The sequence below is a fragment of the Vibrio sp. 1288 genome, assembly GCF_033344475.1.
The window spans coordinates 1-52674 of record NZ_JAWPOX010000033.1; the positions used below are offsets into that span (position 1 = coordinate 1).

At 46.4% G+C, this 52674-nt stretch carries 68 protein-coding genes and 1 tRNA gene; 17 read left to right on the forward strand and 52 right to left on the reverse strand.

Going from position 1 to position 52674, the window contains the following annotated elements:
- From R8O11_RS19685 to R8O11_RS19915, 47 genes are all read right to left on the reverse strand, one after another.
- Positions 1 to 305 (reverse strand): hypothetical protein (locus R8O11_RS19685; protein WP_318194357.1); only part of this gene is annotated, 305 nt, incomplete at its 3' end.
- An 18-nt stretch (positions 306 to 323) separates the two neighbouring features.
- Positions 324 to 812, reverse strand: coding sequence for a DUF1833 family protein (locus R8O11_RS19690; RefSeq protein ID WP_318194358.1), 489 nt, complete (start codon positions 810 to 812; stop codon positions 324 to 326).
- Positions 813 to 850: 38 nt separating this feature from the next.
- On the reverse strand, positions 851 to 1612 hold the full coding sequence (locus tag R8O11_RS19695) for a hypothetical protein (RefSeq protein WP_318194359.1): 762 nt from the start codon (positions 1610 to 1612) through the stop codon (positions 851 to 853).
- Positions 1600 to 3498, reverse strand: coding sequence for a hypothetical protein (locus R8O11_RS19700; protein ID WP_318194360.1), 1899 nt, complete (start codon positions 3496 to 3498; stop codon positions 1600 to 1602). Before R8O11_RS19700 ends, R8O11_RS19695 begins: the two co-directional genes overlap by 13 nt.
- Positions 3498 to 3965 (reverse strand): hypothetical protein, encoded by a 468-nt coding sequence (locus R8O11_RS19705; RefSeq protein ID WP_318194361.1) that lies wholly within the window; start codon positions 3963 to 3965, stop codon positions 3498 to 3500. The genes R8O11_RS19700 and R8O11_RS19705 overlap by 1 nt, the downstream gene beginning before the upstream one ends.
- Positions 3955 to 6969: a tape measure protein gene (locus R8O11_RS19710; protein ID WP_318194362.1), complete on the reverse strand. Its 3015-nt coding sequence runs from the start codon at positions 6967 to 6969 to the stop codon at positions 3955 to 3957. The genes R8O11_RS19705 and R8O11_RS19710 overlap by 11 nt, the downstream gene beginning before the upstream one ends.
- Positions 6959 to 7273 carry a hypothetical protein gene (locus tag R8O11_RS19715; RefSeq protein ID WP_318194363.1) on the reverse strand — a complete coding sequence of 105 codons (315 nt, stop codon included), beginning with the start codon at positions 7271 to 7273 and terminating at the stop codon, positions 6959 to 6961. Before R8O11_RS19715 ends, R8O11_RS19710 begins: the two co-directional genes overlap by 11 nt.
- 17 nt (positions 7274 to 7290) lie before the next feature.
- The gene (locus R8O11_RS19720) at positions 7291 to 7620 is read right to left on the reverse strand and encodes a hypothetical protein (RefSeq protein ID WP_318194364.1); all 330 of its coding nucleotides are present in this window, start codon (positions 7618 to 7620) and stop codon (positions 7291 to 7293) included.
- A gap of 44 nt (positions 7621 to 7664) precedes the next feature.
- A complete protein-coding gene (locus R8O11_RS19725) occupies positions 7665 to 8573 on the reverse strand; it encodes a hypothetical protein (RefSeq protein WP_318194365.1) in 909 nt (302 codons plus the stop codon).
- Complete coding sequence (locus tag R8O11_RS19730; RefSeq protein ID WP_065297113.1) at positions 8563 to 9009, reverse strand: hypothetical protein; 447 nt, start codon at positions 9007 to 9009, stop codon at positions 8563 to 8565. The genes R8O11_RS19725 and R8O11_RS19730 overlap by 11 nt, the downstream gene beginning before the upstream one ends.
- Positions 9009 to 9440: a DUF1320 domain-containing protein gene (locus R8O11_RS19735; protein WP_318194366.1), complete on the reverse strand. Its 432-nt coding sequence runs from the start codon at positions 9438 to 9440 to the stop codon at positions 9009 to 9011. The genes R8O11_RS19730 and R8O11_RS19735 overlap by 1 nt, the downstream gene beginning before the upstream one ends.
- A 3-nt stretch (positions 9441 to 9443) precedes the next feature.
- Positions 9444 to 9908, reverse strand: coding sequence for an HI1506-related protein (locus R8O11_RS19740; protein WP_318194367.1), 465 nt, complete (start codon positions 9906 to 9908; stop codon positions 9444 to 9446).
- Between the two features lie 71 nt (positions 9909 to 9979).
- A complete protein-coding gene (locus R8O11_RS19745) occupies positions 9980 to 10873 on the reverse strand; it encodes a Mu-like prophage major head subunit gpT family protein (protein WP_153645810.1) in 894 nt (297 codons plus the stop codon).
- Positions 10874 to 10919: 46 nt separating this feature from the next.
- The gene (locus tag R8O11_RS19750; protein WP_318194368.1) at positions 10920 to 11312 is read right to left on the reverse strand and encodes a hypothetical protein; all 393 of its coding nucleotides are present in this window, start codon (positions 11310 to 11312) and stop codon (positions 10920 to 10922) included.
- The gene (locus R8O11_RS19755) at positions 11313 to 12470 is read right to left on the reverse strand and encodes a phage protease (protein WP_318194369.1); all 1158 of its coding nucleotides are present in this window, start codon (positions 12468 to 12470) and stop codon (positions 11313 to 11315) included.
- Between the two features lie 53 nt (positions 12471 to 12523).
- On the reverse strand, positions 12524 to 13030 hold the full coding sequence (locus R8O11_RS19760) for a hypothetical protein (protein ID WP_318194370.1): 507 nt from the start codon (positions 13028 to 13030) through the stop codon (positions 12524 to 12526).
- Between the two features lie 8 nt (positions 13031 to 13038).
- Positions 13039 to 13233 carry a hypothetical protein gene (locus R8O11_RS19765; RefSeq protein WP_318194371.1) on the reverse strand — a complete coding sequence of 65 codons (195 nt, stop codon included), beginning with the start codon at positions 13231 to 13233 and terminating at the stop codon, positions 13039 to 13041.
- Positions 13234 to 13419: 186 nt separating this feature from the next.
- Positions 13420 to 13878, reverse strand: coding sequence for a phage virion morphogenesis protein (locus R8O11_RS19770; protein ID WP_318194372.1), 459 nt, complete (start codon positions 13876 to 13878; stop codon positions 13420 to 13422).
- Positions 13878 to 14075 (reverse strand): hypothetical protein, encoded by a 198-nt coding sequence (locus tag R8O11_RS19775; RefSeq protein ID WP_318194373.1) that lies wholly within the window; start codon positions 14073 to 14075, stop codon positions 13878 to 13880. The genes R8O11_RS19770 and R8O11_RS19775 overlap by 1 nt, the downstream gene beginning before the upstream one ends.
- Positions 14076 to 14084: 9 nt before the next feature.
- Positions 14085 to 15488, reverse strand: a complete 1404-nt coding sequence (locus R8O11_RS19780; RefSeq protein ID WP_318194374.1) for a phage minor head protein — start codon at positions 15486 to 15488, stop codon at positions 14085 to 14087.
- 114 nt (positions 15489 to 15602) lie between these two features.
- Entirely contained in the window at positions 15603 to 15785 is a 183-nt protein-coding gene (locus R8O11_RS19785; protein ID WP_318194375.1) for a hypothetical protein, read from the reverse strand.
- Complete coding sequence (locus R8O11_RS19790) at positions 15782 to 17362, reverse strand: DUF935 domain-containing protein (RefSeq protein WP_318194376.1); 1581 nt, start codon at positions 17360 to 17362, stop codon at positions 15782 to 15784. The genes R8O11_RS19785 and R8O11_RS19790 overlap by 4 nt, the downstream gene beginning before the upstream one ends.
- A gap of 20 nt (positions 17363 to 17382) precedes the next feature.
- Entirely contained in the window at positions 17383 to 18924 is a 1542-nt protein-coding gene (locus R8O11_RS19795; protein WP_318194377.1) for a terminase large subunit domain-containing protein, read from the reverse strand.
- The gene (locus tag R8O11_RS19800; protein ID WP_276406584.1) at positions 18924 to 19505 is read right to left on the reverse strand and encodes a DUF3486 family protein; all 582 of its coding nucleotides are present in this window, start codon (positions 19503 to 19505) and stop codon (positions 18924 to 18926) included. Before R8O11_RS19800 ends, R8O11_RS19795 begins: the two co-directional genes overlap by 1 nt.
- Positions 19480 to 19647, reverse strand: coding sequence for a hypothetical protein (locus R8O11_RS19805; protein ID WP_169566927.1), 168 nt, complete (start codon positions 19645 to 19647; stop codon positions 19480 to 19482). Before R8O11_RS19805 ends, R8O11_RS19800 begins: the two co-directional genes overlap by 26 nt.
- Positions 19648 to 19662: 15 nt before the next feature.
- Positions 19663 to 19953, reverse strand: a complete 291-nt coding sequence (locus R8O11_RS19810; RefSeq protein ID WP_170890453.1) for an ArsR family transcriptional regulator — start codon at positions 19951 to 19953, stop codon at positions 19663 to 19665.
- Entirely contained in the window at positions 19940 to 20266 is a 327-nt protein-coding gene (locus R8O11_RS19815) for a DUF2730 family protein (protein ID WP_081280737.1), read from the reverse strand. Before R8O11_RS19815 ends, R8O11_RS19810 begins: the two co-directional genes overlap by 14 nt.
- Complete coding sequence (locus R8O11_RS19820) at positions 20263 to 20481, reverse strand: TraR/DksA C4-type zinc finger protein (RefSeq protein WP_318194378.1); 219 nt, start codon at positions 20479 to 20481, stop codon at positions 20263 to 20265. The genes R8O11_RS19815 and R8O11_RS19820 overlap by 4 nt, the downstream gene beginning before the upstream one ends.
- Positions 20478 to 20984: a hypothetical protein gene (locus tag R8O11_RS19825; RefSeq protein ID WP_203519025.1), complete on the reverse strand. Its 507-nt coding sequence runs from the start codon at positions 20982 to 20984 to the stop codon at positions 20478 to 20480. The genes R8O11_RS19820 and R8O11_RS19825 overlap by 4 nt, the downstream gene beginning before the upstream one ends.
- Complete coding sequence (locus R8O11_RS19830; RefSeq protein WP_276435077.1) at positions 20966 to 21232, reverse strand: hypothetical protein; 267 nt, start codon at positions 21230 to 21232, stop codon at positions 20966 to 20968. The genes R8O11_RS19825 and R8O11_RS19830 overlap by 19 nt, the downstream gene beginning before the upstream one ends.
- Before the next feature lie 7 nt (positions 21233 to 21239).
- Entirely contained in the window at positions 21240 to 21686 is a 447-nt protein-coding gene (locus tag R8O11_RS19835; RefSeq protein ID WP_203519026.1) for a DUF5675 family protein, read from the reverse strand.
- Positions 21687 to 21831: 145 nt separating this feature from the next.
- Positions 21832 to 22233: a Mor transcription activator family protein gene (locus R8O11_RS19840; RefSeq protein WP_031831645.1), complete on the reverse strand. Its 402-nt coding sequence runs from the start codon at positions 22231 to 22233 to the stop codon at positions 21832 to 21834.
- A 96-nt stretch (positions 22234 to 22329) separates the two neighbouring features.
- Entirely contained in the window at positions 22330 to 23394 is a 1065-nt protein-coding gene (locus tag R8O11_RS19845; protein ID WP_203519028.1) for a hypothetical protein, read from the reverse strand.
- A gap of 69 nt (positions 23395 to 23463) precedes the next feature.
- Positions 23464 to 24069, reverse strand: a complete 606-nt coding sequence (locus R8O11_RS19850; protein WP_203519029.1) for a hypothetical protein — start codon at positions 24067 to 24069, stop codon at positions 23464 to 23466.
- A 141-nt stretch (positions 24070 to 24210) separates the two neighbouring features.
- Positions 24211 to 24738 carry a hypothetical protein gene (locus tag R8O11_RS19855; protein ID WP_318194380.1) on the reverse strand — a complete coding sequence of 176 codons (528 nt, stop codon included), beginning with the start codon at positions 24736 to 24738 and terminating at the stop codon, positions 24211 to 24213.
- Between the two features lie 10 nt (positions 24739 to 24748).
- A complete protein-coding gene (locus tag R8O11_RS19860) occupies positions 24749 to 25069 on the reverse strand; it encodes a hypothetical protein (protein WP_281190253.1) in 321 nt (106 codons plus the stop codon).
- Positions 25066 to 25647 (reverse strand): regulatory protein GemA, encoded by a 582-nt coding sequence (locus tag R8O11_RS19865; RefSeq protein WP_318194381.1) that lies wholly within the window; start codon positions 25645 to 25647, stop codon positions 25066 to 25068. Before R8O11_RS19865 ends, R8O11_RS19860 begins: the two co-directional genes overlap by 4 nt.
- Positions 25640 to 25834: a hypothetical protein gene (locus R8O11_RS19870; protein ID WP_318194382.1), complete on the reverse strand. Its 195-nt coding sequence runs from the start codon at positions 25832 to 25834 to the stop codon at positions 25640 to 25642. Before R8O11_RS19870 ends, R8O11_RS19865 begins: the two co-directional genes overlap by 8 nt.
- A 60-nt stretch (positions 25835 to 25894) precedes the next feature.
- A complete protein-coding gene (locus tag R8O11_RS19875) occupies positions 25895 to 26089 on the reverse strand; it encodes a hypothetical protein (RefSeq protein ID WP_115206381.1) in 195 nt (64 codons plus the stop codon).
- A complete protein-coding gene (locus tag R8O11_RS19880; RefSeq protein WP_115206382.1) occupies positions 26086 to 26286 on the reverse strand; it encodes an ANR family transcriptional regulator in 201 nt (66 codons plus the stop codon). Before R8O11_RS19880 ends, R8O11_RS19875 begins: the two co-directional genes overlap by 4 nt.
- A gap of 11 nt (positions 26287 to 26297) precedes the next feature.
- Positions 26298 to 26912 carry a DUF3164 family protein gene (locus R8O11_RS19885; protein ID WP_025636975.1) on the reverse strand — a complete coding sequence of 205 codons (615 nt, stop codon included), beginning with the start codon at positions 26910 to 26912 and terminating at the stop codon, positions 26298 to 26300.
- Entirely contained in the window at positions 26900 to 27097 is a 198-nt protein-coding gene (locus R8O11_RS19890; RefSeq protein ID WP_318194383.1) for a hypothetical protein, read from the reverse strand. The genes R8O11_RS19885 and R8O11_RS19890 overlap by 13 nt, the downstream gene beginning before the upstream one ends.
- Positions 27082 to 27354 carry a hypothetical protein gene (locus R8O11_RS19895; protein ID WP_025636973.1) on the reverse strand — a complete coding sequence of 91 codons (273 nt, stop codon included), beginning with the start codon at positions 27352 to 27354 and terminating at the stop codon, positions 27082 to 27084. The genes R8O11_RS19890 and R8O11_RS19895 overlap by 16 nt, the downstream gene beginning before the upstream one ends.
- 73 nt (positions 27355 to 27427) lie before the next feature.
- The gene (locus tag R8O11_RS19900) at positions 27428 to 27946 is read right to left on the reverse strand and encodes a helix-turn-helix domain-containing protein (RefSeq protein ID WP_212577563.1); all 519 of its coding nucleotides are present in this window, start codon (positions 27944 to 27946) and stop codon (positions 27428 to 27430) included.
- Entirely contained in the window at positions 27946 to 28458 is a 513-nt protein-coding gene (locus R8O11_RS19905; protein WP_169636991.1) for a hypothetical protein, read from the reverse strand. Before R8O11_RS19905 ends, R8O11_RS19900 begins: the two co-directional genes overlap by 1 nt.
- Before the next feature lie 10 nt (positions 28459 to 28468).
- Positions 28469 to 29176 (reverse strand): AAA family ATPase, encoded by a 708-nt coding sequence (locus R8O11_RS19910; RefSeq protein WP_153645786.1) that lies wholly within the window; start codon positions 29174 to 29176, stop codon positions 28469 to 28471.
- Positions 29177 to 29238: 62 nt separating this feature from the next.
- Positions 29239 to 31473 carry a DNA-binding protein gene (locus R8O11_RS19915; protein WP_318194385.1) on the reverse strand — a complete coding sequence of 745 codons (2235 nt, stop codon included), beginning with the start codon at positions 31471 to 31473 and terminating at the stop codon, positions 29239 to 29241.
- Positions 31474 to 31905: 432 nt separating this feature from the next.
- Here R8O11_RS19915 and R8O11_RS19920 point away from each other — a divergent pair, with 432 nt between their 5' ends.
- The 12 genes from R8O11_RS19920 (at position 31906) to R8O11_RS19975 (ending at position 43859) form a co-directional block, all read left to right on the forward strand.
- Positions 31906 to 32628, forward strand: a complete 723-nt coding sequence (locus tag R8O11_RS19920) for a helix-turn-helix transcriptional regulator (protein WP_318194386.1) — start codon at positions 31906 to 31908, stop codon at positions 32626 to 32628.
- A gap of 259 nt (positions 32629 to 32887) precedes the next feature.
- Positions 32888 to 32963 (forward strand) — tRNA-Asn (locus tag R8O11_RS19925).
- A 351-nt stretch (positions 32964 to 33314) separates the two neighbouring features.
- The gene (pflB, locus tag R8O11_RS19930; protein WP_054576231.1) at positions 33315 to 35612 is read left to right on the forward strand and encodes a formate C-acetyltransferase; all 2298 of its coding nucleotides are present in this window, start codon (positions 33315 to 33317) and stop codon (positions 35610 to 35612) included.
- 305 nt (positions 35613 to 35917) lie between these two features.
- On the forward strand, positions 35918 to 36496 hold the full coding sequence (gene rsxA / locus R8O11_RS19935; RefSeq protein ID WP_005380762.1) for an electron transport complex subunit RsxA: 579 nt from the start codon (positions 35918 to 35920) through the stop codon (positions 36494 to 36496).
- Between the two features lie 3 nt (positions 36497 to 36499).
- A complete protein-coding gene (gene rsxB, locus R8O11_RS19940) occupies positions 36500 to 37096 on the forward strand; it encodes an electron transport complex subunit RsxB (RefSeq protein WP_005380760.1) in 597 nt (198 codons plus the stop codon).
- An 8-nt stretch (positions 37097 to 37104) separates the two neighbouring features.
- Positions 37105 to 39741: an electron transport complex subunit RsxC gene (gene rsxC / locus R8O11_RS19945; protein ID WP_318194387.1), complete on the forward strand. Its 2637-nt coding sequence runs from the start codon at positions 37105 to 37107 to the stop codon at positions 39739 to 39741.
- The gene (rsxD, locus tag R8O11_RS19950) at positions 39741 to 40787 is read left to right on the forward strand and encodes an electron transport complex subunit RsxD (RefSeq protein ID WP_033907336.1); all 1047 of its coding nucleotides are present in this window, start codon (positions 39741 to 39743) and stop codon (positions 40785 to 40787) included. Before rsxC ends, rsxD begins: the two co-directional genes overlap by 1 nt.
- A gap of 7 nt (positions 40788 to 40794) precedes the next feature.
- Positions 40795 to 41427 carry an electron transport complex subunit RsxG gene (rsxG, locus tag R8O11_RS19955; RefSeq protein WP_005380747.1) on the forward strand — a complete coding sequence of 211 codons (633 nt, stop codon included), beginning with the start codon at positions 40795 to 40797 and terminating at the stop codon, positions 41425 to 41427.
- Positions 41427 to 42119, forward strand: coding sequence for an electron transport complex subunit E (locus tag R8O11_RS19960; RefSeq protein WP_318194388.1), 693 nt, complete (start codon positions 41427 to 41429; stop codon positions 42117 to 42119). The genes rsxG and R8O11_RS19960 overlap by 1 nt, the downstream gene beginning before the upstream one ends.
- Before the next feature lie 64 nt (positions 42120 to 42183).
- On the forward strand, positions 42184 to 42825 hold the full coding sequence (gene nth / locus R8O11_RS19965) for an endonuclease III (protein ID WP_005380743.1): 642 nt from the start codon (positions 42184 to 42186) through the stop codon (positions 42823 to 42825).
- A gap of 32 nt (positions 42826 to 42857) precedes the next feature.
- Entirely contained in the window at positions 42858 to 43274 is a 417-nt protein-coding gene (gloA, locus tag R8O11_RS19970) for a lactoylglutathione lyase (protein ID WP_031780931.1), read from the forward strand.
- 150 nt (positions 43275 to 43424) lie between these two features.
- Complete coding sequence (locus R8O11_RS19975; RefSeq protein ID WP_005384886.1) at positions 43425 to 43859, forward strand: DUF2753 domain-containing protein; 435 nt, start codon at positions 43425 to 43427, stop codon at positions 43857 to 43859.
- 120 nt (positions 43860 to 43979) lie between these two features.
- On the opposite strand, the gene motY is transcribed toward R8O11_RS19975, so the two are convergent.
- Positions 43980 to 44861: a flagellar protein MotY gene (motY, locus tag R8O11_RS19980; RefSeq protein WP_005384887.1), complete on the reverse strand. Its 882-nt coding sequence runs from the start codon at positions 44859 to 44861 to the stop codon at positions 43980 to 43982.
- Positions 44862 to 45202: 341 nt separating this feature from the next.
- Between motY and rnt the strand changes: the two genes are divergently transcribed.
- Positions 45203 to 45847: a ribonuclease T gene (gene rnt, locus R8O11_RS19985; RefSeq protein ID WP_005384888.1), complete on the forward strand. Its 645-nt coding sequence runs from the start codon at positions 45203 to 45205 to the stop codon at positions 45845 to 45847.
- Positions 45848 to 45875: 28 nt separating this feature from the next.
- Positions 45876 to 47201 (forward strand): Na+/H+ antiporter family protein, encoded by a 1326-nt coding sequence (locus tag R8O11_RS19990; RefSeq protein WP_017821192.1) that lies wholly within the window; start codon positions 45876 to 45878, stop codon positions 47199 to 47201.
- A gap of 78 nt (positions 47202 to 47279) precedes the next feature.
- Here R8O11_RS19990 and R8O11_RS19995 read toward each other — a convergent pair whose 3' ends face one another.
- From R8O11_RS19995 to R8O11_RS20010, 4 genes are all read right to left on the reverse strand, one after another.
- Positions 47280 to 47909 (reverse strand): DsbA family protein, encoded by a 630-nt coding sequence (locus tag R8O11_RS19995; protein ID WP_017821191.1) that lies wholly within the window; start codon positions 47907 to 47909, stop codon positions 47280 to 47282.
- A 136-nt stretch (positions 47910 to 48045) separates the two neighbouring features.
- Entirely contained in the window at positions 48046 to 48621 is a 576-nt protein-coding gene (locus R8O11_RS20000; protein ID WP_017821150.1) for a hypothetical protein, read from the reverse strand.
- Positions 48622 to 48814: 193 nt separating this feature from the next.
- Positions 48815 to 49390: a hypothetical protein gene (locus tag R8O11_RS20005; RefSeq protein ID WP_033907341.1), complete on the reverse strand. Its 576-nt coding sequence runs from the start codon at positions 49388 to 49390 to the stop codon at positions 48815 to 48817.
- 417 nt (positions 49391 to 49807) lie between these two features.
- A complete protein-coding gene (locus R8O11_RS20010; RefSeq protein WP_017635833.1) occupies positions 49808 to 50143 on the reverse strand; it encodes a Grx4 family monothiol glutaredoxin in 336 nt (111 codons plus the stop codon).
- Positions 50144 to 50428: 285 nt separating this feature from the next.
- On the opposite strand from R8O11_RS20010, the gene sodB reads away from it, so the two are divergent.
- The 3 genes from sodB to R8O11_RS20025 all read left to right on the forward strand — a co-directional run bounded on the left by sodB (position 50429) and on the right by R8O11_RS20025 (position 52549).
- Complete coding sequence (gene sodB, locus R8O11_RS20015) at positions 50429 to 51013, forward strand: superoxide dismutase [Fe] (RefSeq protein ID WP_318194389.1); 585 nt, start codon at positions 50429 to 50431, stop codon at positions 51011 to 51013.
- A gap of 154 nt (positions 51014 to 51167) precedes the next feature.
- Positions 51168 to 51671, forward strand: coding sequence for a VC2046/SO_2500 family protein (locus R8O11_RS20020; RefSeq protein WP_033907342.1), 504 nt, complete (start codon positions 51168 to 51170; stop codon positions 51669 to 51671).
- 134 nt (positions 51672 to 51805) lie between these two features.
- Positions 51806 to 52549, forward strand: coding sequence for an SDR family oxidoreductase (locus R8O11_RS20025; protein ID WP_005380732.1), 744 nt, complete (start codon positions 51806 to 51808; stop codon positions 52547 to 52549).
- Positions 52550 to 52674: the final 125 nt, after the last annotated feature.

A 52674-nucleotide genomic window follows, 5' to 3' on the forward strand; every position in this document is an offset into this window, starting at 1 on the left:
GCGTGGATGATGCGGCGGTCAGGCAGCACCAAACCAATATGGACCCAACGGCGGCCTTTGTATTGCGCCGCCAGGGCAAGGGGCTGAAACTTGCACTCTTCGACAAAGTCATGCACAGCCCACGCCGCGCGCTGGGTACTCATGGATTCTTTGTGGCTGATCGCGGGAAACTCAGGCATCAACACACCTGTGAATTGGTGATAGAGCCAACGCACAGAGCCATAGCAATCCCAACCATCCAGATCGCGGCCGCCCGGTAAATACGGGACGCGCTTCGCCACGCTGATAATTTCCTCTGCGTTCATAGAAAACCTTTTGAATCGTTACGATATGGTCGCCAGACCAGGGGCGTACTCGACGGTAAATCGGGGGCGGGGCCAGGCGCTGTTGCTGAGATAGCCGATACCAGCGGAAACCGAGCAATTGGTGCGTGTGGTCGCCGCTTTGGTGGCTTTGAATTTTATCGGTTTGGAAGCGGGCGTCGTTAGATCCGAGGCCATATACTCGCGCAAGGTAATAAACACATCCGCGCCGGATTGGCGCGCCGACTCTATCAGCTGGCGCGCTTCACCGGTGACGTTATCGAGACCGAATTGCAGCTCCATTTCGGCACCCGTGGCCGACTTAGGCAGGCTCACTGACAACCCATACGCCTCGAAAGTCACCAAAGTGGCATCTTCCAGGGCGGCAGTGACATCCTCAAACGCCGAAACCAAATAGCGGGTTTCAAAGGCAGTCGAGGATAATTGCAAAGTAATGAGCTTGTCATCAGGGCCAGCACTGGCGTGGTATTGTTTTAGGGCTTGAGACATAGGACCGACCTTAGTTCACTGATTAACGTCTATGCTTTTCATGGCGTATTAGCCGACTCAATCGTGGCTTTTAATCCGAGCCATAGGTCATTTACTTCCTGCGCGGTTAGCGCCTTGTCATACTGACCGACTGACATCAGCATACGCTGTGGCATGTCACCACCCTCAATAAATAGCGCTGGACTGACACCAGTTCCGTCGATGACGGCATCCGCTCCGTCGGATGAGAACTGATTGCCAGAGAACGCATAGCCCCGCGCTTGATTATTAGTGGCGTCCTTTACCATGACCCATAGAGCAGGCTCAGTTAGCACCCAACTTGTTATGTATGAACCGCTATCACCATTTACGCGCGTGGAATCCGTAGCGTTTAAATAGCCACTAGGAATATGGTATTGAACGTCATTTGAGGTGTACGTTCGCATGGACATTTCAAAATACCGTGTACCAGAAATAAACTTAGCGATAGTTTTATCAGCTTGATCTTTAATTACCTGACCAAACACAAAATAGGTTGAATCGCCACCGAGTTCAGAAAAACCATTTAATGGCACTTTGGCATCTCCTGAAATACTGTCCAGTTTTACGTGATTGTTCTGGTTCTGCATCCACGCAGGCCATGATGATAAATCAGGGTTAAACACTATCGACTGCGTATCTTCTTGATTTGCATAGGCGCTACCAAAAAACGCGGCTTTGATTAAGTTGTCTGTGCTCGGCAAGACTGGCGGAATAATGCTCGAGCCATACCCTAACCCCGGCGCGTAGCTTGGTAACCCTCTAATAATTAACCTTGACATACTATCTCCTCGTAAAACATTGTCATTGAGTCATAGGCAGAAAGCTCTACGCCATCGGAATCTTGTTCTGCGTATACATTTGAATCTAAGTTGTGTGCAATTTCAGAGCCTGAACAGCCCAAATAGTAACCGTCTGGGATGGTGGATGCGGCGGTGATCACAATGGAGTCGTTAACTAGATTTATATTGGTAATGGCTATTTTTGTCGGTTCATTAAATGTGGCGGCTAGAGGGGGCGTATCGGTGATAATCATACCAAGCGTAGCGGAATTCGAATCAGTATATCTATCGGTAGTGCCTACAGCATTGGTTGTCCTAACCACCAAGTTGTTGCGGTTAGTTTTTACTGTGATCTTGTTGCCAATGGCAGTGACTGATATCGGCTTCAGTCCTGACGGGTCTTTATTTTCAATAAAGTATTTATACCAACTGCGACCAAGTTGCATTCCCACTTCCATGGTTCCATGCCCTGACGGGTGAACGCCCGCGCCATCAGGGTCCTGCGCAGATTGGCCACTGGCGACAATACCAAATTTATGCAGGTTCTCGTCGTTTTCAATTGCTACAGACTGAGCGCAATCATAGGGATTAATACCACTGTAACCCCAAGGCGCAACAAAAACCGGAATTGCATGAGGTGATTCACCAGTCGCGTTTCCCGCAGCCTCGCGACAAAGCGAAATAAACTCAACGAACTTGTCGTGATACTCTTGCGCTGTGTAATTGTAATCATCGCGGTGAGTCAAGGAAAACCCAGCAAAGCGGTATTTATATCCCAGCGCCTCGAACGTTTCTTTTGCCGTTGCAATTTGATGTTCAACATTTGGAGGGCAGAGAGAGATTAATCCATCAATCTCCGTACCACCATACGCAACTAGACTGACCATGAATTTTGTCCCTATTTGCATAGGGTCGATGCGCTTTTTCCTCTCGAGGAGCGACATGACATGGTCAGCGGCAACATAATGATATCGCTCACCATCAGTAGTTGGGCCGGTCGGATTAAAATCCTGAAATCCAACTATTTTACTGACAGAAACACCATTAACATCACCGTCTGCTTTCAGTGTCGCGCGTCCGTTTTTATAGCGAGTGTTGCGATACCGAGTAAAACCACGGCCTACTGCAAGTGAACGACCCAGCAAAATCATGTGGTTAATTTCTCGCAGACCACTACCCTGGATAGAATCGGAAATCACACGCGACATGTCGCCCTGAGCGTCCGAGCGGAGATTCAAGTGTTGTGCAGTCAATTCTTTGGACTCAAAACCAAATAAACCAACCTTTGCGATGGTGCTGTCATCTTCTGCTACAAACTCTAATGGAATGGTTTCATCACCAATAAAACAAGCAGAGCGACTGCCATCTTGTCGTCGCGCTGATACACAATCAGATGATAATGTCCCAGGCACATGAACGCCATTTTCATCAAGTCGCGCCAACACTGAACCATCTTCCGCGGTGATTTCAAGATAAGGTTCATCATCCAAATCGATAAGCGTCTTAAAGTTTACAGTTTGCTCTTCTTCGGCGGTAATACGCTCACCAAGCACTTCCACCGCATCATAGTTTGACTTTTCCCAAGCAGAACCAGTCCAGCCATACAGGCCATTATTGGTCAGTGTCGAGTCTCGCCAAACCTCAGCCAGAAGTTGACCAGCTGGCGGCGCACCAGAAGCCAAAAGATCGGCTTTGGTTTCAAAAGAGGCTCGCCCTTTAACCATCGCGCTGATTGCGGCCCATCGGTCCTCGATGTCTTTTGCGAGAGACTGGATGTACTCACCGTTATAAATGGTTGAGCTGGCCGGATCCTGACTCAGTTTAACTTTGAGCGCTTCCACTGCCTCTTCAAAAGAAATTAGTAAATCAGGAAAACTACGTGACATTAAGGTAACTCCATCATGGTGGTTTCGAGCTGTTCTATTAGCTCAGCAAAGGTGTTCGGGGCATACATGGCATCCAGCAGGGCGCCTTCGTCCATTTGTGGCAATTTCTTGATCTGAACTGTTGCTGTGTACTCCCAGAACTTGGCATTGACTGGCTTACGCTTGTCTCTAGGGTCTTGGGTGATTAACACTTCGCATTGCTGCAGGTCATCGCTAAACGGCGTTTTAATGTCCATTAAAAACCAGCGACCGAGCAGCCAGTTATCCAGAGCCGATTCAAATAAATTTGCCATGCTGGTTTTCATCTTCCAGGTGGCTTTCATTTCCGATGGACGGTTCGGTAGCTTTCTTGCTCGCTTTCGTCCAGTGCTAAACTCAGTGACCAATACGCCTGTGGACTGGTTCAGGCTCATATCGGTGAGCAGTGGTCGCGGTAGCCCTTCAGGGTATGAGAACTTAACTGCCATATTGCTGTATCCTGAATCGGGTTTGCATGACCTGAGCGGTTTGCGTGGATGACGATTGCATTAGCTTCGCGACCTTGATATCTAAGGTGGTCATATCACCATCACTGGACTGCTCCACAGTACCGGCACGAGAAGCATCCTCAACCAGATTGAGGGTGAGGTATAAATCACTTCCAACATTGTTAGTCGAGCTATTGTCAGAACGGTCAACGCCAGAGACATTGACTGATACCGCATTGTCGTTCGCCGCTGGAGCACCAACAGATGCAGTCATCGCAGCTCCCATCATGGCTTTCATCTGCTGCATCATATCGACCATCCAGCGGAAGTTATCGGCCTGAGTTGGGTTAAGTACCATCTCGTTTGCTTTGAGTAGCCAAGTACCCTCGTTCTCTCTTGGTACGCTGTTAATACCATCGTGGGCTTGGCCTAGAATTCCACTAAAAGCTAGTGCTGATACCGACGCAGCCATAGGAGCAGTGGCAGTTAGTGCTAATGACATTGCTCCTGGAGCCATTAATGGACCAGTAATTGGTATTGCTGCAGTAGAGGCGTAGGCGTTTAAACCAGCCATCATCGACATAGCCTGCGCTTGCGTCGACACGGCCATAGCACTCGCAGTCGCCGTTTCCATCCCAACAAGCTTTTGCACCAGCTGATAAGCAAGCCACTCTGAAGCCATACGACCTAAAGCATTGACAAAGCTTCGACTCATACCATCGGCCAAATTAGTCATGGCATCACCCAGATTCTCTGAGTCAAACAACATTCGCTCGAAAGCTGTCCCCATCCCGGAAGAAAAGCTATCTATCGTGTTTGCGGCCAACTGGTCGACATTCATCAGATTGCTTTGCATTGATTCAAGATAACGCTCCCAAAAGCCTCGATTATCTTCTTCTCGTTGCTCTTGAATCTCGTTTTCTATTTCTCGTAATCGAGTTTGGTGGTCGGCTTCCGCGATCTCCTGCTGTAGTCGATACTCCTGTTTCAGCTCAGATAGTGTTTCTTGGTTGTTTTGCGCATTAGCAACCGCTTTTTGATAGTGTTCTTCCATATCATCCAAGCGAGCCTGATAGGCGTATTGCTCCTGGATAACCGCTCTGTTTTCGTAATCAGATTCAATCGCTAGCCTTTGCAACCAAGCATTCTCTAATTCGTCTGTTTGAGCGTAAAACGCATCAATGGCGGCAGTGTCTTTCTTGTCCTTTTTAGTCGCTTCTTTAGCGTCGAGCGATTGCGCTTCGAGCATTAGCTTTTTAGCTAACTCTTCATTGATACCCTTGAGAGAACCGTGCTCCAATTCATACTTAAGCTTTGCTGCGTGGGTCGTTTGGCCATAAAGCGCATTTTGCTTCTGCAGGTTGGCAAGCATCTTATTGGCAGATTCGGTTACCTTCTCGTCTTGAAGATCTTCGGGGTCAGGCTTATCGAGTGGTCGAGTTCGAATTTCGTCGAGTTCTTCTTCAAGACTGATAATCTCTTTACGTAGCTGGCTTTCTTCGCTTCTTAACTCCGCAAGCTGCTTGTTGCGTTGTTCTATTTTGTTCGTGCCGCGCTGATTATTGAGCGTCTCAATTTTTAGTTGAACTTCAGTAAGCTTGGCCATGCGCTCGGCCATACCTTGATTAAGTCTCTTGGCTTCGAGCTTATCCATTTGACCAAGCAAGGATTCAATACTTTCGGAGAAACGCCCTGTTTCGTCTGCAGCATCTGAATTGGACAACGCAAAATAACCGATAGCCCCTGCCGCCATCATGGCAATACCAGCTGGGCCACCCAAAATTCCTAATAACGCAGATCCAGCACGACTAGCGATATTCAGACGGCTTTGTGCTACGGCAAGCGCACCTGTCGTCGTCACCAGGCGCTGACGAGCTGCAGTTAATTGAGACTCTGCCCCGATAGCGCGAAACTTTTGATTATTCGACTGGCGAAGCGTTTCAAGGTAACGAACTTCAATTTGCTGTTTGGCTGCCAGAGATTTCAACTCAGCATAGTTGGCCTGTTCTTGTTTATGCGTTGCCGCAATAGCTTGAAGTTTTGCTGTTGTGAGTACGTATACGGCAGCTGCACCTCGGCCCATCGCAGCAGACATGGACACACCCACAATCGTGGTTACCAAGTCAGCGTTCTCGGCAAGTAACGTTAATGCGCCTGCGCTGCTTTCTGCGAATACGGTGAAGGAATCAGAGATAGGTTGCTCAAACGCCACCACGGCCTGTTGATAAGTACGGGCCATTTCTGCCGATTTCGCGCTGACGTTGTCTGCCGTTCTGGCGGCTGCACCATCGTAGTCTTGGAGAGCCGTTATCAATGTTTCTTTAAAAAACTGGCTTGTGACCTGCCCGTCGACGATCATCTGACGGAAACCACCTGAGGCAAGCCCTGCCGCTTTATCGAGTTTATTCAATAAACCTGGCATCGGCTCAACCACCTGGTTTAACTCTTCAGCTCGGACAATTGGTGACGCAAGTGCTTGCGACAGGCCGTACATCGAGTTGCCAAGCTGATCTGTCGTAGCACCAGTTTGGCTTTGTACGTTACTCATGCCCTCAAAGATATCTCGGACTTGATTCTGGGTAAGCAACCCAGCTTCTTGGAGACTCGCTAACCTGGCGTAATTCCCCGCCATTGCGATGAGTGTTTTATTGTGGTCTTCAGAAACCTGATTGAGATACTGCTCCGTTTCAATCCATTCTTGTTGGCCGCCAACGAGAGCGGTTATTTGAGTGCGGATATCCTGGTATTGCGCTAATGAGTCTTTGGCTTGCTGGGCAGCAAACAGAGCAGAGAATCCACCGGCTAAACCGAGCACCTGGTTTTTCAGGCTCCCCATCTCACCGGTGAGCTTGTCGGACTCTCGACTAAGCCCAGAGAGCTTGCCTTGTGTTTTGCCCGCATCACCACCGAGTTGATTAACAGCAGTGCCAGCTTGTTTTACCTGACCGATAAACTGCTTGTTTTCAGCGTCAAAGCGCAGGGTGAATTTAAGATCATTGTTCACGTTGGGTCAGCTCCTCGGCCAAGGTTCGGGCGATCACTTTGAGCTTCTGATATTGCTCTGGCGAGTAAGTGGAGTCAGACAACTCCATATCGGCTTTAACGGCCAGCACATCCATACCCAGACATACCGCGCCGTTAAACTTGAGAAAACCGGGAATAGAAAACCACCACTGCACCACGTCTAGGTGCTCTTCCCATAGTTCAATGGGTTCATCGTGGGCGTCCTGAATATCCTGCACACCCCACAGTGCTAACTCTTCTTCCCAGCTGTCTTCATCTCTTTTGGTGGCATTACGGCGGCGCATCAATGTGCGCACCGCCTCTATGAGTTTTTTTCTGCAGCCTGCCCTGAGTTAGCCTGCAAGTACGCATCGACAACCGCTTTAACAAATGCTGGGTTGCCAATCAGGATATTCAAATTCTTAGCGTTGAATTCCATCACTTCACCATTAGCATCACCGATACCAGACCAGCCTTTGACAACCTTCTTAATGTCATCTTTGAAATAGCGCAGGACTTTGTCACTTTGTTCGACATCGAGCAGGAGTAAATCGAGCGTAATGTCGTGGGTTTCAACCTTGCCATTATCGACGGCCACCGATACCTTGGCAGGCCAGTTTTTAACAAGGCGTTCCTTTTGAACTTTAAACATGGAGTGCTCCTTTAAACAGTCAGTTAAATGCGTTTAAACGGTGTTTAACGCGTGGTGATTAAATCCACATTGCCGATTGGGATAAGTGGAATCGATAAGGTTTGAGTGCCATCTTGTTCGCCATAGGTCGGACGGCCTAACTGCACTTGTGAACTGGACCACTCGACCTGGTTACCTACCGGACCATTGGCAAACGTAATGCTGTGCGTTGCCCCTGCCTCGGCTTTCGCAAATGCATCCCACGTTGTCTGGTCTGGCGCTTCAATGACTATGGTTCCCGTTGGTGCGTAGTCCGTAATGATGATCTCTTCGTGCCCAACGTACTCCTGATACACCACTGAGTTTGCCTGGTCATATTCGAGGCTAATCATCTTGAGTGGCGTACCATCAATGGCGAACGAGGAGTTTTGCACACCAATCTTGAGTGGGGTCTGCCAGACATCGAAGTTCGCCGCAGGTAATACGGCACTCTCAACCGGGCTAAACAGACCGCTGAAGGTGAACTTGATACCACCGAAGTTTTTCGCCTGGGCACTGATGGACATCGAACCACGAGCGCCCGTGACTTTATGCAGTGCACCGGACTGGTAGAAATAAAAGGTAAGGGATTCTGTCGAGTCTTCATCGATCACATAACGACATTCCGCAACATCGGTCTCGGTCTTACGCAAACAGGCTGAGAGTAAATCCGCATAAGGTGCAGCGGTAGCGACAGCACTGCTCGCCGACAGGTCGACGGTAAATTCCAGCGTGACATACAACTCGGTCACAATCTGTTGTGAGTTACCGAGCTGGCCGTTGTCATATTCCAGTGACTGCGATTCACCAGCCATCGGAGTAATGGAGAACTCACGCCCAAGCAAATATTGAGGAGAACCAGCAGCAATGGCATCAACGCCATAGGTGGATTCCACAGCAAAGGCGAGAATTTTTTTTCGTTCTTTACGAGCCATAACGATTCTGATCCTCTGTGTATTCAGTAATAAATTGGTCGAACCAATCTGCTCGACCGTTTGAGATGCCCATAAGTCGTCCTGGTCCTAACCAGAAAGGCTCATATTCATCATCCGGTGTCCAACCAAACAGACGCTGGCGAAGTTCTTTGCGCAGCGGCTGCCAGTCTATTGGTTTGCTGTTGGTGCTTTTGGTAACGATAACCACGCCAACCGTGGCTACGCAGTCTTGAAGGTACAGCCCACTGCCACGTACATCGGGCTTAGGGCTGTCACTGACCAAAAACACAAACAAGGCTGGCGTTCTTAGCAGCGCGGACTTCTTCTCATGCAGCTGAGTGAGCGAATCAATTTCTTTCACATCGATCCAAGGCGGCTTGCCGTTACTTTGGTCTTTAAGTCGCTCAATGGTGAGTTGAATTAAATCGCTGTCCATCAGATAAAGCCCTTGCTGTTTTGGCGAGAGAAGACACTGCCAGATGAAACCATCTGCGCGGTACTGGTCGGCGCTGGACGTTCACTATTGGAATTAATACCCAGTTGTACTTTGCCGTTACCCACTTGTTTCAAGTATTCAATCGCATCTCGATAGCGCTTGGTGACTTGGTGCTCATCGCCCAGTTGGTCGTCATACAAGAAGTAGCGAGCCAAATCGCAAGCCATGCGCAACAAAATGGAAGGCACGCTAGACAATGGCAGTTGGTAGCGGCCTCCAATGTAACCATCAATAGTGGCACTCGCGTCGGCAATGGCTTGGTCAAGAACAGCATCGACAATGGCACCTGTGCTACCGTCCTTGTCCGTCAGCTCAATCAACTCTTCGATGCTAAAGCGAGTGATCATGTCGTCACGAGTGCAGTACTTCATCGGTTACTCACCTTTTTCTTCGTCGTCAGACTCATCAGCAAGAGGCACGTCGCTCTCTTGGATAAGCTCCCAGGCTTCATCACGCTGCGCAGCAGACACTTTGGTTTGCATCAGTTCACTCAGCGCTTCCGTGGTTGGCTTACCGCTTGTGGTGAAATGCTTAGTGTTGCTTGGGTCGAGTCGCTGGATGGCTTCGACTAGATTGGCAGGAAGAGCGCTATCGCCCAGGTCGCTGTCGGATTGGTTACCACCCGTTGGCTCATTAGACGTGGGACTTGAAAGCGCATCTTCAGCCAAAGTGACTTTAAGTCGTGGATCGGCTTTAAGCTGAGCCAGCTGAGTTTGGGTAATGGAATCAGGTTTGAGGGTGTTTTCCCCTTTAGAAAACGCCATGCCTGCACGGCGATAACCTGTATGCGCGTGACAAATGACACTAACCAAAGAGGCGATAAGAGTTTTTTCAGCCATGACATAAGCTCTCCATAATTCAATGACAAAAGGAAAGCTGGCAAAGGTGACTAAGCCAGCTTAAATCTGACTTACGGCAACCAAGGCACCACAAGCACTTCCACCGCTTTGAAGTTGGTGTTGCTTTCACCCTGTGCTTTGTTTTCCGCTTCGACGACTTTCTTCGCCGCGCTGCGATTCGATGGACCAACAATCAACAGGTTCGGCATGATGCCCAGAGGACGACCTTTGTCGGACTTAAAGCCCATCATGGTTTCCATTGCGGTATCGAAGTTCGCATCGGTTAAATCCGCTTTAGAGGCAAACGCCTGCTGCCAGAAACCAAAGCCCCAGTTGCCACGAGCATCAACGCCATACAGGAACTCATCCATCATGTAGACGTGATCACTGTTGGAGGCGTCAGTCTTGTTATTCAGGTTGTAGTCTTTGCGCTGCTGATAAATCAGCGGTTTCAGAGGGCGCGTAGTATCCAACAGGAACCATGCCTCTCCAGCACCTGCCTGCATGTTAGAGACTGAAGCTTCTTGGCCTTCATCACCTACTGGGTGGTCAGTATCGAAGAAGTTCTGACCGTCGTAGCATAGGTTGTCAAAACCAGCCAACAACAATGCAAAGGTCATTTCGTCTGGGTGCGTCGCTGCTGCGTAGCCCATGTCCTGGAACTTCGGCATCAACACGCCATAGGTATCGTCTTCTACGTACTCACGACCAATGGCTTCTGTACCTTCGAACTTTTTGTTCGCCAAGGTGTAGCCATGCGCTTTCATACGGTTGATTTGACGCTCACCAATCCACTCACGCAGACGGGTAAATTCACCTAGCCAGGCATAAGTTTCCACGGCTGTGGTTGACGGCACTAACGTGGCGATTTTCGGCCAAAGTTGGGTATAGGTTTGTCGACCAATCTGGAAGTTGGTCTTTACCGCCGTATAGAGAACGCTGAGATTCGCTCCGCTTGTTTTCATCTTTCTCTCCTGAGAACTAATTCACTAAAGGATCACGCGTTAAGCGCTATACCACTGCAGGTTGTACCCACACCAAATCGCCATCGACTTCACTTACCACACCCGCTGTTGGGCGTGACGCGGTAGCGGCATCAATGGACACGCTGTTTTCTGTACTGAAGTACACTGTGGTGCCAACGTGGCTGTCATCGATGTCGCCTGAGTTAAGCAATGCGATTTGTTGCTTCTCGACTTCGACTTTCAATTCACCATCAGCGCCAGCGCTGTTGTCGGCGTTAAACGTGGCGATACCAGCAAACTTGGACGTACCATCTGCGCTAGCAAACGGTACAGCTAAGCCTGCTGTGAGAAACACTGGAGTGCAGGCCATCACCACGGCAGCTGCCGCTAGTGGGTAGGCACCTTTTAAACCTGATCGACGTGCGAAAACTGAGCTCATTTATGCTTCCTCTTGCTTGGTGGCGAGGTACTGCGCTTTGGTTAAGCCTGTCGCTTTGAGCACCGCCATTTCGGTTTCGGTTAGATCATCTTCATTGACCTGTTCTTTAGGTGGCTTTTTGCCTTTGGTTTGAGTGGCTTTTAATGCCGCGATAGCTGGACGCGCATCGAGCATCGCTTTGAGGGATGCAATACCTTGCTGCTCACCAAACTGAGTGAGGTATGCCATTTCAGCTTCAACCACTTTGCCATCTTGCTTGGCGGTATCGATTAGCGAGATGATGCTGGTTTGGTCTGAATCCGCTTTTAAGACTGCCAGCTCACCGACTACGCCGTTGTAAGCATCAATAGGTACGAACTTGGATAAGTCGACCTTGCCATCTTGTGCAGATAGCGTTGCCACTTGTGTTTCCAGACCATCAACCTTGTCGGCTTTTGTCTGCAGCGCATCGATGGCCGATAACGCCGCCGTTGCCATTTCATCAGTGAGTTCGCCGTCGACCGTGATACCCAGTCGGGCTAACAGCTTTTTGAGTGCTTCGTTCACGAATGCATCCTCCGTTTCGCCATAGAGATTTACGTCTACTCCGTTCTTAGAGAGACGCACATTGAAGTCCGCTGCCAGCGCTGCGACCGAGTCCATCTTGGTAATACCAGGATCGTTGGTGATGGCTGCCATGCGTAAATAGAGAGGTTTGCCCGATTTGTCGTAAGGAAAAACTGCCGAGAGAAACGCATACTCTTTCTCGTCAATCATTGACTGGGCTTTGGATGTCCATTCAGGACGGATGTAGATACCTTGACCTTCACGCCACTCAATATCGGTAGAGGCGGTTAGCCAGGCTGCAGCAGGGGCTCTTTTGCCTGTCTGTTCGACATAAAGGGTTTGGTGGTCATAATCGATCAGGACTTTATCGCGAAGCGCTTTGGTCGCAGCGATAAAAGCTTGTGCACCATCAGCATCTAAATGCCAGTGACCGTCTGCAGTATCACTAGGTCGGCCATCAGGCGCTTTGAACTTGCCAGCAGGCAGCAGCTGGTACCAACCATCATCATGCGTTGATAAATCGGCAGTTAGTACCGCTAACGGCTCATTGCCCTTGTTGGCAGAGAGTACCGCTTGTGCGATTGGGTGAGGTGTAAAGGTATGTGTTTTCATGCCCTCCATAGTGAAGGGCATGCAGGGTTAGTTGAGATTCACGAGGGTTGCTGTTAGCTATACCACCATGCTTTTAGGCGACTAGCCATAGAGACTTCTTCATGATGGTCATTAAAGCCATGCACTTTCGCTAGTTCGTTATGGCATTTATCGAGGAGCGCATCAATGATCGGCGGCTCTTCAATTTCGATGTTCACCTGTTTTTGTTTAAAATTTTTCTCTTGTTCGAGACCGATATGATTGATTCCAGTCAACTCAACCTCTAATGCTAAATACCGTTGTCTGAGTGAAGCATGAAGCAGAGCCTTACCACTGCTATCGAACACCAAATCTAAGATTTGAGATAGCGCCACAACGCAAGCCAACCATTTAGCAGCTTCTGTATTGTTCTGAAAAATAAAAGCGAATGCGGCGGAGCTACTAATCAAGGAGAGAACAGTGACAAACCTGCGCATACGTGAATAGAAGTTTTGAAGATGCATGTGATAGCGAATTCCTAATTGGGTGTTCCACCGCAAATTCCAAAGTCTATCTTTATCTTTCTGTGCTGGTTCCGTCATAGACGATCCTATTTCTTATCTGGATTAGGTGGCGTAGCTGTACGTTGCATGATTGTTGTCGCGCGTTCTTTTTCCCCACTTCGAACCCCATCACGGATATCCACCTGACCTTTTGGACGCCACAGTTCCTCAACAATAAATTCTGTATTTGAATGGGATGGCTTTTTAATTTGAGGTTTATTCTGATCGTTGTTTTTAGTCATGTTGATATTTCCTTTATCGTTTGAGTTTACAAGAGCATATCAAGTTGAAACCAAATGAGCACCACCGTAATTCACACTATGTGTTTAAACCCCGTTTAAAATTGTTTATTTGGGATTTAACCGCCATCATATGAGGCATTGCACCAATTATGCCGTTAACACGCTTAGAATCGCTTACAGCGCGTTTTATTCTTGGAGTAAAAAGTCAGACAGGATGTCGTAAATTTCGGCTTTATCGTCTTCATCCACACCTAACCAGGGACGGGCAGGAATTGCGGCATTGGCAGGTCGCATACCTTCACTGCCACCGAAGTGGTGAATTGCGCCGTATTCTTGGGGAGTACCAAAGAACAGGTTCGAGCCGGTGGCAATGTAACTGAGGTTGCCGCTTAAGATACTGTTCAGGGTTAAGATATCGTTTTGACGCTTGGGCTTTCTGGCCTGGTAGGCTGGTGACAGCGGAGCCCACGGCTCACCATCGGGGCTAATTTGATCGCGAAAGCGTTGGTCGTGGCTGAGCAACAGCATTTCACCAATATCTTGAAAGGCCGGTTGCAGACTGGTGCCCTGCTTTAAAAGCTGATTAAAGCGACGCTGCAGCTTTTCCTTCTCTTCAAACTTAAGGGTGTAATTCACACCTGCCATTAGATTTCACCCATCGAAAGCAAAACATACTGCTCATAAACTTCAGGGTCGGCGTGGCTAATCAATACCGTGTATAAATCACCAATGCGATCCGCCTCTTCGCCTTTCGCTTTAGACAGCAGCGCATCGTACTCCTGAAGGTTTTCAAGAGTCACTGGCGGTCTGGTGAGTTCGAGTGCTTGTTCGTAGATTGTCATAATATAACTTTAAATCGCCTTGTTAACCGTGTCTGTAATGAAGCTAAAGATTTCTGGATAGCGGTCATTCAGTGCCTCTGGCGCAAACAGCCATACTACAAAGTGCTCCGCAAACCATTCAAATTCATTCTGTTCGGAATACTGTGTAATGCCATAAGCGACAGGCGCTGCAGGTGAACCGGCTTTAAAGTGGATTTGGTGGCCCATCTCATGCGCCCAGGTATTCACCACTCTTGCCGAGTCTCCATACATCGCTTTCACTATAGTAGACAAACTGTATTGCTTGCTTGTTGCACTCAGAACCATGGCGCGTTCCATGGCTTCTCTTAGTTGTTCTGCCGTGACTCGCTTTAACGTATCTGTGCTTTTCGCTTTGACTACCACATGGTTCCAGTGCTTACTGGTAAAGCCATTGGTTCGTGTGGCATTGCGATGAAAGAAGTTCAGGATTGGCGCTCTTTGCCCCGACTGCAGATACTCTTCAATCGGTTCGACGAGTGCCCGGCCTTTCGCTTTTCCAGATAGTTCGCTCTGCTTGAGTACCAGAGTTTTGACTTCATGCTTGCTTAGGAACTCAGTAAAGGCAGTGAGCTGTGGGCTTGCTGTTTGCTCAAGAACGCGGCTGATTTCCGAAGCATTAACCCCTTTAACCGTAGAAAATGCACTTTCGACCGCTCGCGTTGGTAAGCGTTCTTCCAGAGGCGGCTTGGCCTGAACGAGCGTTTTGGTCTTCTCGATTAACTCTGCGCTGGACTTGGGCGTGTAGTCAAAACCTGGATCAACACCTTTCGGTACTCGATGAACTTCGCCAGTGACCTTGTCCACCCAATCATAATATTCAATCTTTGGTGCCTGGCTTACTTCGAGGCCAAGACGCTCCAGGGTTCGCTTGCTGGCAGTGAGCTTTTTGCACTTACAACCAAAGCCGTTAATTGGGGTGTGCGTCTTCCACCACGGGTCATCCAGCGGCAGCACCATGTTGTTCCAGGACAGGTGATCGTGGCGCGGGTGCTCAGAGCCGGAATGTTTATAGATGCCATACGGACGGCGATGTTTAATTTGCTCGATTTGTTGCTCACGGCCAGCGGTGTAGCTTTGGCGAAGGTTGGTCTCATAAATGACCTGGCTACGCCAATTCGCATGGCCGTTATGCTCCCATCCATGCTTGGCAACAATGTGTTTAAACTCGCTTTTAAACCAGTTTAAACTCTTGCCTTCACTAATGGCTTTATCGACCGCTGAACGAAAATCTGCCAGCAGATCATCTTTCATTGCACCAGCAACGATAAAGCTGCGGTCATGGGCCTGCTTCCACATGTCAGCCCAACGCTCAGTGGGAACGTTGACCTTATTGCGAAAGTAGGCAATCTGCTCTTCGAATGGCAGCGAGCTGTAGTTAACTATCCCGACCATAACCTTTATTCACATTGTCTTTTTTACAGATAGCAAAGCCACCTAACAGACCAGCGGCCATTCCAAGTAACATGCCCAATAGAAATACATTGACTAATGTCCATTCAGTAACTATCAATTCCCACCCTCCCAAGTTCTGCTGTGACCATGGCATTGCGCTTGTGTATTTCTGAATTCATCAATCGCTAAATCGAGCGCTCGCTGGTAGTGACGATGCACGACACCATAGTGCTTACAGTTATTGGATAGCGCTGTGACCAATCGACCTAGCTTACGCTGACGAAAACCTCTCATCACTTCCCATCCTCAACATCATTGATACCAGCCAGTTCTGCGGCGGCCATGGCCTGTGCCATCATTTCACCCAACTCATCGATACTGATTTGCCCTTGCAAGCCAAGGATGTCGTCGCGCAGCTGCTTGAGCGACGTGGCGTTTTCGACTAACTCGCGCACCGGCTCAATCATTCCCTCCAATAACGTTGCAGACTGGCTGTGTAGATTGGCGAGCTGGTCATCGACGACATCTTTATCTGATTGAGATTTGAGCGCGGCTTGATTGGTGACCTTGCCAGGAACATTTGGCTCTGGTGGTGTTGATGCTGATGCGCTCAGTACTGCTTCGCCATCTTTCGCCATCGGGATTTGGGTTTTATCGTGTGCCCACTGCAGAGGGACTCGCATACCAAGACCAACCAAGCCAGGCAACGAATCGGATAGATGCTTCAGGTCTTCCGCTTCGGTTAGGTCAAACTCGAAGCGAGGCGTACGACGCTGGTGCTGATAGCTTTTACCGTTCAGCGCATAAAGTGGATACACCACATCACGTGTCAGCGTGGCCGCGAGTCTGGTTAAATCAAAATCACGGATCTCTTCTCTTACTTCATTGTGCACATTACCCAGCGCATTGGTGCTGGCTTTGCCGTCGGCCTGAGAGGTCAGCGTACCACCTAGAATCGCTTTCGATTGAGATTTTTCACACCAACTTATCATTGCCATAAACGGATCAGATTGACCATCTGCCGCGTTTTGGAAATCAATGTCCATGCCTTTAGGAATGATGCCACCAGCGTTATGGCCAATGCTCATGACCGCACGCATCAAGGTCATTTTTTCTGGCTCGGTCGCGCCCTCCGGGTACTTACCCAGACGGATTGGCAAACCATAAATCTCAAGGAACTCTGCTAAATCGCGCACACTGTAGTTCTTAAACAGGAACGGCCAAGCTAAAACACGCACCAAACCACGGCGAGTGAGATAGCCTGATTTTGCTTTGGCGGTATGGCGTATCCAGCCAAACGGCTGCAGCTCAGCCCCTTCATGGCTGCCATCACGTAAACGCAGTTGGTTACGGTCGTCAGGGTGAGTTTTGAACCAGGAAGGATCGCGATGATGCACGTTTTGGATATAGTGCACTCCACCTTCATATTCCCAATCCAGCTCAATGTTGGAAAAGCTTTTTAAGGTCGCGTCACTCAAATCAAAAATGGCATCGTCCAGCCAGGTCGCATCTTCCAATATTTCCTGAATCAATTCGGCATCGGCTTTTTCTTGGGCTGTAGCGTTACGTGGTGGTTTGATGTTCCAGTCCATGCCCTGCAGCGCCATACGACGCTTACCTAACTCACTTTGGATATGGGCGTCTTTCTCTTCCATATCTTCCGCTAATTCACACTGTGCCTTTAAATCGCCCTGCTCAGCATCGCGCATTAGGCGAGCCAATTTAGCCGGTGTTAAACCAGAAGATGGATGGTCAGCAAATTCTCGATGCAGCGTTGCCAACTTTGCGTCTGTTTTGGTTTGTGGCTCATCAAGCACATCCATCTCAATAGGACGGCCCCATAAGTCCACGATATTTGATTGTCGTTTAGCCATAAGTATTCCTTGCCTGTTTGCTACCAGGCACCACGTTCAAACGCATGGTAGTCGTCATAGTCATCGTCGTTAGAATTGGGGAGCGGAGTAAATTCGATGGCACTGCCTTCCATCCAGCTGGCGCGAACGGCCATGGCAAGCGCAACAGCAAAGTCACCATGGCGCTGCTTACCGTCTTGGCCTTTGGTCTTGCCTTTGTCGATTTTCGGCACCCCGTTCACCACCTGGATATGGCAAAGGTCGCCTTTGACATCTTCATTGCGTGGCAGATCTAGGTTCTGGCTTTCAAACTCTGCTTTAAGTTTTGGCATCCACTCTCGATACCAAGGGTCATTAAGTGAGACCTGGTCAACCATCTCAGTCCCGTAGCGGAGTGCTGCTGCTTCTGCCAAATAGCCGCCGTTACCCGTCGCATCGTAGGCCATACCACGCTTACGTGGCAGGCGATCCAACAGATAGAACATCACCTGACGCTGAGCGTCATAGGTCATGTTGCGCAGCTCAACATAGAAAGGAACGTATTTGGTCAGATCTCGGCGCTCACCCAGTGGCACAAATATCGACAAGTCACCACGGCGTGCAAAGTCTTCCCCAAACGAGAAACGATGCTGGGGGTTGAGCTTGTCCAGTTCTGGCTGTAAGACGGTTTCATTCCAGTGCTGCACAAACAGGTTTCGAGCACTCTCCGGCCACTCCATGAAGTTCTTAGGTGCTTCAATCTCAAGGCATGCTGCACCGCTCTTCATAGCAGCATCGATAAGAACGATAGGCACGTACTGCCCACTGGAGGCTTTCGGCACACAGTAATACTCTTCGAGCGCATCATCTTCAGTGGCAGTATCTTTGAGCAGGTTCGCTTTCCACTCGTCTTCTTTTTCTTGGGTCCACTCAACCTTTTGGATCTGACAAATGCGCTGATACAAGCCTTCCGCACAGGCGTCATCGAGCGTGATGGTGTGCACGCTATAGCGTTTTTTTCCTGCCCGGCTGTCTTGGATGAGCTGGTTGAATAAGTTGTCCACGCCATTATGGGTGGAGATTAAGCGGACTTTTGCACCCCACATGGTCAGAGCCAGTGCGGCTTTTAACACTTCGGCTAAGCGATCATGAAACGCTGCTTCATCGATAATAACTGTGCCCTGCATACCACGCAGGTTGGATGGGTTACTTGATAGCGCCTGAACTTTAAAGCCTGATTCGAAGTAGACAACAAAGGTGAGGATGTCTTTGTCTTCATCATTCAGAATGTCTTCTTGTACTTCGCCAGCAGCTTTATCGAACATCTTGGCCCACATGGCGACAGCATCAATAAATTCCCGCGCCATCTCTTTGTTCGAGCCAACGTAAAAGACGTTAGAGCCGCCATCGGTCTTGCTTGTACCTGCCGTTAATGCCGAGTCTGCCGCTTCCGCAAAAGTTAAACCTGTACGGCGTGACTTCTCCGCGATCTTGAGTACCGAGTCATCTTGAATCCAACGCTTTTGGTAACCGAGCAGCAACTCATCTTTATCAAAAGCGACGAGCTCATCTTGTGAGATGGATTTGAGATCAAGCGCTCCCATCAGCTAATCCCCAGTAGTTCTGCTTTGAGCATCTTGACGGTATCCGACGTTAAGCCGGCTTTCTTCGCTACCGCCTCCGCTTTATCAGCAGCTTCAGTAAAGGCTTGTTTGCGAATCTCCTGTTCTAACTTCACACTGCCCGTTTGAGCTTCTTGCAGACGTTTAATCGCGAGAGCCAGCTGCCCCATCGTTTTTGGGTCGATAGGCTGGTCTGATTCCAGCTTGTCCATCTGGAATTCAAAGATGTGCGACTTGCCGATCTCAATCAGAGCGCGGGAAATATCGGTTTGGGGCATCTCACCAAACTGACCTACCCATTGCTTGGTTAGCTCTTGCGCCTGGGCGTAACGCTCCATCCCTTTGCGAAAGGACTGAGCATAGCGGCTCATCGCATTGCGCTTGATGTATTCAGGGTCTTCGGATAATCCTTTCTGGTCGATTTCATCATTAATCAGCGTACGGATACGCTCCTGACTCATTCGGCCATCACGCAACAGCATGTTTAACTGGCTTTTAAGTTCATCCGGCAGTTGGTCAATTTTACTGACGCGGTGCTTAGTGTGTTTCTTTGAATCGCTCATAAAGCCCTCTTAAACGACGAGTAAACGATGACAACGCCGGGCGAATAATCGGGCGACAACGGATGTAATAACGAAACTTCGCGTATTGGAACGCGCTATAAGACGCCACCCACAACAAGTAAATCTTCATTGGCTCTGACATAGACTCACCTGCTTTTTATGGGCTTGGACGTTTCACACCAGGATGAACCGCTTGCCCAGTGGCAATATCAATCCCACGCTGTTTGATAGTAGCGACTAAGGTGCCATTGATGTCTTTGGTAGAGATTAAGCCTTGCTCTTCGAGCCAGTAGATTTCGGCGCGAACGGTGTCACGACTGACTAGGTGACCATACGCATCTAAGCTGTGGTCGAGCACACTATCGTTGGCGGTGTAGCCCACTGATTCATTGAGAATACGCAGCATCACCAACCGTCGGTCTTGCTGCAGAAGTTCAGCCATTGCCATTGTTTCTTTCCTTTAGTTCGTTTTCGAGTAGCAACTGAGCCAGATGGTTAACGGGTTTAAGCTCGGCCCTTAGTTCTCGGATTTCTGCCTTTGCATCAGAGAGTTCAATGCGCAGCTGGGTTACTTCTTCATGACCAGGTAAGGCATCCACTTTCGCGTGCATGGCTGTCATTTCCTGCCTGACGGCAATCAGGTCTTCGGTTTTGGCGTAAGTCTTTTTGAGCACAAACACCACGATGATCCAGCCAAGCGTGATGCCACTCATGACCCAAGGGGTAAAGGTTCGGATTAACTCCAACGATTCAGGCTTCACGGTGCCTCCATTTCAGCCAGGCATTCCACGCAATGCGTCGCGTCCGGTTTAATGGCTAATCGGGCTTTCGGGATTGGCTCCAGGCATTCTGCGCAAATAACAACATCAGCAATTTTTTTCTGTATGCCCTGCCCGCGCTTCGTTCTTGCGTTATTGATACACCGCTCCAACTCGCTGTGTTGCTTCTCGACCGACTTGTCGATCCAATCGCTCATTGAGTCAGCCCTTTATCTTTCTCACGGTGGCGTAGGCCCATGTAAGTCACAGCTAAACCAAGCAGTAGCGAGGCAACGGTTAAGTCAGGTGATGGAGTTGTGATCAGGTAATAGCTCGCCGAGCCACAGCTGACCAGTGCCATCAGTGGACGCGACCAACGCACGACTTTGTCTGTCGCTGTGTCGCTCGATCGAATGGTAGTTTGAGTTTCATGGTGATCGGCTTGGCGGTCTTGGGCTGCGATTTTGGCGCGTTCAGTCAGCTCTTGTTCAAGACGAACACGAAGCGTTTCTAGCTCTAGCTTTTGTTCCGGTGGCAACGCTTCAAGACAATGGTTCACTGCTGCTTGTTTGGCGTCTGTCGTTGTCAGTTCTCGATGAGCAACTTCCACGGCATCCGCAACTTTGTCAGCCGCGTTGTTGCCCCCAAGCAACGCAGAAATGCCACGAATGGCGGCAGGGCCGACCTGTAAAGCCAGTGCAGCTATTGTTGAAAGTGACATGAGCGTATCTCCCTGAGTTTATCTAACGGGCTTGACGAACTTGGCGCTTTCACCAGGCCCAAATGGATATGAATGTCGGCTGGCGTAATGCTCTTCCAGCCGCGATTAAAATAGGATTGCAGGGTGGCATCGTGACTGTGTAACGGTGGACGTGAAGGCACAGCAACATTGTTGTGTTGAGCCTGTTCTTCGGACTCAAGCCGTTTTTCTCGCCCACGTTGATATGACCAATCCCAATTGCGCCCCATGTTGCACCTACGACTTAATGATCAGCTTGGCTGGCTTGCCACCCAGCTTGTGCATGAGGTGATTAAAGGCTGAGCGAGAATCGAGTACTGCCCACTGATTACGGCCTTGTCTGTCTTTAAGGACTCCGAAATCAAACCCCACACCGATACAGCCCTGCAGTTGGTCAACACGGTTCGCCACATGGATAAGAATGTGAGTGCGCTGCGATGGTCCCCAGATAGTGACGCCTTGCTCTTCGCCGTCTAGGGCGTAGCATTTGCCGAACTTAGGACTCTGGTGAGGCACCAGGTCGTATTGACCATCAGGAATGCAAGAAATCATCGGCGCGTTGTCCTTCCACGGGCGCTCAATGGTTTTGCAGATTTCATTGCCGAATTCATCACACAGCACACCAAAGGTGCCGTGTTCAAAGCCTCGACGGTAAAGAACTAAAGTTTGTGGGCTTTCTGGCATGCTCATATCCTCACGAATTGCATAGATTTCGTTGATTGTCATGAACATTTTGATTGGGGTTGGTGGGGAGCAGGAATTCACCCGCAACAATGGAGAGTTGAAAAAAGATCAGGTAAAAAAACGCCCCCAGAGTTGGAGGCGTTGGTTATTCAAATAGGCTGAATTGACGGCGCTGGATTTCTACTTGTCTCATCCTGGCAATGATTTCGTAGATGGTTTTGCTGGTCAGGTGATGACGCTTGGCTAGCTGGGGAACATTGCGGCCATTGAACTCGTTGAAAATCTCCATATCGCGGATTTGCTGCTTGAGTTTGTCACCACGTGGTAAGTACACCTGCATTCCGCCCATGTATTCACCGATGCTCATCACCACCTTTAACGGTAAGTCAGGGGTTTCGATGCCAGCTTGCTTTAGCTCGTTGGCCACAACACCATGCAGTTCCAAAAGCATTGCAGGCCAAGCTGCACTGCCTTCTGGTAAGTCACCAATATGGTCTAGCACCTTGCTATCAATTTCTTCATCACTGAACATTTCTCGTTGAGCCATCTTCACACCCTCCCACTTCATATGGGAAGTATGAAACAGTGAAAATGATCCTCAAGAGGAAGTTACCTGAGAAAAGATCGTCGAAAGTCATTTTAGTTAACCGTCTTTATCAGCCTTCTTGTCCTCAATAAGCTTCAGCTCAGATTTATCTTGAAGTTGGTGATATGACTCGTTGAGTTGCTTAATTGACTCTTCATCAAAAGTATCATCATTACTGGCAAGACACTGCATAGTTCCCCCTTGAGAATTGAACTTGTACATTTCTTTAATCGCACGAGCTAGTTCATTCTTCGCTTCTGGGTTTTTAATAAGTTTTTTTGCCTGTAAAGTTTCGATAACCTTCTCAACGATCCGCTGTTCTTCTGCCTCTATATTGTTCCTGGCTTCTTCAACAAACTGGTTGTAAATATCATTTGATACTGAGTTTTTCAGCCCTTTGACTTGCTTTAATTTGATGGTCAGGTCCGTTACAGAAATAGCTAGGTCAGTGAATGATTTTAATGCTTCAAAAACGATTTTCATCGCTGCTGCACCAGCAACTAGGTCTATGATAAAAGACCCTCTATCAGCATTGACTACTTCAAAAGTTTCCGGGGATTCTCCTATGGACATAGAGAACCCCCTTGCAATCATGTTCCAACTCTTAGCCCAATGATTAAACTCCACTAGGTTATTGATAGTTGCCTCATTATGAAACGTAATACGAGTTAATACCTTTCCTGCAGGGACTTTTACTGGGAATAAAATATCATTGTCGAACACCACTGGTAGTTGACTATGAATCTGACTCAACGATGTAATAGCTTTTTGCAATATCTTAACGTAACTATCTAATGTCGTAATGACGTAATTTGCATCGTCTTCAGTCATTGAAAACAATACTTCATAGTGACGGATAGCACCTTCCATGAGTATTGAGTTCAAGTCTAGATGAGTTAAGCAACGCCTTTGGTTAACTGTTAGCCCTTCATAGTTTATACGTTGGAGAGAGGTAACGACTCCAGACAACCTTTCTTTTGCTACTTTATTTAACTCATGCGGCTTTGTGGCTTTAGTATTTTTTATCGCGGTTGACGCTTTAGACAATACGTTTGGTAAGTTCAACGGTTGAATATTATCGATAAACCATTTTGTTAACGAATATAACTCATCAATTTGCATGTTCTATTTAATCTCCATGTAGCTCTTCTAGTAGATATACCAAGTGTTCAAGAGCTAATCACTAATTTACTAAACTCTAATCCCACAACTCTTTAAGGCAGCAGATAGGGATTCATCCAACTCATACTTTCCTGTTGTGCCCGAATTTGTCACACCTTCAGAGCGGTAAATTATTGTTTTGCCTCGCAGCATTTCATTGAGAATTGCTCTGGCTTTGTCGCCAGTAGTCGCGGTATAAGGCTGGAACATTTGGTTAGTTGCCTGTTTTGAAGTCTCGATAGCGGACTTAACAATTTGTTGTTGGTCTTCAGGCAGGTTTTCGTAATAGCTGCTCATCGATGTGAAGTCGAGACTCTTGTCTACTGGCGTCTCTGCATTGGTGATTGTCCAAGCTTTGTTGCTATCAACTCGCAGTTGTACCGTGCCAACCGGAACTTGGTATTTACCACCGCTCATAACACCAACTCGCAGTTCTCCATCCACTTGCTCAACAAATGGATACAGCTTGCCAACCTCAGAGTAAACACTATTGCCTGTATAGACAGAGCCTACTGTCACTTTACAGCGAGATTCATCGGTAAACTCGTCAACTGAACTATCTGCGACCCAATGGACACTTGGCGAAGTTGCACAGGCAGATAAGAATACAGGCAAAAGTAATATTGACTTTTTCATTAAAACACATCCATTTGAATAGTAACCAAATGCATAGTAACTGATTTGAGCGTCACAATAGAACGTGTTCTAAGAAAACAAGAATTCAACCACAAAAAAAACCACTCCGAAGAGTGGCTTGAGTAAAAGGTAGATGGATTTTTAAGGTTGCCAGTCAAGTTCTTTCAATCGACTAGCAATAGAGCTTTCCTTACCTAACGGGTCTTGCCCTGCCTTGATCATGCGTTCGGCCTGTTCAAAGTACCAAGCTGAACCATCATCTTTTGGCTGATTCACTTGCGGCCCTGATTGCTTGCCATCTGGAGAGCCTCCTAAACGCGTGGCTGCAGACTGATAGACCTGCTTTAGGTAGTTGTGGTTTGCCAAGGGTTTTGAATCGCTATAGCTAGAACGTTTTTCATGAATCTTGCTTACCGTTTCCGCTAAGGCCGACGCCAGGACGTGGTCTGCTCGATACTTCTCCAAGACTTCTCGCAACAGCTTCACCGCTCGCGCATTGGATAAATCCTGCTTGGCCGGACGAAACAGCCCCAAGTAACTCAACATAGGTTTGGCGACAAAATCAGGCAACTTTGCCACCTCTCCCAAAAGTTCTCGACCTGCATCATCCTGAACCAGCGCCTCTAGGTGCAAGTTGGCATGACAAACAGGACATCTCGATAACTTCATTCAGAACCTCCTAATGTAATGCGTCTATAGCTAGGTTGAACTGAATAGAAATTGATCCTTCAAAATTGGGGTTTGAGTACTGTTCCATGATCTTAGTATCTACACCTTCAGTTGTAATCGCGAACTCCACGCCATGCTCTAACACGGAAGTCGATACACTCTCAATTAGCGTTCCTGATGCTTCTGCAACATTATCTAAGCCATTAATTATGATTCCGAGTTCCTGACACGAGATTGTGGTGTCCCCAGCTTCGCCAACGATATCGATGCTAATTCTTTTATTTTCAATAGTGTGTTTGATGATGGCTTGTATCACTTGTTTAAAATTCATTTTGAAAGTTCCTTGTTCTTATCGAGATTGTTCTGATAAGCCTCAACTAATAGGGCGTAACCAGCTGGCTTACATGTTTTGGCGTTAATAGGGATGCACCACCCTTTTAAAGTCATGTCATCTATCATGACGCGGCGGTGCCAGCGCTTGAGTGCTTCTAGTACCTGCGTAGCTTGGTCTTCATCACACCAGGCAATGCAATCCACTTTGTCTTTTTGATTTTTAAGGATGCGCTGAGTGTATTTATCTAGCGCACTTTCAGAGCGGTCACGAACAAAACCATGGATTGCCATCGAGATCCAAATGGCACGGCACTTATCAATAATGGTGTTTTTCGACTTACCTGACTTAGGGCTTAAACGGCGTTTAAATGGTGTTTTACCTTTAGGCAATGTGCGTTTAAATCCTTTGGTTTCTAGTGCCGAAAGTACTTGTTCCAGCTCTTTGATGTTCATTTTGCTGCAGGAGGTTTTGCCCGTTTCGCTTTCCAGTAGTAAGCGATAAACATCATCTTCCAGAGCCAGCTCGCGTTTGGCTACATGGATGATTTGGATAAGGCGGTTGCGTTGGTTAGTCATCGCGTTCCGCCTCCACTGCCAATTTACAGCTTGGGCAGTAACTAAACCCTACATCCCAATCAAAGTCCCAACCGTTACCAGTTTCTGCCTTTTCAACTTCAATCACACCATCGTCTGGATGTTCTATACGGAGGTCTAGCTCTTCATGACACCCGTTACCGTCACATACTAACTTTGCTTCAAACATAATATTTCCTAAATTTTGGGTAAAAAAATCCCCGCGATAGCGGGGACATACATCTATTGGCTACCGTTCTAAGTGCTCTATGGCATCACTGGTTGGGGCGGACCATCGCCCTTGCACCCATCGCAGGGCGGCTATCACACCATCTTCATAGGTATCGTCTGGGTATCCCGTTCCTTCGATTTCAATCAGTGTTTGCGCAAGGTCGATTTCTTTCTCTACGGCCTCTTGGTCATGAGGGCTGGTAAACTGTGTCATGCTGCCTCCTTCTCGTAACGCCAAGCCCACTTCTCACAAAACTGAGAACGACTTTCTGCCCAGTGGCGGTTCTCCGGCTTAACTGCATAGCTTGCTGCTACCTGCCAGGCAAAAGCGGCGTCTTTGAGATAACCTACTCTTTCTAAACTGGCTGCATGCTCGGCAAAGTCTGGATAGCTACTTTTTTCCTTTATCATCGAGTCATTCCTTAGAGCTTTGAGATATCGAGAGGGAACTGCTTGTACTGGCCATTTTCCTGACGCTCATAAATACGCAGGTAAGCACTGGTTCCCGTGACTTGTACTGAATCGGCAATCGCTTCCATGGCTTCCATCCAGTCAGGCTCATCGATATTGAGTGAGCGTAAAGAGAGCACGGAGTTCAAATCAATGTGGCCTTGCTTATTGACTCGAAAGGCGTGCTCCACCAGCGCTTTAATGTGGTCATTTGCGCCTTCTGACCAACGACTGATGCAGCTGTCAATCTTGCTCTTCGCTACTTGAATACGTTCATCAAATACGCGGTGCTCACCCACAGCACGCATCAACTTGTACTTGCCATCAAACGACAGCAACGAAACGTTGCCTTTGGTACCGCCATACTTCACGTCGTATTCTTCTGCAGACAGGTCAACAAAATCACGAATCTGGCTCATTGCTATGGCTTTGAATTCAGCTAATGCTTGTTGAGCGGCCTTGGCCTTCTCCACGATTCCAGTGACCAAATCATCACGTAAGATATCAATATCTTTAACCTGTGATTCAGGCACTAACGTGCCGTTCGCTTTTAGGCGATAGCCTTCTGGTACTGCTACTTCTGACATTTGATAATTCCTTGTGGTTTGGCGCATTCAGGAAGCGCAAGTAAGACTTTTTTGGTTAGCTTTTCAGCCAACTGGTTAATGCCGCTGCAACCACCTTCATTGGTGACAACCGTGTAACACAGCTTGCTGTTATCCGTATCTAGAGATATGTCGATAACCACTTGGGCACTTAATGCAGTCGACATGGCAGATCTCCTTGCTTCCAGTTCACGGTGCAACCATCAACCTGCAGTGTATAAACCGTGGAATAAACGCCCTTTAAAAACTGTTTAATCTCGATGGCTCTAGCTTTCATTTCAGGCGTTGGCTGTTCGATATTAATAATCACGCCGCGTGGTGTTTTCATTGCTACTACTACTTTGCAACCGTAGTGGCGAAGCTTCTTGATAACGTGGGAAGCCTGTCTTTCTTGGTTGCTGATTGTGTTCGTTGTAATGGTCATAAATCACCTTCCTTGTGAACCAGTTTCCTCCTTTATATAGGAGGAAGCTGATTCACTTCGGTTATTGTTTTGGCTATTTTTTATACTTCGCTGCCCAAAGTAGCTGGTTGTATTTGGCTGCGAGTTTTATTAACTCCGCCTCCAGCAATTCGTTTAAGCGAAGCGAGTTGCCTTTTGCTTCTCTCTTCAAAAACGCCAATTGGTTATCCAGGTTGTAGATGTCGTTTTCTTCCGAAACTACGCTGATAGCTTTAGTGTTGGTGGTTTGCTCCAATTTCGAATGAGGACAACCTGAACGACAAGCCTTGTACAACCGTACTCGCTCCCTGTTGGACGAAGAAAACGGGCGCTGCTGATTATCTGCACATTCGTGTATTGGGATGTCACCTTTGACAGGACAAGTCACTGTCCTTGTCAGGTACATACCCTCAACTTTGATTCGGATATCCTCCACAGAACCTGGATAAACACCTCGAAGCGTTTGGCTGAGTTTAGATGTGCTGATGCCCAGCTCCTTCGCAACTTTGTTCTGAGAGTTACCAGGCTTTTCTATCTCTGCTTTTAACGCATCCAACCAAGTTTTTTCACTCATCAGGTTTCCTCCTGAAAAGGAAAGAAGCGCCCTTTAATCATCACTCCATCGGCCGTAATTTCTGGACATGCGCTACTCAAGTTAGCGTTCAAGCGGTAAAGCTCTCCGTCTGGGCCATTAACCTTGCGGATGATCTTCGCTTTCATTAACGGACGTAAAAAATTACGTCCTGTAGATAGAGCAGCTGAAGACGTCGCGCATAAGTCATGAAGAGAAAAGACTTTGAGTACTCGACATGAATTCCATAACCGTTGATTTACTTTGGGGCGATTCGGTCTTTTCTTTTTTAAGAACCGATTAGGAATTGGGCTAGGGTCGACAACGCGATATCGACTCTTTAAAAGGCTTGGCCCCTTATCCACCAACTCCACTCGCCCTAACTCAACTAGCATTGAAATAAGGCTCTTGGTTCTTGAATTGTTTAACTCTACTGCCTGCACTATCTGCATCCCGGTGAACTCCTTGCCACCGAACTGCTTGATATACGACCAAGCAAGCTGTCGCTCTGTCATAACACCCTCGCTAAGCTCTCATACCGTGGAAAGGCTGATCGCCCCACGCATCGAGCGTGACAAGATCGAGGTCATTGGCGATTGCTAGAGATTCAATTTTTTGCAGACCAATAGTGATTCGACGTAGCTCACCACCAGTTGCCATGCGGAGGTGCTCTAACAAGTCATCCTCAACTTGAATATCATGCTCAAGCAGAGATTCAGCCATGGTTCTGACGTCACTAATGTCGGCGGGTTTGAATTCGACCCATTCAGAAATACGGTTGTAAAACTGTTTATGGCTGCTAATACGACGTGCAATTTGGTCCATCCCGATGAGGATGATTGGTACCTCAGTACCATCATATAAATCACGAATGGTTTCGAGCAGGCGCTTGTCATTCATCAAGTAATCCGCTTCATCAATGAACAATGGGCGCTCGTGCATACTCATCTGCTCAATGATGAAGTCCACATTTTTGCTGATGCGATGCATTGGCTGTGCGCCAAGTTCTTCAACAATTCGTTGCAGCAAGCTGCTTGTCGAATCATGCGCTCGGGTACTGACATAAATGCCATTGACCTGATTGTAGAGGTAGGTTGTTGTTGTGGTCTTTCCTAGCCCGCTGGGTCCATGCAGCAAACCGATACCAGGAACGCCATATGAGCGTTGTAACAACATCTCTAATGCGATCTGTGTAGCAAGAAGGTTTTTAACTGGTGCAACTACTGGTTTCATTGCTAAACTCCTTTATAGCACTTTTAAGTTTTAACTTTTACTGACGGTGTTTATATGGCGCATCATGCTTGGCGGCGGTGCGCCATAATATTTTCAATAGCCTTACGGCTGAATTTGTTCTCTGGGTTCTTCAAATACTTCGTTAAGAATTCCTCCTCTTTTTCAGTTAACTCACGTTCAAGAGATTGACTGGCAATGTATTTCGCCTTCTCATGAATGTTTCTGATTGCCATGCCTTTCTGTTCTCGAACCTGTTCTTCTTGTTGAATTAGGTGCTGCCTTGCTATCTCTAAGCGCTCCAGCTCATCTTCACTTCGAGAGGTGTCTTTGTGCTTCGCTTTGTTGGCTTTTGATAGTGCGCCTAATACTTGGTTGTCTACCGTTTCAGCTGGTAGATCCAACCCTGCCAGGTTGTTTTTGGCCTTATCAGCTGCCAGAGATTCAGCGTATTGAGTGTCAATGCCGAACTCACTTTGCAGGCGCTTAGCACTTTTTCGGAAGTTGCTAATTTCTTTGTTGAACTTCTTACGAGCTGCTCTGAACTTCTCAGGTGAGATGCTCTTACCGACCAACTCATCGTTAACCGCTTCAACGTAAGTGCCGATGTCTTCCAACGAGTAAAGGGTTGCGGAGCCAACATCAGATGGGTCCAAAAATACGCGTACTTTTTTGCGGTCCCAGTCTGGATTCATTAGCTCTGGAGCTGTGTACCTAACTGATTGTGCTTTCACACCGCCGCGTATTACGGTTGCTTCACCAACAAAGTTGAGTAGAAGGTCGATACTGTGCGGGTCTGACAGTTTTCTTGGCTTGTAGCCACTAGATACATAACGGTTAAATGGCGTATCACCTTTAAGCCCTTCGTGCGCCGTGTGGTTGTATCGATGCTCTAGCCAATCGTTCATGACCTCTTCTAATTGAGCAGGGGTTAATGCCAACTCTAACGCTTCTTTTTGTAGCTTCTTCTTGCCTTCACCAATTCTCTGAGCAAAAGCTTTCGCCGCTTCAATTTGCTGTCTATCAGAGACACTGTGACCAATGTAACCAGGCAGTAACTCAAATAGAGCTCGGCTTAGCGTCCCGAAAAATCGCTCGACATATGGCTTTTCCCAACCAGAGAACGGATTAGCTCTCGACTGATCCAAATCCAGCATCTGCATTACGGTACTAACTCGATTCGAAACGTAGTCAGACCCGTTATCGGTACGAGCTACACCACCAGGGTTTAGGATGCCCCAATCGAGGATACATTTACGCAGTAGCAGACAAATGCCTTCTGACGATGATGTAGGAGCAAGCAATAGTTTCACTCTGCGGCTGTAGACATCGATCGCAGCAATGATGCTGTGTCTAACCAGCTTGCCATCCACGTTTAACTGAACGTCTGTTGGCGTACTATCGAACTCCCAGCAATCGTTAGGAGCTGAGATCCATGGGTACATTTTCCCGTATAGAGGTCGATGCTTATTGTTGTATGCGTCGGGGTTGGTCAAGTTGGTAAACTTCGCCCCATTACCCGCAAGCCACTTATCTCGCCAACGGCAAACAGAGCTGGCCGAAGGAATATTCCAATGCGGGAACGCAGACGACTTTTCCTTTAGCATTCTGTGCATCACATTTGGTCGCTTCGCTAAGTGAGGTTTGTTAGTAATCAGCGCAATTAGGTAATTCTGAATTTCTGGTTGTTGCTCGATAAGCCCTGATTTTTTATTGGACTCATACTTACCAGCTAAACGTGCAATACCTTCCTGCTCTAACTGCTTTTTCCAACGACGCAACGTACTGAAGCTGACTTGGGATACCTCTCTTAGAATCCAGTTATCCAGCTCAAGCAGACCGCTGTTGTATGCATTAACGAACTCGTGCTCTCCTACAACTAAGTTGTTGGCCAGTTTGAATGGTTCCAGAAACATAGCTCTCAACTCTACAATCCGTGCTCTGGCGTTAGCTCGGTTCTGCTGAGACTCAGGCAAGCTATTTAAGGCAATAGCTGACTTCATTCTCGCTTGACGAGTCGAAGCAACAGACTGCTTCTCACCACCTTCGAATAATGCAACGTCTTTTACGGCTTCTTGTGTGGCTTTATCAGACTTAGCCAACTTAGAAACCATCATTTTTTGCAGGTAAGATCTGGTTTCTAGTGGTAGTGAAGATATGTGATATTCACTGCCCTTACCTTTGGTACGCTTCTGAGATTTCCATAGCTCCTTCTGTGCTTTTGTTCTTACATTCCTATCGGTACTAGGTAACCCTGGTAGCCCAGCTAGCTCAGTTGGAGTAAACCATTCCTTATTCATGCGGACCTCCAACCAAATCATGCCCAATCGTTTCAGACAGCTTTTTCATAATATCCATGTAAATTCTGCCCTTAATTTTCTTTTGGGATTCCGGTGCATGTATTTGAATACACTTCTGCACCGTCCTAGGCGAGTAACCCTGCTCGATAGCCCAACTGCGACAGCTATAACCTTTGCGGATTAAAGCTGCATGTATGTCTCTTGCAGTGACTATATCCATGCTTTCAGTTACACTCTTGTTCTCGTTCGCACTGCGAACTCTTAATTAAAACGAACTACAGTACGCACTGCGCACTGTGGTAATGATAATAGTGCGTACCGGAGTTAATTTCAACACCAAAGTACGCATCCGTTTCAATTAATGCGATCTTTAGCTATTAAAGAAATATATATCTTTGATTTGATTGGATATTTTTAAAAACGGATCTTCACATGACAAAACGGATCGATGATCCGATTCAGCCAGAAGGAATCGGATCGGTAGCTGTGCGCCTGGAACAATTGATTGGCGAAGAAAGCTTACGCCAGTTCGCAAAGCGTACTGAAGTAACAGAAGGAGCTTTAAGAAAGATACTTAAAGGCTCGATACCCAACCTAGAAACAGCATTTAAGATAGCCTCAGCCTGTGGTGTATCTATTGATTGGTTGGCAACAGGCAAAGAAAGCAGTAGAGATGGCAAAGTAGCTGAGGCTGCTCCCGTTAAACCTTCTCCTATCAATCCAGTAGAAGTGTTTGAAGAGGAGTTTTGCTTAGTCCCAGGCTTCCATATCCAAGTTTCAGCTGGTAATGGGTGTGATGCATTTGACCAGGAACCTAAGCGCTGGCTGGCTTTCAGAAAGAAATACCTTAAGTTCAAGAGATTAAACCCTGAGCGCTGTGCTGTTGTGTTCGTGAGAGGCGACTCTATGGCCGACACGATCACGGACAATGACTCATTGTTGGTTGATAGGGATTCAACAACCCCTATTGACGGCAAAATATACGTGGTTCGCCTGGGTGATGAGCTTTATGCCAAAAGAATCCAGAAGAGCTATGACGGTTCACTGACTCTTATCAGTGACAACAAGGATTACGCGCCAATCGAAGTACCAAAAGACAAGCTAGATCAGTTGTGCATCGTAGGCCGTGTGGTTCAGAGAGCTACAGACATTTAAATGAGCTTTAAACGCCAAATCGGATGCTCTTTATCAATTTGAGCGTTTTCTCATTTTTTGCGCTAACTAGAAAAATTTCAGCAGATTTTTTTCATTTCTAGTGGATTTTGTTTTTTCGAGCTGATAGTATCCTCAGCCGTTGAAAGACGTGGCCTTCCGACTTATTTCGGCCAAATCCTATCTATTCCTTATGTTTTTCATATTAGATGGTAGGTTACAAGTGCTCGGTAAGATTCGTCCCGCTTTCAAGCAAAGCAATTCCTCCTTAGCTCAGTTGGTAGAGCGACGGACTGTTAATCCGCAGGTCGCTGGTTCGAGCCCAGCAGGAGGAGCCAGATTATAGAAAAGCCGTGTCGCAAGACACGGCTTTTTTTGTATCTTAATCGCCATGAAATCTAAGCCAATCTAGGCGCCATAAAATCACACCGAAAAAAGTTCAAATTACAGAACTCATAACATTGTCATAGATAGTGTTCTCACAGCACCACACATTTAATTCTGTCTCTTTTCTAGCAAAACACAATCGTAAATAGTTGAATCTATTATTAATGCAATTTAATCATTAAAAAAATGAAAAGCATTCATTTTACTCATAATAAATAAATCCATACGATTAAAAGGGTTAAGAATGGTTCCGTCCTACTCGTCGCCTCCATTCTAATTATCAATAACTTAGGGATTTACTTATGACTATTCCGACAACTGACATGCTAGATGCATGGGCTGGATTTACTGCTGGTGAATGGCAAAACTCTGTCAACACTCGTGACTTCATCCAAAAAAACTATACACCCTATGAGGGAGACGAGACTTTCTTAGCTGAAGTTAGCGAATCCACTTCAGCATTATGGAACCAAGTGCTTGAAGGCATAAAACAAGAAAGCCGCACACACGCCCCTATTGATTTTGACACAGACTTGCCCTCAACAATCACTTCCCACGATGCAGGCTACATCAACAAAGATCTGGAAAAGATCGTTGGCTTACAAACTGATCAACCGCTAAAACGTGCAATCATCGCCAATGGCGGGATTCGCATGGTCAAAAACTCTTGCGAAGTTTATGGCCGCGAGCTGGATCCAACGGTTGAAAAAATCTTCACTGAATACCGTAAAACTCACAACAAAGCGTGTTTCGACCTTTACACCAAAGAAATCCTAGCGTGTCGTAAATCCGGCATCATTACGGGTCTTCCTGATGCCTATGGCCGTGGTCGTATTATTGGTGACTATCGCCGTCTCGCCCTATACGGTATCGACTTCTTAAAAGCAGACAAAAAAGAACAATACAATTCAACACAAACGTTCTTAGAACAAGGCAACGATCTTGAGAAAACACTTCGTCTTCGCGAAGAAATAGCCGATCAAGTTCAAGCACTTGAAGACATTCGTCAAATGGGTCTGAAATACGGTATTGATATGTCGCTACCTGCAAAAACAGCACAAGAAGCGATCCAATTTACCTACTTTGGCTACCTAGCGGCGGTTAAATCGCAAAACGGCGCAGCAATGTCACTGGGCCGTACTTCGACTTTCCTAGACGTCTATCTAGAACGCGATATCGCAAACGGTTTGATTGATGAATCACAAGCGCAAGAAATGATTGACCACTTCATCATGAAGCTACGCATGGTTCGCTTCCTACGCACACCAGAATACGATTCATTGTTCTCTGGCGACCCAATCTGGGCAACCGAAGCCATGGCTGGTATGGGCGTTGATGGCCGTACGCTAGTATCTAAAACGACATTCCGGTACTTACATACACTACATACTATGGGCCCTGCTCCTGAGCCAAACATGACGATTCTTTGGTCAGAGCAATTACCTGAAGCGTTCAAGCAATACGCTGCAAAAGTGTCGATTGATACCTCTTCTGTTCAATACGAAAACGACGATCTAATGCGTCCTGATTTCAACAATGACGACTACGCGATTGCCTGTTGTGTGAGCCCGCAAATTGTTGGTCAGCACATGCAATTCTTTGGTGCACGTGCCAACCTTGCAAAAGCACTGCTTTACACCATCAATGGTGGTATCGATGAAAAATCGAAAGCGCAAGTGGGTCCGGTAGTGGACAAAGTTCAAGATGAAATTCTCGACTTTGACGCTTTGATGCCTCGTTTCGACAATATGTTGGAGTGGCTAGCAACGCAATACGTCACAGCGTTGAACATCATCCATTACTCACATGACCGTTACAGCTACGAAGCATCACTGATGGCATTGATGGATCGCGACGTGCACCGCACCATGGCGTGTGGTATTGCAGGTCTGTCTGTTGTCGCTGACTCTTTGGCGGCAATTAAATACGCGACCGTGAAACCTGTTCGTGATGAAGATGGCATCGCCGTTGATTTTGAAATCGAAGGTGATTATCCAAAATTTGGCAACAACGATGCCCGTGTTGATGACATCGCTTGTGATCTAGTTGAGCGCTTCATGAAGAAAATTCAGAAGATGCACACCTACCGCGAAGCAGTGCCAACTCAATCGATTTTAACAATCACATCTAACGTGGTTTACGGTAAAAAAACGGGTAATACACCTGATGGCCGTCGCGCAGGTATGCCTTTTGGGCCGGGTGCAAACCCAATGCACGGTCGTGATGAAAAAGGGGCGGTTGCGTCTCTGGCATCGGTGTCTAAATTACCGTTCGCTTACGCTAAAGATGGTATTTCTTACACTTTCTCAATTGTGCCGAACGCATTGGGTAAAGATGAATTAAGTCAGAAGAAAAACCTAGCCGCGCTAATGGATGGTTACTTCCATCACGAAGCAAGCAACGAGGGCATTGCGATTGAAGGTGGTCAACACCTTAACGTCAACGTTCTAGACCGAGAGATGTTATTGGATGCGGTTGAACATCCAGAGAAATACCCTCAGTTGACGATTCGAGTGTCTGGTTATGCGGTACGTTTTAACTCTCTAACGACAGAGCAACAGCAAGACGTCATCACTCGTACTTTCACAAGTAAGATATAAACATAGTCCATCAAGCACTCAGAAGATTTAAATAATTAGCTTGTAAATATGCATTGCCCGCTTCTCTTTTCTACCTGGGAGAGGCGGGCTTTTTTTAAAATCACACATTAGATGAAAATTAATAGGTAGTATCCTCTCGCTAACAATACATTCAGCAAACGATTCAATTTCTTATTGATTCATCAAAATACATCAATTAGACGACTATTTTTCCATCGTGTATGTAAAACCACATCGTTCACTGGTTGTTATTGGTGTCACAAAACACGATAATATCAAGATCGGATTTTAAGAACGTAATAACTATGACCGAATATGTTTTGTTGTTGGTCGGCACTGTGCTGGTGAACAACTTTGTACTGGTGAAGTTTTTGGGCCTATGTCCTTTCATGGGTGTGTCCAAAAAACTGGAAACAGCAATAGGTATGGGCTTAGCGACAACTTTTGTGCTAACGCTCGCGTCAGTGTGTGCGTATTTAGTGGAAAGCTACATCCTTCGTCCACTAGGTATTGAGTACCTTCGAACCATGAGTTTTATTTTGGTGATAGCCGTTGTGGTGCAGTTCACCGAAATGGTTGTGCACAAAACCAGCCCGACGCTTTATCGCTTGCTTGGCATTTTCTTACCGCTGATCACAACAAACTGCGCAGTATTGGGCGTGGCACTTCTTAACATTAATGAAAACCATAACTTTATTGAATCGATCATCTACGGCTTCGGCGCCGCTGTTGGTTTCTCATTGGTGTTGATACTTTTTGCATCCATGCGAGAGCGCATAGCCGCCGCCGACGTTCCTGTACCTTTTAAAGGTGCATCAATAGCAATGATTACAGCAGGTTTAATGTCACTCGCCTTTATGGGCTTTACAGGTTTGGTGAAGTAAGCGATGAGTACGATTTTAATTGCGATTATCGCGTTAGCGGTTCTGGCTGCGATTTTCGGCGCGATACTTGGTTTTGCTTCTATTCGCTTTAAAGTTGAAGCGGACCCTATTGTGGATCAAATCGACGCCATTTTACCGCAAACTCAATGCGGTCAATGTGGCTACCCTGGTTGCCGCCCTTATGCTGAAGCAATTGCAAATGGCGACCACATAAACAAATGTCCACCTGGTGGTCAGGCAACAATCGAAAAGCTCGCCGACTTAATGGGTGTTGAGCCAGAAGAATCTGCGCACGATCTCGACAGCAAAATTCCAACCGTTGCGTTTATTCATGAAGACATGTGTATTGGCTGCACTAAGTGTATTCAGGCGTGTCCGGTGGATGCAATTGTAGGCGGAACAAAGGCGGTCCATACCGTAATCAAAGACGAATGTACGGGCTGTGACTTGTGTGTTGCCCCATGTCCGACTGATTGTATTGAAATGATTCCTGTGGCAACGACCACAGAAAGCTGGAAGTGGCAACTTCACTCCATTCCGGTACTTAACATTACGGATGCTGCCGACAATGCAGCGAACGTGAAAGATTCAATTAAGTAAGGTTTCACATGTTGTCTTTGATTGAACAAATTCGTACAGGCGCGCTTTGGGATTTCCCAGGTGGTGTGCATCCGGCAGAAAATAAAAAGCAGTCCAACAAAACTGAACTCGCTCATGCGGCTATCCCGTCAGAAATTGTATTGCCGCTAAAACAGCACATTGGTAAAGCGGGTAACCTACTGGTTGCCGAAGGTGACTACGTATTAAAAGGTCAGCCATTAACGCAATCGGAGACCGGCTTTACGGTTCCAGTGCATGCTCCAACATCAGGTACGCTCACCGCGATTGAGCCACGAACTGTCGCGCACCCTTCTGGGTTAAGTGAGTTGTGCGCAGTCATCACGCCTGATGGGAAAGATGCATGGTGTGAAAGAAACCCCGTCGCAGATTACCAACAAGAAACCCCTGACGCACTGATTGATATTATTCGTCTCGCTGGTATTTCTGGTATGGGTGGCGCAGGCTTCCCTACTGCAAAAAAAATCCAATCAGGTTTTGCTCGTACCGAGATTCTTATCGTTAATGCAGCAGAGTGCGAGCCATACATCACGTCTGATGACAAGCTCATGCAAGAACATGCCGAAGAGCTTATTCAAGGTATCGAAATTGTCGAACATATCCTGACACCAAAGCTCACGATTATTGGCATTGAAGACAACAAACCAGAAGCAATCAAAGCGCTAGAAGCTGCGGCTATAAACAAAGATATCGTTATTCGCGTTATCCCAACTAAATACCCTTCTGGCGGTGAAAAACAGCTGATCAAAATTTTAACCAATAAAGAAGTGCCAAGTGGCGCGATTCCAGCCGATATTGGTATTTTGGTTCAGAATGTTGGTTCTCTTTACGCTATAAAACGCGCAGTCATCGACGGTGAGCCGATGATAAAACGCATCGTGACTCTCACTGGTAAAACCTTCAAACAACCACGCAACGTTTGGGCATTATTAGGGACACCAGTACAAGCACTGTTGGATGAGTTTGGCTATAAAGCAGATAAGAAGTTACAGCGTTTAATTATGGGTGGGCCAATGATGGGCTTTACCCTTCCTCACTCCCAAGTGCCGATTACCAAGACAGCAAACTGTATCCTTGCTCCGACTCGTCGTGAGATCTCTCCGCACCAGTATGAGATGGAATGTATTCGCTGTAGCCAATGTGCAGAAGCGTGCCCTGCTTCGCTGCTGCCTCAACAACTGCAATGGCATGCAAAAGCTGAAGAGTATGACAAACTCGAAGAATTAAACTTAAAGGATTGTATCGAGTGCGGCGCTTGTGCGTTTGTATGTCCAAGTGAAATTCCGCTCGTACAGTACTACCGCCAAGCGAAAGCAGAAATTAGAACTAGAACACAAGAAGCGGAAGCTGCAGAGCGAGCAAAACTGCGTTTTGAAGAGAAAAAAGCGCGTATGGAACGCGAAAAAGCAGAACGTGAAAATCGCTTCAAGAAAGCTGCCGATCAGCGCCGTAAAGAGATGAAGTCTTCTGGCGGCGATGATGCGATAGCAGCAGCAATCGCACGAGTGAAAGCTCAAAAGACAGAAACCACAGAAAAAACAGAGCCAGCAGTAAAACCAGCCGTAGCGGCAGCCATTGCCAAAGCGAAGGCGAAACAAGCGGCAGCAGCTAAAGCAGGCTCTAGTGAACCTGATAACTCAGAAATGGCAAAACTGCGCGAAGAGCGCAAACGTCTTGCTCGCGAACGGAAAGCGCAAAAAGAACAAGGCGAAACGCCAGACAATAACGCTGATGATAAAAAGTCGGCAGTTGCGGCCGCCATCGCCCGAGCTAAAGCGAAAAAAGCACAACAAGAAGATTCAACTGAATCTGTAGAATCGGAAACGTCTGCACAGCAAGACAGCGATCCGAAGAAAGCCGCGGTTGCTGCTGCCATTGCACGTGCCAAAGCACGTAAAGCGAAGCAAGCAGACTCAACTGAAGCGGAAGAAGCTGACGCACCTGCTGAGCAAACCGACGATCCGAAAAAAGCCGCAGTTGCCGCTGCAATTGCTCGAGCCAAAGCGCGCAAAGCTAAGCAAGCAGACTCAACCGAAGCGGAAGAAGCTGACGCACCTGCCGAGCAAACCGAAGATCCGAAAAAAGCCGCCGTGGCTGCTGCGATTGCACGTGCCAAAGCACGTAAAGCGAAGCAAGCAGACTCAACTGAAGCGGAAGAAGCTGAAGCACCTACTGAGCAAACCGACGATCCGAAAAAAGCCGCCGTGGCTGCTGCGATTGCACGTGCCAAAGCGCGAAAAGCGAAGCAAGCAGACTCAACTGAAGCGGAAGAAGCTGACGCACCTGCCGAGCAAACCGACGATCCGAAAAAAGCCGCAGTTGCCGCTGCCATTGCACGTGCCAAAGCGCGCAAAGCGAAGCAAGCAGACTCAGCTGAAGCGGAAGAAGCTGAAGCACCTGCCGAGCAAACCGAAGATCCGAAAAAAGCCGCCGTGGCAGCTGCCATCGCTCGAGCCAAAGCGCGCAAAGCGAAGCAAGAAACGCAAACAGAGCCTGTTGAAGAAGCAACCTCCGAAGAACCAGAAGTGGATCCGAAGAAAGCCGCGGTTGCCGCAGCAATTGCGCGCGCGAAGGCACGCAAAGCGCAACAAGAAGCTAATAAAAATAATACTGAGGAGAACGAGTAGTGTCGTTTTTTATTGCCAGTTCACCGCATACCCACAGTCGTCGTAATACGCCAGACTTAATGAAATGGGTGGCACTTTGCGCACTTCCAGGTTTAGTAGCTCAAACCTACTTCTTTGGCTGGGGTACGCTGATTCAGCTGATTTTTGCCATTGCAGTCGCTGTATCCCTTGAAGCCTTAGTCATGATCTGTCGTAAACGCTCACCAATGAGAGCGCTACGTGATAACAGTGCAATAGTTACCGCTTGGTTGTTAGCCGTTGCTATACCACCATGGTCTCCGTGGTGGATTATGGTGATCGGGCTTATTTTTGCGATAGTAATCGCTAAACACCTCTATGGTGGCCTTGGACAAAACTTATTCAACCCTGCAATGGTCGCTTATGTGGTCTTGTTGATCTCTTTCCCAGTACAAATGACGAGTTGGAGTGCACCGACATCACTCATACCTGATCATGTAAATTTTGCAGATACACTCTCTTTAATTTTTACGGGCTATGATTACGACGGCTTATCACTTCAGCAAGTTCGCTCAGGTGTTGACGGCGTGACAATGGCGACACCACTTGATGCATTTAAGACTGGCATTCTTACAGGTGCCACTCCAAGCGAAGTAATGTCGCAGCCAATATTTGATGGCTTAGGTGGTATTGGTTGGCAATGGGTAAACCTTGCTTACCTTCTTGGCGGCATAGTCATGATCAAAAAGCGTATCATCCAATGGTATATTCCAGCAGGTTTCCTTGCGAGTCTGACTCTGTTTAGCCTAGTGTTCACGTTGCTGACGCCAGGGGAAACTGCGTCGCCAATTTTACACTTGTTATCTGGTGCAACCATGCTTGGCGCATTCTTTATTGCAACCGATCCCGTTTCGGCGTCTACCACCGTCAAAGGACGTTTAATCTTCGGTGCGCTTATTGGTGCTTTGGTTTTTATCATTCGCAGTTGGGGCGGTTTCCCAGATGGTGTTGCATTTGCAGTGTTGCTTGCAAATATGTGTGTGCCACTGATCGATTACTACACCAAACCTAGAACTTACGGTCACTGAGGTAAACATGTTAACCGCTATTAGAAAAAATGGTCTGACACTCGCGATATTTGCATGTGCAACAACCGGATTAGTCGCCCTTACTCAGTACCTAACAAAAGACCAAATCAAGGTACAAGAGCAAAAACAATTACTTTCTGTTTTGAATCAAGTCATTCCAGAAAACATGCATGACAACGCACTCACGCAAGCTTGTACAATGGTCACGTCTCCAGATCTGGGGACATTACGTGCGATGCCAGCCTACCTCGCCACGAAGAATGGTGAACCAACAGCAATCGCAATAGAATCTATCGCGCCAGATGGCTACAATGGTGAGATAAAAGTGATTACTGGGATTGATAATCAGGGCAATATTTTGGGGACACGCGTCCTAAACCACCAAGAAACCCCTGGTCTGGGCGATAAAATCGATCTTCGTGTCACCGACTGGATCCTGAGCTTTACAGGAAAGCAAGTCACGGAAAACAATTGGAATTCGTGGAAAGTTCGTAAAGATGGCGGCGATTTCGATCAATTTACTGGTGCAACGATCACGCCAAGAGCCGTCGTAAAAGTGGTGCGAAATACCGTTAACTACGTAAACCAATCTCGTGAAGACATTCTTAGCCAGCCGTTAGGCTGTGAAGGAGAGCAGTAATGAATGAGAATAAATTACTGATGAAAAACGGTATGTGGAGTAATAACCCCGCTCTCGTACAACTGCTGGGCTTATGTCCACTGCTAGCGGTTTCTTCCACGATAACCAATGCATTAGGTCTTGGTATTGCAACCTTACTCGTGCTAGTTGGATCCAACGTAACAGTTTCTCTTATCCGTAACTATGTGCCAAAAGAGATCCGTATACCTGTATTCGTTATGATCATTGCCTCACTCGTTACCTGCGTTCAGTTGTTAATGAATGCCTATGCGTACGGTTTGTACCTGTCTCTAGGTATCTTTATTCCTCTGATTGTAACGAACTGCATTATTATTGGCCGAGCAGAAGCTTACGCGTCAAAAAATGATGTTGCACCCGCTGCGCTAGATGGTTTGTGGATGGGCCTTGGTATGACGAGCGTCTTGGTTGTTTTAGGTGCCATGCGCGAATTAATTGGTAATGGCACACTATTCTACGGAGCAGACCTTCTCCTAGGAGACTGGGCTTCAGCTCTACGGATTCAAGTTTTCCAATTTGACAATAGCTTCCTGTTAGCGCTTCTCCCACCTGGTGCATTTATCGGTGTTGGGCTGTTGATAGCGCTCAAAAATGTCATAGATAATTCAATTCAGGCACGTCAACCAAAAGAAGAAAAACCAACCATAGAACGTGCTCGCGTCACTAACGCATAACAAGATAAGGCTCTGTCATAGGAGCCTTTTTCATAAACCGCAGAGACGGTATTGGAAGTCAGCAATGAACAAAATAAAAAGAATCGAAATTCTTGAGCGATTACGAGAAAACAATCCGAATCCTCAAACTGAGCTTAACTGGAGCTCCCCTTTTGAGCTGCTAATCGCTGTATTACTATCAGCTCAAGCAACCGATGTAAGCGTCAATAAAGCCACCGACAAGCTTTTCCCTGTAGCGAATACACCTCAAAGCATTCTTGATTTGGGAGTCGATGGCTTAAAAGAATACATAAAGACCATCGGTTTGTTTAACTCAAAGGCAGAAAACACAATCAAGACTTGTAAGATCTTGTTGGAAAAACACAATGGTGAAGTTCCTGAAGATCGTGCAGCGTTAGAAGCGCTGCCAGGCGTAGGTCGCAAGACCGCAAACGTCGTGCTCAACACCGCTTTTGGTTGGCCAACTATTGCCGTCGATACGCACATTTATCGCGTGTCGAATCGCACTAAATTTGCGATGGGAAAAACGGTTGATGATGTCGAGCAGAAGCTATTAAAAGTTGTGCCAAAAGAGTTCAAACTCGATGTGCACCACTGGCTCATTCTTCATGGTCGTTATACGTGCGTAGCAAGAAAGCCTCGCTGCGGTAGCTGCATTATCGAAGATTTGTGCGAATATAAAGAGAAAGTATACCCAGATAGCTAACGCTATTTGTAAATCAAAGCTAGGAGCAAAAAATGTCAAACGGTCGAATTCTCCACACTATGCTTCGCGTAGGTGATCTAGACAAATCCATCAAGTTTTACACTGAAGTTATGGGCATGCAGCTGCTTCGTACTAACGAAAATAAAGAGTACGAATACACGCTAGCGTTTCTTGGTTATGGTGACGAATCCCAAGGTGCAGTGATCGAACTGACTTACAACTGGGGTAAAACTGAGTATGACTTAGGTACCGCTTTTGGTCATATCGCCATTGGTGTTGATGATATCTACGCAACTTGCGACGCTATCAAAGCGGCGGGCGGTAATGTGACGCGTGAGCCAGGTCCAGTAAAAGGCGGAAGCACGCACATTGCATTCGTAAAAGACCCAGATGGTTATATGATTGAGCTTATTCAAAATAAGCAAGCTTCAGCAGGTCTTGAAGGCTAAGCGGCACTTCTAATAATCACTTGTACTGCAAGTTGAACTCCGATTACAGGCAGGTCTGCGATCTGCCTGTCCTTTTATAAACAAAACTCTTTACTTGATAATGGTTATCGTTTAGATTTATCCGCAACTTCGATATGCGGGATTACGATAATGATCAGTGAATGGGAAAAACACACACTTCTAGCCGATACGGCACTTCAACTAGATGACCCTGTTCGCAGCATTCTTCATTACCAGCAAGCCCTAAGCCTGAGTGAAGATATTAGCGAATGTGTGGAAATTGAGGCGGACGAGCGATTATTAATTTCTGTGATTTCTTGTCATAACTTAGCTCAGTTCTGGCGTTGGGCCGGAGATACTGACTATGAACTCAAATACCTTCAACTGGCCTCTGAGAAAGTCTTAACACTTATCCCACAATGCCCAAATAAAGAGTGTGCAAGCTTTATCGACTCGATAGGATGCTGTACTAAGGCGTTGATAGACTTTATGAAGCGTCACCCTAATCCAGCTATTGCCAAACAGGTTGAAAAAATAGATACCGCAACCAATTGCGAAGTCATTGCCAAATTCCGCTTAAACTAACATTCAAATTATACAGCAGGAATCACCGAAACGTGCTTGGCAAAATACCACTAAAATATTATTAACAACGTCAGTAAATCAAAAATGCCGAAGCTTTCAGCTTCGGCGTTTTTATATGCATCACACTTGGGTTCGCCCTAGAGATATCACGACTCGGCGGTTTTTGTCTTTTCCTATTGGCGAACCGTTATCTGCAATAGGACGACGCTTGCCGTACCCTTGCACTTGAATTCGATCTTCCGGTAGCCCTAGAGACTGAAAATAGTCACGAAGTGACTCTGCACGTCGCTCTGATAAACTTTGACTCGCACTTTTACCATCGGTTGAATCTGTGTAAGTCGCCACCAGCACGAGATCGATATCTTGATTATGTCGGATATAATCTGCAATTTGTGATAAACGCTTTTTAGAGGCCTTGGTTAACTGATCACCTTGTCTTTCGTAGTGCAAAATCGTAAAAGCAATGTCCTCAAAACTGTATTTCAATAAGTTGGAAATACAGTCGCTAAACGCGTTGTACTTGTTTTGAAATAGTACTGATGACAATGCGACTTCAATTCTCTGATCTCGGCTCTGCCAATCTTGGTAACTAAAAGTCGGATAACGGCCTTTTTCCAGCTCAGACAAAATGCCCCATGCTGTTTGCCCTCCGACATAACCATCAAACTGTTTAAAAAACTTTAGGTTTGTAATTCGATCGGCGTGTTCACCTGGTCGCCAAGGTGGCGGCATAGAAATGAGACTGACGTTACGTGTTTCTCCCATCGGGCGACGCATTTTTAACTCAAAGTCTAAATTGATTTTTTTGTTCGCACGAGATGAAAATACCGCATCTCCAAAGCTTGGAATGGGGTGTACAAGCTGACATTCTAATGGTGTATTGACCACCATTTCCCATTGAGATTGCTGTGGAGTTGCAGCATAACGTTTGCCCATCAAAGCGAAGCTGCTTGTGCTAAACAACGAAAATACAACACCACTGGTAATCAGCCATTTCTTCATCTAATACTGTCTCTTAAACGGCAGTCTGTTGCCGTCAATTTGCATCAATAAAACCACTTCAACCGGCATGCAAAAATCTCGCCAATATAGGGTTATATGTCACACTGCCATTAATGTGAGCCACCGTGTTCCAATCACCTTAACCGCCACTTAGCGTTTTACTTCCTCATGTTTTATCGGTTTACATGATGCAAAGTATGGCGAATAAACGTCTACATAATATGCAATACAAACTTATTGATTGGATGCAAAATAGAATTCCGGTTTTCTCTTAAATTGCGGTTTTTCTCATCGGTATAATCTGCAATAATGCAGCCTTCGTCACACAAAAATAAGCCAACATGACACTAGAAAATGAAGCTCTAACCTTGAAAAAACGCTTTCGTGGTTATTTCCCTGTGGTAGTAGACGTTGAGACCGCTGGTTTCAATGCTCAAACTGATGCACTTTTAGAAATCTGTGCCGTTACGTTGAAAATGGACGAACATGGCGTGTTGCATCCGGCCTCCACCATTCATTTTCATGTGGAACCATTTGAAGGCGCTAACTTAGAAAAAGAAGCGCTTGAATTCAATGGTATTCGTGACCCTTTCAGCCCTCTTCGTGGTGCTGTTTCTGAGCAAGAGGCGCTAAAGGAAATTTATAAGCTTATTCGCAAAGAACAAAAAGCCGCAGATTGCTCACGTGCAATTATGGTTGCTCATAACGCAGCATTCGACTTGGGTTTTGTAAATGCAGCAAATGAACGCTGTAAACTAAAAAGAGTCCCTTTTCATCCCTTTGCTACTTTTGATACGGCTACATTAAGTGGCCTTGCTTATGGCCAAACAGTTCTCGCTAAAGCTTGCAAAACAGCCGGGATGGAATTTGATAACCGTGAAGCACACTCTGCGCTTTACGATACACAAAAAACAGCAGAATTATTCTGCGGTATTGTCAACAAATGGAAGGCCCTCGGCGGTTGGCCGCTTGTCGACGAAGAATAATAAGTAAACACAACATATTAGGAAAAGTATGAATCCTGTCGTTATATCAGTGTGCGTCATGCTCGTGTTAGCATTGATGCGCGTAAACGTGGTGGTTGCCCTCACGTTTAGTGCCATCGTAGGCGGCCTAGTCGCAGGCATGAGCCTTGGGGATACGGTTGCCGCATTTGAAAGTGGTCTAGGTGGCGGTGCAACTATCGCGCTAAGCTACGCCATGTTAGGTACTTTCGCTGTTGCCATCTCGAAATCAGGCATCACGGATCTACTGGCCAAAAGTGTTATCAAGCGCTTAAATGGCAAAGAAAACTCCGCCTCCACTACTGGCTTAAAGTACGCCGTGTTGGTGGCATTAGTGCTTGTTACGATGTCGTCTCAGAACGTAATTCCGGTCCATATCGCCTTTATTCCAATTTTGATTCCACCTCTTTTGGGCGTATTTGCGAAACTTAAGCTCGATCGACGTTTGGTCGCGTGTGTTCTTACCTTCGGTTTGATCACACCTTACATGATCTTGCCTGTTGGTTTCGGCGGTATTTTCTTAAACAACATTCTGTTAAAGAACCTACATGACAACGGTTTGGAGAATGTGGTTGCAAGCCAAGTCCCAACCGCCATGTTACTGCCTGGTGCAGGTATGCTGTTTGGTCTATTACTGGCTATCTTTGTTAGCTATCGTAAACCGCGTGTCTACAAAGAAACTGAGTTGACTGTCGTTGACGAAACCGATCATGTCATCAATAAAAAGCACATCTTGGTTGCGGCACTTGGTATTGTCGCTGCATTGGGTGTTCAGCTTTACACGGGTTCAATGATTATCGGTGCTCTAGCTGGCTTTATGGTGTTTACTTTCGGCGGCGTTATTGCATGGAAAGAGACGCACGACGTGTTCACTAAAGGTGTACACATGATGGCAATGATTGGCTTCATCATGATTGCAGCAGCAGGTTTTGCAGCAGTAATGAAGCAAACTGGCGGTGTTGAAACACTAGTACAATCGCTATCAACCAGCATCGGTGACAATAAGCCTTTAGCTGCACTACTGATGCTGATCGTTGGTCTGTTGGTAACAATGGGCATTGGTTCATCGTTCTCTACGATTCCAATCCTTGCAACTATCTATGTGCCTCTTGCGCTAGCATTTGGCTTCTCGCCGATGGCAACGATTGCACTGGTAGGTACTGCGGCGGCGTTAGGTGATGCAGGCTCTCCAGCTTCTGACTCTACATTAGGCCCTACATCTGGTCTAAATGCCGACGGTCAACATGAGCACATTTGGGAAACAGTCGTTCCAACCTTTATCCATTACAATATCCCTCTAATCATCTTTGGTTGGATTGCAGCAATGGTGCTTTAATACTATTGTTTGGATGGATATACATTTAGTTACGAAAAAGCCGCTCAATGAGCGGCTTTTTGTTATTCATAACTGTGGTTATTGCGCTGGCATATTGTCAATAATACGCTCACGAATCAGCTTCAAGGTTGGTTCTGTCGACAGGTAATCGATGGCAATCGGAAAATAAGCGTCGTTAATTTTAAGAACCAAGCTAGGGTAAGAGCTCACACCTAGGCTCTTTGCAAGGCTCAATTGATCTTCGAACACACCTTCTAAGAAAGAGCCATCCATGTCATTCTTGAATTGCTGAACATTCAAGCCAATTTCTCTCGCTAGTTGCAAGTGAGTGGCTTCTTCATGAGGAGGCATCGCACGTAAGTAATACGCATGCTGAATCGCTTCTAGCATCTGCTCATAAGAGTCTTGAAAGCCCGCTGCAATAACCGCACGACAAGATTGGTAAGTGCTTCTAACTGGCGTACAAAGCTTCCAGAAATCGTAGTTAAACTTAGTGCCTAACTGGCGCTCAATCTGCTTCCAAATACCTTCGAGTTTTTGTTGCATCTCGGGCGGCATCGGTAAATTAGTATCTGGCGCAAGACCACCAACCACATACTCAAACTGAATCACACCTGGCAGTTGCTGTTTTAGTTTATCCAGCGTTGGTTTGTAACCCCAACACCAACTGCACATTGGGTCATGCACGTAGTAAAGCTTTATATCCACTTTAATAATTAAACCTTTAAAATCATCTCAAAATCTCAGAGTAATTATACAGTCTCATAAGTTGAAAAACTGCTTTATCTTAATAATTCGCTCTAAAGCCAGTCTATACGAGGCGTGTTAAGTTTCATTGTAGATCTTAGGTTAGATAAACAAGTCTGTCAGCTGAGAACTCTAGCCCACCTAGCTCATTTTGTTCGCACAAACTCTTAAAATGTTCAGTACAATACAGAAAGCTCGCTCCTAGCATCTTTGACTTGAAAACAACCTTTTCTGCAACGTCGCTTTCATTAAATACTAACACCTCTACACCTGCTAAGCTGCCATATTCAATTTTTTGGACGCACTTATCTTCATCTTCTTGCCCAAACTCCAACGGTGTATACAGGTACCATTCCTCTTCTTTATAGCGAATCGATAAGAACTCGCCTACTTTGCTCAATGGCTCTTTTAAAGATGCATAAGCTTTAGGGCAAAGCACTAAGAAAACCCGTAACCATAAACTGATATCAGGAAGTAATGAGTCTTTCTTGAGAACATCTTCAAACTCAATATCTACCTCACCCCATATACTTTTGAAAGAAAAGTTTTCTAATGGCTGCACAAAGATTTTTTCTATTAAATCCATGTCACCTAACTGCCTAGCTACAGAACTAGGCGTAGTGCTCACGATTTTATATTCATTGTGACAGTCGAAAATTTTATAAACCGTCATTAATCTATCAACTCCTCATGTTTTACTACCAAGTGCTACCTATGGGTAAGTTACTTTTCAAATCATTTTTCATGAAGGAAACAGGCCTAAAAAAGCTGCGTTTTAGAGGAGAAAGCTAATTTTCTCGTCGACCATTACAGTGCTTACAAACCTCAAAATCAGAGAAATAGTATTTTCATATTAATAAAAATCACTAATTAAATGGATCTGTCAAATTAGAAGAAAACATGATGCCATTGAGCTGATTTTGTTCACACAAAGCCTTAAACTTATCTGTACAGTACAAGGTGCCCGCTCCTTCTAACCGAGACTTGAAAACCATTTTGTCTTTAACATCATCGTCAATAAAAACAAGGGTATCTAACCCATCTCGGCTCCCATATGCGATTTTTTCTACACACTTTCTCTTGTTTTCCTGTCCAAAAGTCAGTGATGCATATAAATACCATTGCCCACCTTGGTAGTTAGCAGGTAAAAACTCCCCGTGTTCACTTAGATAAGCATTCAATATTTCATATGCCCTCGGAGATAAAACAAGGTATGTTCGCGCCCATAAACTAATATCAGGCAATAGAGAATTGTACTTAAATACATCTTGAAACTTTACCTCCACAGGCTTCCAAATATCTTGCAGAGATTGGTTTTTAATAGCCTGTAATAAGATCCTCTCAAAATAGTCGAAGTCACCTAACTGGCTAGCGATTTCATCGGGACCAGAGCAGACCGTTTGAAATTCTCTTAAATTATCTATTATCTTGTAAACTGTCATAATTCTCCCAAAACTTGGTTCTTAGCGTCCAATGCTGATTTATGATGGGGCTTACTCTTCGAGTGCATTTTGTGCCGAAATAAGTTGGCCTAAAAATTCTGGGGAGTTAAATTGCCTTTAGTGTAATTCCTTAACCAAATACCATTTGTAGCAACTCCCTTATCAAAGACGTGTAAGCAATGATGTTTGAAAACGACTTTACGAAATAGATGGCAGCATACATCGTAATTACACGCCAATATACATCAAAATTCATACTGGAATTTTTGTATACACTAGGCGGGATTAACATGGCTTCGCGAGGTTTACGAGATAGGCAGTTAGAACAAAGCTTTATGTTCATTCCACTAACCTAAAAAGAAAAAGGAGCCAGTACGGCTCCTTCGTATTCTATCGCTAAATGTGAGTATTTACGAATTACTCAGCTTGATCTTCAGCGCGCGCTGCTGCTTCTTTGATTAGAGGCTGCAGTTCACCTTTTTGGAACATTTCTAGAATAATGTCACAACCGCCGATAAGCTCACCTTCAACCCATAGTTGAGGGAAAGTTGGCCATTGCGCGTACTTTGGTAACTCAGCACGGATATCTGGGTTTTGCAGAATGTCTACGTAAGCGAACTTCTCACCACATGCCATTAGTGCCTGTGACGCTTGAGAAGAGAAACCACAGCTAGGTAGTTTCGGTGATCCTTTCATGTACAGCAGGATTGAGTTTTCAGAGATCTGCTGTTTGATTTTGTCGATAGTTTCCATCGCTTCCTCATTCATGGGTTTGAACTTTATTTATTTGCCACATTCTACTCAATAACGACAGAATAAAAACCATATAATTAATAAGGCTTAATTTTAGGTTGCTCATTGGCGAGCAATGCAGCACTTCACCACTGCTAACCTCTTAAAATATTTTCATATCGGGGTTTTAATAAAGTAAAAACTTGCTAAAATACTTAGCAAGTCAGCCTTAAAGGCGACATAGCTATAAAAAAACACTAGAAGCAATCGAAAGGTCATCCTTTCAAATCAATGGAGAATCGAGTAATGGCATTTGAACTACCAGCTCTTCCTTACGCGAAAGACGCACTAGAACCACACATCTCAGCAGAGACTCTAGACTACCACTACGGTAAGCACCACAACACTTACGTTGTTAAGCTTAACGGTCTTATCCCTGGTACTGAGTTCGAAGGCAAAACTCTAGAAGAGATCATCAAGACTTCTACTGGTGGCGTATTCAACAACGCAGCGCAAATCTGGAACCACACGTTCTACTGGCACTGTCTTGCTCCAAATGCGGGCGGCGAGCCAACTGGCGCAGTTGCAGACGCAATCAACGCAGCATTCGGTTCTTTTGAAGAATTCAAAGCGAAGTTTACTGATTCAGCAATCAACAACTTCGGTTCTTCATGGACTTGGCTTGTTAAGAAAGCTGATGGCTCTCTAGAGATCGTTAACACTTCTAACGCTGCTACTCCTCTAACAGAAGAAGGTACAACACCACTTCTAACTGTTGACCTATGGGAACACGCGTACTACATCGATTACCGCAACGTACGTCCTGATTACATGAACGGCTTCTGGGCTCTAGTAAACTGGGACTTCGTAGCTGAGAACCTAGCGAAGTAATATACTTCCCCCTAAGTTCAATTTAGTCTTATTCAAAAGCTCGCTATTTAGCGGGCTTTTTTGTTTCGCCTTCCCTAGCACCTTTAAATAATTCCCTCTTTTACTAAAGTTCTTCTTATTCACGCCGTTAAAAGAGCATCGAGCGAGGAACATCATGCAAATTCATACGTTAGACAAAGCTGCAATTATCAACGAACTTCAGTTCGGTAATGGTATTAACCATGCCGTACACGAAGGTCGTCGTGCGGATTTCTCGCTGATTCTGTCTATGTTCTCTAATGATGTTCGCGATGTGGTCCCAGTTGAAGAGGTCCAGGAAGTCATCACCAGTGACAGTATTCTTCGCCAACAATTGGGTTTATCGCAACCTCAAGCTCTTCGTTCTGATAGCAGCAGCTATGAACTCGCAGCTGAACAAGCGAAACAGTTTCACGATGCAGGATTGCCTTCCGCAAAGCTGAGCCATTACCTAAAACCAGATGCGCTGACTTACCTGCCTGAAGACACATTCAACCTACCAGAGGAGGTTTATCACAACCTATCTGGTCATGAGCGACGCAGATTGGGCGAACGCAACAAACAACTGATCCCAGATGCTGGGCTATATAATCAGCTAGTGACGGCTCAACGTCAGCATCAAATTCAAGCTAAAGCATAGAGATCCGCTTTTTATCCAATAGCTTGCAATACCTACACGTCAGAAATGTGACATCTTACAAATTACCGCACAATAGTCCTCACTCGAAAGCGTTAGTTTGAAGCCTTTCACACTGAACCCAACGAATTTCAACCATGCTATTAGCACAAACCACTGGTGTATTGTTTTTCACATATGGATACAGTGAAGGTGCTATGGATATCAAAGAATCAATTATTCTCGTCACGTCTGCAGGTTCGGTTATAGGAAGAACCTGTGCAAATCACTTTGCTCACCTTGGAGCAACGTTGATTCTTTGTGACCAAAATTCTAGCGCTTTGAGAGCGAGCTATGAGCAAATCAGCGCTTTCACTGACAAAGTGTATGCTATGAATGTGTGTAGTGATAACACAACGTCCATTAACTTATTGTTTGACCAGATAGAATCACAGCTACGTGCGACACCAGATGTGATTGTTAATTGCTGGACCAGCTCCCCTATGCCTGGCTTAATGGCGCCAGAACCAATGAGTACTTACATTGATCACTTGTCGTCTGCGGCACGCTTCCTTTATACCTACGGCCAAGTAGGAGCAGAGCGCTTTCGAGCCAGAAACAAGAAAGGCGTCATTGTTAACGTCATTTCTCATGACAACCATGAAGACTTTACGGGAGTTGAAAGCATGGCGGCGTTGGTGTCAGGTTTTACTCACAGCTGGGCAAAAGAACTCACACCATTCAACATTCGAGTGGGCGGCGTTATTCCCTCGGTAAATCATACAAAAGAAGAGCTCAACGAGAGGCACTGGGCTGAGATCCAAGACGAACTAGTCCGCAACACAGCATACATCGTCGCGAATGAATACTTCAGTGGCCGAGTAGTTGCGACCGAAGTGTAAGCATACACAGCAACTCTGTTTTCCCAAGCCAGATGTAACTCCTGCACCTGACCCGTCCTGATATGGGTTGACACTTTTTAACTAAAACGCTCGATGTACTTCATCGGGCGTTTTGTATTTTAAAG

Bases quoted from the DNA above. Each gene is read 5' to 3' on its own strand.
- R8O11_RS19690 (WP_318194358.1), bottom strand. From the start codon at position 812: ATGTCTCAAGCCCTAAAACAATACCACGCCAGTGCTGGCCCTGATGAC.
- R8O11_RS19695 (WP_318194359.1), bottom strand. From the start codon at position 1,612: ATGTCAAGGTTAATTATTAGAGGGTTACCAAGCTACGCGCCGGGGTTA.
- R8O11_RS19700 (WP_318194360.1), bottom strand. From the start codon at position 3,498: ATGTCACGTAGTTTTCCTGATTTACTAATTTCTTTTGAAGAGGCAGTG.
- R8O11_RS19705 (WP_318194361.1), bottom strand. From the start codon at position 3,965: ATGGCAGTTAAGTTCTCATACCCTGAAGGGCTACCGCGACCACTGCTC.
- R8O11_RS19715 (WP_318194363.1), bottom strand. From the start codon at position 7,273: ATGCGCCGCCGTAATGCCACCAAAAGAGATGAAGACAGCTGGGAAGAA.
- R8O11_RS19720 (WP_318194364.1), bottom strand. From the start codon at position 7,620: ATGTTTAAAGTTCAAAAGGAACGCCTTGTTAAAAACTGGCCTGCCAAG.
- R8O11_RS19725 (WP_318194365.1), bottom strand. From the start codon at position 8,573: ATGGCTCGTAAAGAACGAAAAAAAATTCTCGCCTTTGCTGTGGAATCC.
- R8O11_RS19730 (WP_065297113.1), bottom strand. From the start codon at position 9,009: ATGGACAGCGATTTAATTCAACTCACCATTGAGCGACTTAAAGACCAA.
- R8O11_RS19735 (WP_318194366.1), bottom strand. From the start codon at position 9,440: ATGAAGTACTGCACTCGTGACGACATGATCACTCGCTTTAGCATCGAA.
- R8O11_RS19740 (WP_318194367.1), bottom strand. From the start codon at position 9,908: ATGGCTGAAAAAACTCTTATCGCCTCTTTGGTTAGTGTCATTTGTCAC.
- R8O11_RS19745 (WP_153645810.1), bottom strand. From the start codon at position 10,873: ATGAAAACAAGCGGAGCGAATCTCAGCGTTCTCTATACGGCGGTAAAG.
- R8O11_RS19750 (WP_318194368.1), bottom strand. From the start codon at position 11,312: ATGAGCTCAGTTTTCGCACGTCGATCAGGTTTAAAAGGTGCCTACCCA.
- R8O11_RS19755 (WP_318194369.1), bottom strand. From the start codon at position 12,470: ATGAAAACACATACCTTTACACCTCACCCAATCGCACAAGCGGTACTC.
- R8O11_RS19760 (WP_318194370.1), bottom strand. From the start codon at position 13,030: ATGACGGAACCAGCACAGAAAGATAAAGATAGACTTTGGAATTTGCGG.
- R8O11_RS19765 (WP_318194371.1), bottom strand. From the start codon at position 13,233: ATGACTAAAAACAACGATCAGAATAAACCTCAAATTAAAAAGCCATCC.
- R8O11_RS19770 (WP_318194372.1), bottom strand. From the start codon at position 13,878: ATGGCAGGTGTGAATTACACCCTTAAGTTTGAAGAGAAGGAAAAGCTG.
- R8O11_RS19775 (WP_318194373.1), bottom strand. From the start codon at position 14,075: ATGACAATCTACGAACAAGCACTCGAACTCACCAGACCGCCAGTGACT.
- R8O11_RS19780 (WP_318194374.1), bottom strand. From the start codon at position 15,488: ATGGTCGGGATAGTTAACTACAGCTCGCTGCCATTCGAAGAGCAGATT.
- R8O11_RS19790 (WP_318194376.1), bottom strand. From the start codon at position 17,362: ATGGCTAAACGACAATCAAATATCGTGGACTTATGGGGCCGTCCTATT.
- R8O11_RS19795 (WP_318194377.1), bottom strand. From the start codon at position 18,924: ATGGGAGCGCTTGATCTCAAATCCATCTCACAAGATGAGCTCGTCGCT.
- R8O11_RS19800 (WP_276406584.1), bottom strand. From the start codon at position 19,505: ATGAGCGATTCAAAGAAACACACTAAGCACCGCGTCAGTAAAATTGAC.
- R8O11_RS19805 (WP_169566927.1), bottom strand. From the start codon at position 19,647: ATGTCAGAGCCAATGAAGATTTACTTGTTGTGGGTGGCGTCTTATAGC.
- R8O11_RS19810 (WP_170890453.1), bottom strand. From the start codon at position 19,953: ATGGCAATGGCTGAACTTCTGCAGCAAGACCGACGGTTGGTGATGCTG.
- R8O11_RS19820 (WP_318194378.1), bottom strand. From the start codon at position 20,481: ATGAGCGATTGGATCGACAAGTCGGTCGAGAAGCAACACAGCGAGTTG.
- R8O11_RS19825 (WP_203519025.1), bottom strand. From the start codon at position 20,984: ATGTCACTTTCAACAATAGCTGCACTGGCTTTACAGGTCGGCCCTGCC.
- R8O11_RS19830 (WP_276435077.1), bottom strand. From the start codon at position 21,232: ATGGGGCGCAATTGGGATTGGTCATATCAACGTGGGCGAGAAAAACGG.
- R8O11_RS19835 (WP_203519026.1), bottom strand. From the start codon at position 21,686: ATGCCAGAAAGCCCACAAACTTTAGTTCTTTACCGTCGAGGCTTTGAA.
- R8O11_RS19840 (WP_031831645.1), bottom strand. From the start codon at position 22,233: ATGGCTCAACGAGAAATGTTCAGTGATGAAGAAATTGATAGCAAGGTG.
- R8O11_RS19845 (WP_203519028.1), bottom strand. From the start codon at position 23,394: ATGCAAATTGATGAGTTATATTCGTTAACAAAATGGTTTATCGATAAT.
- R8O11_RS19850 (WP_203519029.1), bottom strand. From the start codon at position 24,069: ATGAAAAAGTCAATATTACTTTTGCCTGTATTCTTATCTGCCTGTGCA.
- R8O11_RS19855 (WP_318194380.1), bottom strand. From the start codon at position 24,738: ATGAAGTTATCGAGATGTCCTGTTTGTCATGCCAACTTGCACCTAGAG.
- R8O11_RS19860 (WP_281190253.1), bottom strand. From the start codon at position 25,069: ATGAATTTTAAACAAGTGATACAAGCCATCATCAAACACACTATTGAA.
- R8O11_RS19865 (WP_318194381.1), bottom strand. From the start codon at position 25,647: ATGACTAACCAACGCAACCGCCTTATCCAAATCATCCATGTAGCCAAA.
- R8O11_RS19870 (WP_318194382.1), bottom strand. From the start codon at position 25,834: ATGTTTGAAGCAAAGTTAGTATGTGACGGTAACGGGTGTCATGAAGAG.
- R8O11_RS19875 (WP_115206381.1), bottom strand. From the start codon at position 26,089: ATGACACAGTTTACCAGCCCTCATGACCAAGAGGCCGTAGAGAAAGAA.
- R8O11_RS19880 (WP_115206382.1), bottom strand. From the start codon at position 26,286: ATGATAAAGGAAAAAAGTAGCTATCCAGACTTTGCCGAGCATGCAGCC.
- R8O11_RS19885 (WP_025636975.1), bottom strand. From the start codon at position 26,912: ATGTCAGAAGTAGCAGTACCAGAAGGCTATCGCCTAAAAGCGAACGGC.
- R8O11_RS19890 (WP_318194383.1), bottom strand. From the start codon at position 27,097: ATGTCGACTGCATTAAGTGCCCAAGTGGTTATCGACATATCTCTAGAT.
- R8O11_RS19895 (WP_025636973.1), bottom strand. From the start codon at position 27,354: ATGACCATTACAACGAACACAATCAGCAACCAAGAAAGACAGGCTTCC.
- R8O11_RS19900 (WP_212577563.1), bottom strand. From the start codon at position 27,946: ATGAGTGAAAAAACTTGGTTGGATGCGTTAAAAGCAGAGATAGAAAAG.
- R8O11_RS19905 (WP_169636991.1), bottom strand. From the start codon at position 28,458: ATGACAGAGCGACAGCTTGCTTGGTCGTATATCAAGCAGTTCGGTGGC.
- R8O11_RS19910 (WP_153645786.1), bottom strand. From the start codon at position 29,176: ATGAAACCAGTAGTTGCACCAGTTAAAAACCTTCTTGCTACACAGATC.
- R8O11_RS19915 (WP_318194385.1), bottom strand. From the start codon at position 31,473: ATGAATAAGGAATGGTTTACTCCAACTGAGCTAGCTGGGCTACCAGGG.
- R8O11_RS19920 (WP_318194386.1), top strand. From the start codon at position 31,906: ATGACAAAACGGATCGATGATCCGATTCAGCCAGAAGGAATCGGATCG.
- pflB (WP_054576231.1), top strand. From the start codon at position 33,315: ATGACTATTCCGACAACTGACATGCTAGATGCATGGGCTGGATTTACT.
- rsxA (WP_005380762.1), top strand. From the start codon at position 35,918: ATGACCGAATATGTTTTGTTGTTGGTCGGCACTGTGCTGGTGAACAAC.
- rsxB (WP_005380760.1), top strand. From the start codon at position 36,500: ATGAGTACGATTTTAATTGCGATTATCGCGTTAGCGGTTCTGGCTGCG.
- rsxC (WP_318194387.1), top strand. From the start codon at position 37,105: ATGTTGTCTTTGATTGAACAAATTCGTACAGGCGCGCTTTGGGATTTC.
- rsxG (WP_005380747.1), top strand. From the start codon at position 40,795: ATGTTAACCGCTATTAGAAAAAATGGTCTGACACTCGCGATATTTGCA.
- R8O11_RS19960 (WP_318194388.1), top strand. From the start codon at position 41,427: ATGAATGAGAATAAATTACTGATGAAAAACGGTATGTGGAGTAATAAC.
- nth (WP_005380743.1), top strand. From the start codon at position 42,184: ATGAACAAAATAAAAAGAATCGAAATTCTTGAGCGATTACGAGAAAAC.
- gloA (WP_031780931.1), top strand. From the start codon at position 42,858: ATGTCAAACGGTCGAATTCTCCACACTATGCTTCGCGTAGGTGATCTA.
- R8O11_RS19975 (WP_005384886.1), top strand. From the start codon at position 43,425: ATGATCAGTGAATGGGAAAAACACACACTTCTAGCCGATACGGCACTT.
- motY (WP_005384887.1), bottom strand. From the start codon at position 44,861: ATGAAGAAATGGCTGATTACCAGTGGTGTTGTATTTTCGTTGTTTAGC.
- rnt (WP_005384888.1), top strand. From the start codon at position 45,203: ATGACACTAGAAAATGAAGCTCTAACCTTGAAAAAACGCTTTCGTGGT.
- R8O11_RS19990 (WP_017821192.1), top strand. From the start codon at position 45,876: ATGAATCCTGTCGTTATATCAGTGTGCGTCATGCTCGTGTTAGCATTG.
- R8O11_RS20000 (WP_017821150.1), bottom strand. From the start codon at position 48,621: ATGACGGTTTATAAAATTTTCGACTGTCACAATGAATATAAAATCGTG.
- R8O11_RS20005 (WP_033907341.1), bottom strand. From the start codon at position 49,390: ATGACAGTTTACAAGATAATAGATAATTTAAGAGAATTTCAAACGGTC.
- R8O11_RS20010 (WP_017635833.1), bottom strand. From the start codon at position 50,143: ATGGAAACTATCGACAAAATCAAACAGCAGATCTCTGAAAACTCAATC.
- sodB (WP_318194389.1), top strand. From the start codon at position 50,429: ATGGCATTTGAACTACCAGCTCTTCCTTACGCGAAAGACGCACTAGAA.
- R8O11_RS20020 (WP_033907342.1), top strand. From the start codon at position 51,168: ATGCAAATTCATACGTTAGACAAAGCTGCAATTATCAACGAACTTCAG.
- R8O11_RS20025 (WP_005380732.1), top strand. From the start codon at position 51,806: ATGCTATTAGCACAAACCACTGGTGTATTGTTTTTCACATATGGATAC.